The sequence below is a fragment of the Escherichia sp. B1147 genome (assembly GCF_001660175.1).
In the GTDB taxonomy this organism is placed as follows: domain Bacteria; phylum Pseudomonadota; class Gammaproteobacteria; order Enterobacterales; family Enterobacteriaceae; genus Escherichia; species Escherichia whittamii.
Genome location: NZ_LFHY01000011.1, coordinates 288,358 through 343,110, shown reverse-complemented (window position 1 = coordinate 343,110; position 54,753 = coordinate 288,358). Strand labels below are relative to the sequence as shown.

The window sequence follows — 54,753 nt, the reverse complement described above, 5'->3', positions numbered from 1 at the left end:
CAGACTCCCTGAACAATTCTCATTAGTTGAGAAACTCAGGGCGCGGTTTCCTGTTGCCGTTGTATGCAGCGTGTTTGGGGTTCATCGCAGCAGCTATAAATACTGGCGGCAGCCCAGGAAGCCTGACGCCACGAAAGTGGCATTACTGAGCCTTGTTCGTGAAAGCTATCGCGAAAGTAATGGTTCCGCAGGTGCACGTAATATTACCGCGATGGTCACAACTAAAGGCGTAAAACTGAGTCGCTGGCGGGCAGCAAAACTGATGAAAGAACTTAATCTCATCAGCTGTCAGCTGCCTGGCCATCGATATAGAAAGGCGTCTAAGGAACACGTAGAGATCGCCAGTTTGCAGTAACAGAGCCTAATCAGGTCTGGTGTGGCGATGTGACTTATATCTGGACGGGTAAACGTTGGGCTTATTTAGCCGTTGTGCTTGATCTGTTTTCCCGTAAACCGGTTGGCTGGGCGATATCATTTTTCCCGGACTCTGCACTGTGTCCATGGCCAGGGAAGCGTGAGGAAAGCCCGCTAATTTGCTGTATCACTCGGATCAAGGTAGCCACTATACCAGTAGAAATTTCAGACAGTTACTGTGGAGAAATCAGATAAAACAAAGCCTGAGTCGCTGGGGAAATTGCTGGGATAACAGCCCGATGGAACGTTTTTTTAGAAGCCTGAAAACGGAGTGGGTACCGGATAATGGATACGCTAATTTTAGCAAAACCAGCGCAGCGATGACAAACTACATCACGGGATATTACAGCCAGCTCAGATCTCATCAATATAACGGTGGTTTGACGCCGAATGAATCAGAACGATTGTTCTGGAAAAACTCTAAAGCCGTGGCCAATTTTTGTTGACCACTACAAGAGTAATAGCCTTCTCGTCGGTGGACTTGCAACCCACTAAAGCAAATAAAATAATAAAGCTCCTGTTAAAACCAGCTTATTTTTGCTCATTTTGACTTCCCTTTATTTATATTTATCGCAGACATTAGTTAACCAAATCACGTGCAGCGTCACAATAGTTAAATTACTCATCATTTCTTATGGCAATTAGTTTCCTGTTAATTTTATCATCCATAAACTAACTTAACAAAGCTGACAGACTAACTAAATTAAAGTACCCTTTTTCACTCGCATGGCGCTTGCTGTGCCTTAATTGTTCAACTTGTAACATCTTTAGAAAAAAAGAAGATATGAAACTCATAAAACCTTCGTCTTTACTTATGCTATCGCTTTTACTGGGAACTGGGGGCGTTCATGCCCACGATAAGCAAACGCTGCTACAAGCTGCTGAAGCTGGGGATATCTCTGCCCAGAGCCAGTTAGGCATCGACTATATGAAGGGCATTAATGGTTTTGATCAGAACTACGGCGAAGCCCTAAAATGGCTTAAGCAGGCATCATCAAAAGGCGATAAAGAAGCGTTTAATGCACTTGGAATAATGTATGCTTTTGGACAAGGTGTTGAACTAGATATCGCTAAGGCAGCCGATTATTTTAAAAAGGCGGGAGACGTAGCGCAAGGTAATGCTTATTACAATTTGGGTGTCATCTATAATAAAGGACTACTCGGAAAAGCTGATCCTGACCGTGCCCAAAAATACTTAAAACTTGCGGAAGATGTTGGAAATCCCTCCGCCATGGTCTATTTGGGAACTTTATATCAGTTCGGGAAAGGAGTTCCTAAAGATGATAAAAAAGCGTTTGATTACTATAAAAAAGCCTCACGATACCATGAACCAAAAGCGATATATCATCTTGCAAAGATGTACGAGGATGGGCTAGGTGTGGAGCAAAATCATGGGATGGCACGGCAACTATACCAAAAAGCAGCAGACCTAGATTATGTACCAGCAATGACTAATCTCGGATTTATGCTTACAAATTCTATCGGTGGTAGAGGCGACTACGCAAAGGCACGAAGCTATTTAGAAAAAGCGGTTGCTGCAGGTAGCGAAAATGCTATGAACAACCTTGCCTACATCTATCTTAACGGTCTAGGTGTCAAAAAAGACTACCGGAAAGCAAGTGACCTTTATAAAGCTGCATGTGATAAGGGAGAGAAAGCTAGTTGCTCTGCCATTGCCGAAATGAAACAAGAAGGCAAATATCACGCTCCGTCGAAAGAAAATAAAACCAAGAATAATACACAGATTGCAGGAACACAGCGACTCATTGCGAAATCAATTGATCAGGGCGTTAACGCAACATTTACCTGGCAAGGTGATGACGCTATATTCACTGCCAATGGTGGAGAAGTTGATTGTACCTTCCTGAAAGATTTTTCAGAGAAAGGAGGCAATCTGGCGACAACATTTGTTTGCTCTAATAACGTTCAAATCATCCTGAAGCAATTCAGAGATACCAAGAATGCCTACCTTGCTGTTATGACTGACAACTTCAATACTGAAGTTAAATCATTTTCGGTCAATGTGTACGTGAGCGAAAAATAAAAATGTGTTATCGCCTGTTAAGCACCTATCAGGAGAATGATACAGTTTTCTAACACTTTCCGGGAAGCGGCAATATGCAAATCGCCGCCATCCCCGATTATTTAAAAAAATCAGTTAATGCTTGCCGCTGTACGCCACGGAGATTCAACATCAGATCCGTGGCTATAGTTGGCGCTCAGGTAGCCACTATTATCCTCAGCAAATTTAGTGCGTATCCCGGTCTGATAAATACTTTTTTCCTGACACATCATTAACGAAATTGCCGTCACTGTTGACTTTGACCCGTTTGTTATCCGCAAACTCCTCTGTGTACGGATCTACATAGGCGTGCTTACCTTCGACACAGTATCGTAAGTCAAAATACTTTGCCATTTCTGGCGATATGTGCCGCTCAACCGGATAATCTGGAAGACGGCCACCTATAGGAAGTTCGTAATGACGAGGGAGTTCGACTGGTCCCTCCAACTCGACGTTGCTTGCGAGCACAATCTCTTCTTTCTTTGGTGTCTCCCCCTGGAAAGAAGTGCGTTCTGAACATATTTTTCGAACTGTCGCCGTGATTTGCCACTGTTGTGCTTTAGGAACACAGCTTATTAAATTGTATTTCTTTGGGATGGTCGCCAGCAAAACATTTACCAACTCCATTGGTCAGATTGAAATAGACCTTCCTGTTGGAACTGCCACACTGTATCTCCTCTGTTCTCATTTGGAAAATCATAGTAGCATCGCGCCTGTGATTTTCCTTTTATGTCGGTTTTACCATGTCTACAACACCTAACGTCCCTCAGGGCGATCTTGTTTTACGTACTTTAGCCATGCCTGCCGATACCAATGCCAATGGCGATATCTTTGGTGGTTGGTTGATGTCGCAGATGGATATTGGCGGTGCCATTCTGGCAAAAGAAATTGCCCACGGTCGTGTCGTGACCGTGCGGGTTGAAGGAATGACTTTCTTACGGCCAGTTGCGGTTGGTGATGTGGTGTGCTGCTATGCGCGCTGTGTCCAAAAAGGGACGACATCAGTCAGCATTAATATTGAAGTATGGGTGAAGAAAGTGGCGTCTGAACCAATTGGGCAGCGCTATAAAGCGACAGAAGCGTTATTTAAGTATGTTGCCGTCGACCCAGAAGGAAAGCCTCGTGTCTTACCTGTAGAGTAATAATCAAAAGCCTCCAGGCTGGAGGCTTTTGATTTTCTGGTTATTGAATTTCGGTGGTGCCGTTAATTTTAAACAGAATGTTCACCACAATCCCACTTCCGGGTTTGCCCGGCTCATAACGCCATCTGCGCATCGCGTTTTTCACTTCGCGTTCAAACATGTTCGCCGGTTTGGCTGAAAGAATTTGTACGTTATCCACGCGCCCATCCGGCGTGACGTCAAATTTAACTTTAACCTGCCCTTCAATGCGTAGTGCCTGCGCGCGCGCCGGATACTGCGGCTGATTACGGCTTAATGCCCGGGGACCAGACGCCACACTTGTTACCGGCTTGCTGGTTGCTGCCGTTGCTGTGCTTGATGTCGGGCGCGCAGGTGCCGTATTTTCAAACGGTGACGCCGGACGCGACTCGACCGGTTTAACATCGCGTTTGGGCTGTTCCTGCACCTTTTTCACCGGCTTCGGTTTTGGCTTAGGTTTCGGCTTCGGCTTTTCAATGACCACCGGTGCTTCTTTTGGCGGTTCTGGTATCGGCTCAGGCTCCGGCTCAGGCTCCACCACGGGTTCCGGCGGCGGTTGAACGGCTTGAGGCGGCTCAAGTTCAGCCGGGGCAACCATGGTGACAGAAATCGGCTGCGCGGGCGCAGGTAGTTCAATAACCTGATGTACCGAGGTATAGAGTAGACCCGCCACAACAGCACCATGAATGCAGACCGAAAGTAATGTCGGCCAGGGAAAGCGGCGAGGTAAATCAAGGGTCATTGAAGTCATAATCGTTTCAGTAAAAAAACCAGGCCTCGATTTTAAATGCAAATAGCAATCATATTCAATAAGGCAAGGCGATCAGGATCAGTGAAAACGCAATTTTTGGCGCTATTAACCTTACTTTTAGTGCAGCCTTAACAAAGACATCATCTTTCCGTTGCAGATCTTCGCCCTTTCAAATAACGTACTTTATAACTTTTCCGAACAAGGAGTTGTGCCCGTGTTGTATGTTATTTACGCTCAAGACAAAGCCGATAGCCTCGAAAAACGCCTTTCCGTTCGTCCGGCACATTTAGCGCGTTTGCAGTTACTGCATGATGAAGGGCGTCTGCTGACTGCCGGTCCAATGCCAGCGGTAGACAGTAACGATCCAGGTGCTGCAGGATTCACTGGCTCAACCGTTATTGCTGAATTTGAATCGCTGGAAGCAGCCCAGGCCTGGGCAGACGCCGATCCGTACGTGGCGGCGGGTGTCTATGAGCAAGTTTCCGTGAAACCCTTTAAGAAAGTGTTCTGAATATCAACGTCCAGGGGCGCGGTGACAGAAACCGTGCTCTTGTTATTTCTTTATATTTACCAATGTCCCAATCCACCACCACAAACAGATAATAACTTTATCTGTATCTCCCTATATACCCTCGGCATCTCCGCCGAAAAATGACAAAATTTCTCTGCCTGACACGGTATTGATCAATCAAAACCTTTGATTGCTGCGGATAAAGTCATCTACTATGGTTTAACACATTCACGTGCTGCATGTTTTTTCACATTCTGTTCGCGTGAAAATAATTAAACAAAATTGTGGTTACAGAGGTATCAGTGAGTCACTGGGCTACATTCAAGCAAACAGCGGTAAATTTATGGGTGACCCTGCGGCACGATGTTATCGCGCTGGCGGTCCTTTTAAATGGATTGCTTATTTTTAAAACAATCTATGGCATGTCGGTCAATCTGCTCGATATTTTTCATATCAAAGCATTTTCAGAGTTGGATCTCTCCTTGCTGGCCAACGCCCCACTATTTATGCTTGGCGTCTTTCTTGTCCTGAACTCTATTGGCTTACTGTTCCGGGCAAAGCTGGCATGGGCTATCAGTATCATTTTATTGCTGATAACGCTGATTTACACCTTGCACTTTTATCCCTGGCTGAAATTCAGCATTGGTTTTTGCATTTTTACGCTGGTGTTTTTGCTGATACTGCGCAAAGACTTCTCCCACAGTAGCGCCGCAGCCGGGACAATTTTTGCTTTTATTAGTTTTACGACGTTACTGTTTTACTCTACCTACGGCGCACTTTATTTAAGCGAAGGTTTTAACCCGCGAATAGAGAGCCTAATGACCGCGTTCTATTTTTCGATAGAGACTATGTCGACCGTGGGATACGGCGATATCGTCCCGGTTTCTGAATCAGCGCGCCTGTTTACTATTTCGGTCATTATTTCCGGTATTACCGTTTTTGCCACCTCCATGACCTCGATTTTCGGCCCGCTTATCCGCGGAGGATTCAATAAACTTGTGAAAGGAAATAATCATACAATGCATCGTAAAGATCACTTTATTGTTTGCGGGCACTCTATTCTGGCAATCAACACGATTCTGCAACTGAATCAACGTGGACAAAACGTAACTGTTATCAGCAACTTACCAGAAGATGACATCAAACAACTTGAGCAACGATTAGGCGACAATGCTGATGTTATTCCCGGAGACAGTAATGACAGTTCGGTATTAAAGAAAGCGGGAATTGATCACTGCCGGGCTATTCTGGCGTTAAGTGATAATGACGCTGATAACGCTTTTGTCGTTCTGTCGGCTAAAGATATGAGCAAAGATGTTAAAACCGTGCTTGCCGTCAGTGATAGCAAAAACCTGAATAAGATTAAGATGGTGCATCCGGATATCATTCTTTCACCGCAGCTATTTGGTAGCGAGATACTGGCGCGTATTCTCAATGGCGAAGAAATTAATAATGATATGCTCGTCTCGATGTTGCTGAACTCCGGGCATGGCATTTTCAGCGATAACAATGACGACGAAACCAAAACTGACAACACTGAATCTGCGCAAAAATAGGTTTTAAAGGCGGAAAAATAATCTTAATGGGCACCGCGTTGGTGCCCAGAACATTTAGATATTGTAGATCGCAAACAATAACGAGTTTCGCTGTTTGTTTAGAATGCACTTCCTGATGCTGTGGATACGCATATTTCGGCGCGACTGCCCCTCAAGCCAACGCGATTTCCGTCGGCTAGCCTGACGCTGCATGCGCCAGCGCCCCACTTCCGTTCTACTCCGCTTCATGTTAACTACTCTATGCAATAACAGAGCGGTTATTATACCCCCGGTCCCGACGCTGACCAGTGCTTTTACCGCGTTTTTATTTGCCAGATGAATCCATATGCGTAAACTCATAACAATGCGCTTTCAAAAGGATTTCTAATCTATGACAACCGTTTATACGTTGGTGAGTTGGTTGGCCATTCTGGGATACTGGTTGCTCATTGCAGGCGTAACTTTACGCATTCTAATGAAACGACGCGCTGTTCCCTCCGCTATGGCCTGGCTGTTGATCATTTACATTCTGCCGTTGGTCGGCATTATTGCTTATCTGGCCGTTGGCGAACTTCACTTAGGCAAACGCCGCGCCGAACGCGCCAGAGCGATGTGGCCTTCCACGGCAAAATGGCTTAACGATCTTAAAGCCTGTAAGCATATTTTTGCTGAAGAAAATAGCAGCGTCGCTGGGCCGTTATTCAAACTCTGCGAGCGTCGTCAGGGGATCGCCGGGGTCAAGGGTAATCAGCTGCAACTGATGACCGAGTCTGATGATGTGATGCAGGCGTTAATCCGCGACATTCAACTCGCTCGCCATAACATTGAGATGGTGTTTTATATCTGGCAACCAGGCGGTATGGCAGACCAGGTGGCAGAATCGTTGATGGCCGCCGCACGACGCGGTATTCATTGCCGATTAATGCTCGATTCTGCGGGGAGTGTTGCTTTTTTCCGTAGCCCGTGGCCAGAGTTAATGCGAAATGCCGGTATCGAAGTAGTCGAATCCTTAAAGGTTAACCTGATGCGCGTATTCTTACGCCGCATGGACCTTCGCCAGCACCGCAAGATGATCATGATCGATAACTACATCGCCTATACCGGTAGCATGAATATGGTCGATCCCCGTTTCTTCAAACAGGATGCGGGCGTAGGACAATGGATTGATCTGATGGCACGCATGGAAGGCCCTATCGCCACCGCGATGGGAATTATCTACTCTTGCGACTGGGAGATTGAGACGGGGAAACGTATTTTACCACCACCGCCTGATGTCAATATTATGCCGTTTGAGCAGGCCAGCGGTCATACGATTCATACCATCGCTTCCGGCCCAGGTTTCCCGGAAGACCTGATCCACCAGGCTTTGCTGACTGCCGCTTATTCAGCTCGGGAATATTTAATAATGACGACGCCCTACTTCGTCCCCAGCGATGACTTACTTCACGCAATCTGCACGGCGGCGCAACGCGGGGTTGATGTCAGTATTATTCTGCCCCGGAAAAATGACTCAATGCTGGTAGGCTGGGCCAGTCGCGCATTCTTTACTGAACTACTTGCTGCTGGGGTTAAAATTTATCAGTTTGAAGGTGGGTTACTGCATACCAAGAGCGTGCTGGTCGATGGCGAATTAAGTCTGGTTGGCACCGTTAATCTCGATATGCGTAGTCTATGGCTGAATTTTGAAATCACGCTGGCTATCGACGATAAAGGTTTTGGGGCCGATCTGGCTGCCGTTCAGGACGACTATATCTCGCGCTCGCGTCTGCTTGATGAGCGGCTGTGGTTAAAACGTCCACTCTGGCAGCGTGTCGCCGAGCGACTGTTTTACTTCTTCAGTCCGTTACTGTAAAACGTGGCCAACAGATGTTAAACAGGTAGTGACTATGGATATGGATTTAAACAATCGCCTGACTGAAGATGAAACGCTTGAGCAGGCCTATGATATTTTTCTCGAACTGGCCGCTGATAATCTCGATCCGGCTGATATTCTGCTGTTCAATCTTCAGTTTGAAGAACGCGGCGGCGCAGAGTTATTCGATCCGGCGGAAGACTGGCTGGAACATGTGGATTACGATCTGAATCCAGACTTCTTTGCCGAAGTGGTGATTGGTCTGGCGGACAGTGAAGACGGCGAAATCAACGATATTTTCGCCCGTATTTTGTTATGCCGCGAAAAAGATCACAAACTTTGCCATATCATCTGGCGCGAATAAATAATCGCTTTGGGCGTGATAAAGGGCTGACGGTTGTCAGCCCTTTTTGTTTTAAAGCGGATCGACTTTCAGGCAAGAAACGGCATGTCTGAAACTTCCCTCCAGTACTGGCCGTGTTTTGGCACACTCCGGACCGGCAATCGGGCAACGAGTGCGGAACACACAACCAGAAGGCGGGTTGATGGGCGACGGTAATTCCCCTTCCAGTAACTGGATAGATTTATTCTTCTCCAAATCAGGATCTGGAATGGGAACTGCCGACATCAATGCTTTGGTATAGGGATGCAACGGATTGTGGTAGACCTCATCATATGTCCCTAACTCTACCGCATGGCCGAGATACATCACCAGTACACGATCGGAAATGTGTTTTACAACGGCCAGATCGTGAGCGATAAAGATTAATGACAATCCCATCTCACGTTGCAGCTGCTGGAGTAAATTCACCACCTGCGCCTGTATTGACACATCCAGGGCCGACACCGGTTCGTCGCAGATAATCAGCTTCGGTTCGAGGATCAGCGCACGCGCAATCCCGATACGCTGACACTGACCGCCTGAGAACTCATGCGGATAACGGTTAATCAGGTTAGGCAATAACCCAACTTTCATCATCATCGATTTCACGCGTTCGCGAACTTCCTGACGTGACATTTTCGGATGATAAGTACGCAACGGTTCAGCAATAATCTCACCGATGGTCATACGTGGATTCAACGACGCCAACGGATCCTGGAAAATCATCTGAATATCACTGCGGACGGCACGCCATTGATCGGGTTTCATGCCCAGCAACTCTTTACCTAACCAGGCAACACGACCGTCAGTGGCTTTGACCAAACCGATGATGGCACGGGCAAAGGTGGACTTTCCGCATCCCGATTCCCCTACGACACCTAATGTTTCTCCTTCGTACAGGCGAAGCGTAACGCCATCGACCGCTTTCAGCGTTTTTGCGGGTTGCCAGAACCACTGTTTACCGTCTTTGATCTCAAAGTGCACTTTCAGGTCGGCGATTTCGAGGAGGACTTTTCTTCCTTCGGTTACAGCATTCATAACAGTTCCTCCACCGGTTTAAAGCAGGCACGCAGACGACCGGGCGTGAACTCTTCCAGCGGTGGCGCGCTACTGCAAATCTCCATCGCATACGGACAACGCGGCTGGAACGGGCAACCTTTCGGCAAACGTAGCAGGTTTGGCGGGTTACCCGGGATGGTCAACATCGTTTCACCTTCCGCATCAAGACGCGGCACCGCATTGAGTAAACCAATAGAATAAGGATGAACGGGCTCATAAAAGACATCGCGCGCGTTGCCATATTCCATCGTGCGCCCAGCGTACATTACCAGCACTTTGTCACAGATCCCCGCTACCACGCCGAGATCGTGCGTGATCATGATAATGGCAGTATTAAATTCCCGCTTCAGTTCATTCAATAGCGTCATGATCTGCGCCTGTACGGTCACGTCCAGCGCAGTAGTGGGTTCATCGGCAATCAGCAATTTAGGTCGACACAGTAACGCCATCGCAATCATCACACGCTGACGCATGCCGCCAGAAAACTCATGAGGGAACATCTTCATGCGCTTACGCGCTTCTGGCATTTTCACCGCATCGAGCATTCGTACCGATTCTTCAAACGCTTCAGCCCTACCCATATCTTTATGCAGCATCAGCACTTCCATCAACTGCTCGCCGACGCGCATGTAGGGATTTAACGAGGTCATCGGGTCCTGAAAAATCATCGAAATTTGTTCAGCGCGCAGTTTATTAAGTTCACGTTCTGGCAGATTGAGGATTTCGCGCCCATTAAAGGTTGCCGATCCGCCAATGCGTCCGTTAGCTGCCAGCAGTCCCATTAAAGCAAACGCGGTTTGCGACTTACCGGAACCGGATTCGCCAACGATACCCAGCGTTTCCCCGGCACGCAGGGAAAAATTTAAATCATTGACCGCCGTGACGTCGCCGTCCGGGGTGCTAAATGTCACTCGCAAATCTTTCACGTTCAGCAGTGCGTCAGCCTGTTGCTGTGCGAGCGGCACGGTTGCAGTTTCAATTACGCTCATGGCTGCACTCCTTAACGATCTTTCGGGTCGAGGGCATCACGCAAGCCATCGCCGATAAAGTTGAAACAAAACAGTGTCACCACAAGGAAACCTGCCGGAAATAGCAGCAACCACGGAGAGACTTCCATCGAGTTCGCGCCATCACTAAGCAATGCGCCCCAACTGCTTAACGGCTCTTGCGTACCCAGTCCCAGGAAGCTAAGAAAAGACTCAAAGAGGATCATGCTGGGTACCAGCAGAGAGGCATAGACCACCACCACACCAAGCACGTTCGGCACAATGTGGCGAATCACAATGCCGGGCGTAGATACACCGCCAACTTGTGCCGCCTCAATAAACTCTTTGCGCTTCAGACTAAGGGTTTGACCACGCACGATACGTGCCATGTCCAGCCAGGAAACCATCCCAATCGCCACGAAAATCAGCAGGATGTTTTGACCGAAAAAGGTCACCAACAAAATGACGAAGAACATGAATGGAAAGGAGTTGAGGATTTCCAGCAGACGCATCATTACCGAATCCACCTTGCCGCCAAGATAACCGGAAAGCGAACCGTAAAGCGTTCCTACGACTACTGCCACCAGCGCAGCAGCAACACCAACCATTAATGAGATGCGCCCACCAATTGCAACGCGCACCAGCAGATCGCGACCGGAAGAGTCGGTACCAAAGTAGTGACCGGATTCCATATCCGGGGCGCTGGACATCATCGCCCAGTCGGTGTCGTCATAGGCAAATTGCGAGAGCATCGGCGCCAGGATAACAAACAGTGCAATAAGTACCAGTACAATCAGACTGGCCACTGCTGCACGGTTATGCATAAAACGTCGACGTGCGTCCTGCCATAGGCTGCGGCCTTCGACCTCCAGCTTTTCACTGAAATTCTCCAGCGTCTCGCTGTTTTTCTTACTTAACATCATCGCGAGCTCCAGTATCAGTAACGGATTTTCGGGTCGATAACCGCATACAACACATCGACAATAGCATTGAACAGAATGGTTAAAGCACCAACCAGAATGGTCAGGCTTAACACCAATGAATAGTCACGGTTCAACGCACCATTAACAAACAATTGCCCGATGCCCGGCAAACCGTAAATGGTTTCGATAACCATAGAACCGGTGATAATGCCAACAAATGCGGGTCCCATATAAGAAAGCACCGGTAGCAACGCAGGCTTTAATGCGTGGCGAAAAATAATGCGCCGCATGGGCAGACCTTTCGCGCGTGCGGTACGAATGAAGTTGGAGTGTAAAACTTCAATCATTGATCCACGCGTAATGCGCGCAATACTGGCGATATATGCCAGTGATAAGGCAACCATCGGTAGGATCATAAATTTCAGCGCCCCACCATTCCAGCCACCGCCCGGTAGCCAATGCAAAATGATCGCGAATATCATGACTAATAACGGCGCAACGACAAAGCTTGGTATAACCACTCCCGTCATAGCCAATCCCATGACGGTATAGTCCCATTTGGTGTTTTGTTTTAATGCGGCAATAACCCCCGCGCTAACGCCCAACACAACCGCAAGTAAAAACGCAGCAGCCCCTAATTTTGCCGAAACCGGAAAGCTAGACGCCACCAGATCATTGACCGAATAATCTTTATATTTAAATGAAGGACCAAAATCGCCATGAGCCAGTTGTTTCAGATAGCTGAAATACTGCGTCATGATTGGATCATTAAGATGATATTTCGCTTCAATATTAGCCATTACTTCTGGCGGTAACGTACGCTCGCCGGTAAAGGGACTCCCCGGCGCGAGACGCATCATAAAGAACGAAATAGTAATGAGAATAAATAGCGTCGGAATCGCTTCCAGACAGCGACGTAGAATAAATTTTAACATTGCCGTACCTTCTGGCCTGTGCCTTCTGTAATGCGATAAAAAGCAGACACCGTGGAGCAGGATACACCTGCCCCACGCATTGCCATTAGTGCTTCACAATGTACATATTTCGGGTGTAAGTATTATCCAACGGATCTTTTCCTGTATAGCCCCCAACCCACGGTTTTACCAGACGCGCGTTCACGTAGTAATAAACCGGAACAATGGCCGAATCTTTATCCAACTGTTGCTCTGCTTTCGTGTACAGCGCCGTGCGTTGCGCCTCGTCTGTAGCTTTCAGGGTTTCCGCCATAATGCTGTCAAAGGCCGGACTCTTATAATGCGCGGTGTTCATCGAACTGTTCGACAACATGGTGTTCAGGAAGGAAGTTGGTTCATTATAGTCTGCACACCAGCCTGCGCGGGCCACATCAAATGTGCCCTGGTGGCGGGTATCGAGGAATGTTTTCCATTCCTGGTTAACCAATTTAACGTTCACGCCGATATTTTTCTTCCACAGTGAAGAGGCGGCAATCGCCAGCTTTTTATGCAGATCGGACGTGTTATATAACAGATTAATCGTTAGCGGTTTGTCTGCGGTATAGCCCGCTTCTGCCAGCAGTTTTTTCGCTTCTTCGTTACGTTTTTCCTGGCTCCAGCCAAACCATTCTGGTTGCGTCAGTTTTGCACCATCAGTATATGGCGGTGTGTAACCATAGGCCGGCATATCACCCTGCGCTTTGACTTTATTAACAATGATATCGCGATCCATGCCCAGTTTCAGTGCGGTACGAACACGTACATCATTGAATGGCGGTTTCTGGTTGTTAATCTCGTAATAGTAAGTGCACAGATATGGATCAACATGAACTTCGTCCGGGATTTCTTTTTTCAGTTTCTGGAACAGTTCGATCGGCATGTTGTTATAAGTCATATCGATTTCGCCACTACGATAGCGGTTAACATCGGTGACTTCAGAAGCGATCGGTAAATAGGTCACCTGGTTAATTACCGTTTTAGCGTTATTCCAGTAGGTCGGGCTGCGCTCAAGAACGATACGTTCGTTAACGACCCAATCTTTTAATGTATAGGCGCCGTTAGTAACGATGTTGCCTGGCTGGGTCCATTTTTCGCCAAATTTCTCAATGGCGGCTTTTGGCACCGGGGAAGTAGACGGGTGAACCAGTAACTTATAGAAGTACGGAACAGGTTCACTTAAGGTGACTTCTAATGTGTGGTCATCGAGGGCTTTAACACCGAGATCGGTAATCGGTTTCTTCCCTTCCAGTATTTCATCAATACCCGCGATATGCCCGTATTGTAAGTAGCTTGCGTAGGGAGATGCAGTATTCGGATCAACCGAACGTTGCCAGCTATACACAAAGTCTTGTGCCGTGACCGGCGTGCCGTCGGACCATTTAGCATCTTTACGCAGGTGGAACGTCCAGACTTTAGCGTCTTTGTTGTCCCAGGATTCAGCCACGCCAGGGGCCGGATGACCATCAAGATCGCTAACCAGCAAACCTTCAAACAGGTCACGGCTGATATTAGACTCAGGAACCCCTTCAATTTTGTGCGGATCTAATGACTGAACTTCAGAACCATTGTTGCGAACCAGCGTTTGTTTTTCCGCCAGTGTGACACCTGCGGGTACATCAGCTGCCAGTGCGATATTCCCTGCCATAAGCGCAGCCAGAACGCCTGCTGCCACTAAACTTCTCTTGGTGATGTTGGTCATTGTGTTTTGGACTCCCTCATTATAATTACTGGTTTTTACCAGCATGTGTTATCCCGGATTAGGATACCTGTACAGCTCGGAGACTTTTTACTGTCAGGTTGCTTTATCGTTACTCATTGCTATCACCGACTTTATTTATTCTGGTGATTCAGATGACCACCTTATGTCGATTCTTACTGTGTCTCCCCTGTCGAGACACATTATTTTTTGCAGCGTCTTTTAATTGCAAATAATTCTCATTGCCAATAAAAATCGCCAGACGGTTGGCCGAAAAGTATCAAATGCCCTTCTTGCTCGCCAATACATTTTGCAAAATTGTTACGCAATTCTCTTTTCTAACCATAACAGTACGTATACACCTCATCACAAAACAAATAAAATTATTTAAAAACAAAGAGATAAGATTATGGAATGTCGTACTATCTTTTCTGGTTACAGCCCAAATAGAAATACACACAATAATTTAACAATTGAATACTATTTAGCACTTTTCTCTGCCAAAGGCAGTAGAATTACTAATATCATTTCAATTATTCTTCAGCAAGGCCCTGGATTATGATGTGATGAAAATAACATGATGATGCAGATCACCAGATAAGGATAGTCTTATAACTATCTGTAAAATTGAAAAAATTATCTATTTCTTTTGTTAACTGTGTTGGTTTAAGTAGAAATAATGATGAAAGAAACGGAGCATCGTGACTCCGTTTCATATGAAAGGAATTAATTGAGCAGACCAGGGAAAATCCCTTTGATACCATTGACGATAAATTCAATCCCTAATGCCATTAGCAATAACCCCATAATACGGGTAATGACGTTGATGCCTGTCTGACGCAGAACCCTCACCAGCCAGGGAGCCATACGGAATAAACCCCAGCAACATAAAGCGAACAGCGCGATTGCCACAAAAAAACCGAACAGATAACCGACGCTGTGATAACGCGTTCCCCATACGATGGTTGAACTGATTGCCCCTGGTCCTGCCATCAGAGGTAATGCGAGCGGTACAACACCAATGCTTTCACGAATTGCGGTTTCTGATTTTTCTTGTTTGTTCTGTTTATCCTCGCCAAGCTTACCGCTGATCATCGACATTGCAATTGTCACGACCAGTATGCCGCCCGCGATGCGGAATGAATCAATAGATATTCCAAAAAGTTGCAGAATCGTGTCGCCGAGAAACAGTGCGATCCACAAAATAATGGCTACCGACAAGTTGGCGGTCAGATTTGTTTTGTTTCTCGCTGCCGCTGTCTGATAGCTGGTCATACTGATGAACACGGGGATGATCCCTACCGGGTTAACCAGCGCAAATAACCCGATGAAAAACTTAAAATAAACGGGAAAATCAAAAAGTGTCTGAATCACGGTTAGCTCCGAAGCAAAAGCCGGATAATGTTATCTTTGAACAAGGGTAAAAATACGTGCTGACAATACGCCTTTTGTCAGCATTTTTCACCTCCTAACTATCTAAAATTCCTATCATTCATTATTGTTATCTAGTCGTACAAAACATGCTAAGGTAGCCAACAATTAATACTACAATTTATTAACCATTAGCTATTATGGCTAAAAGCGGAGCTGAAAGGTGTCAGCTTCGCGAAATCTTGATCTGGATCACTTAATCGGTACCCAGAAGTGAGTAATCTTGCTTACGCCACCTGGAAGTGACGCATTAGAGATTAATAACTCTAATGTTTAAACTCTTTTAGTAAATCACAGTGAGTGTGAGCACAAGTAAGATTTTGATTTTCAAAGGTTAAGCAAATCATCATCGCACTGACTATACTCTCGTATTCGAGCAGATGATTTACTAAAAAAGTTTAACATTATCAGGAGAGCATTATGGCTGTTACTAATGTCGCTGAACTTAACGCACTCGTAGAGCGTGTAAAAAAAGCCCAGCGTGAATATGCCAGTTTCACTCAAGAGCAAGTAGACAAAATCTTCCGCGCCGCCGCTCTGGCTGCCGCAGATGCTCGAATCCCACTCGCAAAAATGGCCGTTGCCGAATCCGGCATGGGTATCGTTGAAGATAAAGTGATCAAAAACCACTTTGCTTCTGAATATATCTATAACGCCTATAAAGATGAAAAGACCTGCGGTGTTCTGTCTGAAGACGACACTTTCGGCACCATCACTATCGCTGAACCAATCGGTATTATCTGCGGTATCGTTCCAACAACTAACCCGACTTCAACCGCTATCTTCAAATCTCTGATTAGCCTGAAGACTCGTAACGCCATCATTTTCTCACCACACCCGCGTGCTAAAGATGCAACCAACAAAGCTGCTGATATCGTTCTGCAGGCTGCTATCGCTGCTGGTGCACCAAAAGATCTGATTGGCTGGATCGATCAACCGTCTGTTGAACTCTCCAACGCACTGATGCACCACCCTGACATTAACCTGATCCTTGCGACCGGTGGTCCAGGCATGGTTAAAGCCGCATACAGCTCCGGTAAACCGGCGATCGGTGTAGGCGCAGGCAACACCCCGGTTGTTATTGATGAAACTGCTGATATCAAACGCGCAGTTGCATCCGTACTGATGTCCAAAACCTTCGACAACGGCGTAATCTGTGCTTCTGAACAGTCTGTTGTTGTTGTTGATTCTGTCTATGATGCTGTACGTGAGCGTTTTGCCACCCACGGCGGCTACATGCTGCAGGGCAAAGAGCTGAAAGCTGTTCAGGACGTTATCCTGAAAAATGGCGCGCTGAACGCAGCTATCGTTGGTCAGCCAGCTTATAAAATTGCTGAACTGGCAGGCTTCTCTGTACCAGAAAACACTAAGATTTTGATCGGTGAAGTGACTGTTGTTGATGAAAGCGAACCGTTCGCTCATGAAAAACTGTCCCCGACTCTGGCAATGTACCGTGCGAAAGATTTCGAAGACGCGGTAGAGAAAGCAGAGAAACTGGTTGCTATGGGCGGTATCGGTCACACATCTTGCCTGTACACCGACCAGGATAACCAGCCGGCACGCGTTTCTTACTTCGGTCAGAAAATGAAAACTGCCCGTATCCTGATCAATACCCCGGCTTCTCAGGGCGGTATCGGTGACCTGTATAACTTCAAACTCGCGCCTTCCCTGACTCTGGGTTGTGGTTCCTGGGGTGGTAACTCCATCTCTGAAAACGTTGGTCCAAAACACCTGATCAACAAGAAAACCGTTGCTAAGCGAGCTGAAAACATGTTGTGGCACAAACTTCCGAAATCTATCTACTTCCGCCGTGGCTCTCTGCCAATCGCGCTGGATGAAGTGATTACTGATGGCCACAAACGTGCGCTCATCGTGACTGACCGCTTCCTGTTCAACAACGGCTATGCTGACCAGATCACTTCTGTACTGAAAGCAGCTGGCGTAGAAACTGAAGTTTTCTTCGAAGTTGAAGCTGACCCGACTCTGAGCATCGTTCGTAAAGGTGCCGAACTGGCGAACTCCTTCAAACCAGACGTGATCATCGCGCTGGGTGGTGGTTCCCCGATGGACGCCGCGAAAATCATGTGGGTTATGTACGAACATCCAGAAACTCACTTCGAAGAACTGGCGCTGCGCTTTATGGATATCCGTAAACGTATCTACAAGTTCCCGAAAATGGGCGTGAAAGCGAAAATGATCGCCGTCACCACCACTTCCGGTACAGGTTCTGAAGTTACTCCGTTTGCGGTTGTAACCGACGACGCAACAGGTCAGAAATATCCGCTGGCAGACTATGCACTGACCCCGGATATGGCGATTGTTGACGCCAACCTGGTTATGGATATGCCGAAGTCCCTGTGTGCTTTCGGTGGTCTGGACGCAGTCACTCACGCCATGGAAGCTTATGTTTCTGTACTGGCTTCTGAGTTCTCTGATGGTCAGGCTCTGCAGGCGCTGAAACTGCTGAAAGAATATCTGCCAGCGTCCTACCACGAAGGTTCTAAAAACCCGGTAGCGCGTGAACGTGTTCACAGTGCAGCAACTATCGCTGGTATCGCGTTTGCTAACGCCTTCCTGGGTGTATGTCACTCAATGGCACATAAACTCGGCTCCCAGTTCCACATTCCGCATGGCCTGGCAAACGCCCTGCTGATTTGTAACGTTATCCGCTACAACGCGAATGACAACCCGACCAAGCAGACTGCATTCAGCCAGTACGACCGTCCGCAAGCACGTCGTCGTTATGCTGAAATTGCCGACCACCTGGGTCTGAGCGCACCGGGCGACCGTACTGCTGCGAAGATCGAGAAACTGCTGGCATGGCTGGAAACGCTGAAAGCTGAACTGGGTATTCCGAAATCTATCCGTGAAGCTGGCGTTCAGGAAGCAGACTTCCTGGCGAACGTGGATAAACTGTCTGAAGATGCATTCGATGACCAGTGCACCGGCGCTAACCCGCGTTACCCGCTGATCTCCGAGCTGAAACAGATTCTGCTGGATACCTACTACGGTCGTGATTATGTAGAAGGTGAAACTGCAGCGAAAAAAGAAGCTGCTCCGGCTAAAGCTGAGAAAAAAGCGAAGAAATCCGCTTAATCAGTAGAGCTGTCTGGCAACATAAACGGTCCCTTCTGGGGCCGTTTTTTTGTTTCAGACAAAGAACGGCTATGTAAACTCAAATAATCCAGCTGTATTAGTATTCATCATGTTTGCACTGACGGATAACGTGCACAAACCACTATAATCGACAAACAACTCTACGTCGCAGGTGGTTAAGCATCGATGCACTAAAATCGTTCTGTGGTACGTTGAGTGATGATTAAGAATAGAGAAAGGATTATGACTCAGAAGAAGTTAGTAAAACGGACTGACAGGATAAAAGCGCCCTATTCACCCTGTCAGTAAAGAAAAACTGATTAGTCGTGCCGATGATTGTCCTGAATCGCCGTCAAAGAGCCGACCTCTAACGCTTCTTTATAGTGTTTACGGCAAACCGAGACATAACGCTCATTACCACCAATAACCACCTGCTCACCTTCGTTATAAGGTCTACCCGCCAGATCAAGACGTAGCACCATACTTGCTTTGCGGCCACAAAAACAAATAGTTTTTAATTCGACCAGTTTGTCTGACCATGCCAGTAAGTATTGGCTACCAACAAACAATTCACCGCGAAAATCGGTACGCAAGCCATAACAAAGTACGGGTATATCGAGTTGATCTACAACCTCCGATAATTCATATACTTGTTGTCTGGTTAAAAACTGGCATTCATCAACCAGTACGCAATGAATTGTCTGCTGTTCGTGTTCCGCACGAATCTCATCAAATAATGATGAATTTTGGTTAAATAATTTTGCAGGAGATGACAAACCTATACGCGAGCTAACTTTCCCCGCTCCGAAACGATCATCAATTTCCGCCGTATATACGACAGTGCGCATACCGCGTTCCTGGTAATTGTATGAAGATTGCAACAATGCCGTAGACTTACCCGCATTCATTGCGGAATAGTAGAAATATAGCTGCGCCATCAGCCACAGGCCCTCAATGATATGAAATAAAGTTGGCTGAAGTTTATCATAATTCGTCAGTTTTACAGCGTAACAGTGCGCATAGAAGTAGTATATTCGTCATCCATTACGAATGGCTGGCATAATCCTTCAGAGCTATCTTTGCAACTGCCTTGCTTGTTATAAACGCGTAAATGATTCATGGTAACTATTCACAATCTTTAACTTGTTGCGCACGTAATAACCCCTGCTGGCCTCCTGGATAGAGCAATACGAAGTCCTTGCACTTATTGCGACTGTTCTACTTTTCATCATTCGCTTAATAGTGGATTTTCATAAACAGGACTAATACACAAGAGTGAAAAGGCTCTGGCGCATGTTAATCTCCACATAAAATGTGACATGAATCAGGAAGTTTTAACCTTAAGTGATGCGAAAGCATCGATGTAAATAGGGCTATATGCCACGTCATTTCTGGCTAATTTTATGAAAAGATATTTATTGTCGGTACAAAATAAAGAACATTTTTGAATTCCTTACATTCCTGGCTATTGCACAACTGAATTTAAGGCTCTATTATTACCTCAACAAACCACCCAAATATAAGTTTGAGATTACTACAATGAGCGAAGCACTTAAAATTCTGAACAACATCCGTACTCTTCGTGCGCAGGCAAGAGAATGTACACTTGAAACGCTGCAAGAAATGCTGGAAAAATTAGAAGTTGTCGTTAACGAACGTCGCGAAGAAGAAAGCGCAGCTGCTGCTGAAGTTGAAGAGCGTACTCGTAAACTGCAGCAATATCGTGAAATGCTGATCGCTGACGGTATTGACCCGAACGAACTGTTGAATAGCATTGCAGCTGTTAAATCTGGCACCAAAGCTAAACGCGCACAGCGTCCGGCTAAATATAGCTACGTTGACGAAAACGGCGAAACCAAAACCTGGACTGGCCAGGGCCGTACTCCAGCTGTGATCAAAAAAGCAATGGATGAGCAAGGTAAATCCCTCGACGATTTCCTGATCAAGCAATAATCTTTTCTTGATTATGTTTGCTTAAAATCCCGCCATTGGCGGGATTTTTTATTGTCCGCGTCAAGACTCTTTAATAAGAATACGCTATAAAAAACGGCATTGATCACTCAATGCCGTTTCGTAGAAAACATCGCAATGGATGTTACTTCTTAATGCCCATCTCTTCTTCAAGCCAGGCTTTAAATTCAGCGCCCAGTGTGTTGTGACGAATACCGTATTCAACGAAGGCCTGCATGTAACCTAATTTATTACCGCAGTCATGGCTCTTCCCTTTCATATGATAGGCTTCAACCGTTTCTTTTTCGATCAGCATATCAATCGCGTCGGTAAGCTGAATTTCATCACCTGCTCCCGGAGGAGTTTTGGCCAGCAACGGCCAAATATCAGCACTGAGAACATAGCGACCTACAATAGCAAGATTAGACGGCGCTACATCCGCTTTCGGTTTTTCTACCACGCCGACCATCGGTACACTTTCGCCAGGCGCTAAATCCACACCTTTGCAATCCACAACACCATATGCCGTCACATCAGCAACAGGCTCCACCATTATCTGGCTATGGCCAGTTTCATCAAAGCGACGAATCATCTCTGCAAGGTTATCCTGCGATAAATCGGATTCATATTCATCCAGAATAACGTCAGGTAAAATAACAGCCACAGGTTCATCACCCACTACCGGATGGGCACACAATACTGCGTGTCCCAAACCTTTCGCCAGCCCCTGACGAACTTGCATAATAGTCACGTGTGGTGGACAAATGGACTGCACCTCATCAAGCAACTGGCGTTTTACACGTTTTTCCAGCATTGCTTCCAGTTCAAAACTGGTATCGAAATGGTTTTCAATAGAGTTTTTAGATGAGTGAGTGACCAGCACAATTTCAGTAATGCCAGCCGCAATACATTCATTCACGACGTATTGAATTAATGGCTTATCGACAAGCGGCAGCATCTCTTTCGGGATGGCTTTCGTCGCCGGCAACATCCTGGTTCCTAATCCCGCAACGGGGATAACGGCTTTTTTGACTTTCGTATTAATGGCAGCCATTTAAATTCTCCTGGACTGTTCGTGTATTGAACGTGTTCATATTTCTGTGTCGCATCCCAGTATATCAGTACCCTGACGAGGCCTGGTTCCGAAAAGGAGGCGAGTTAACATAATTAAGACAATTACTTAAATGAATGGCGACGATAGTACCACCAGCCGACACCAGCGCGTAATGCAATTTTATCCCATATAATCGTTTGTTCATTCTGCAGACAACATCAAGCGCAGTCTTCCACCTGTTCCCCAAATTTGGCATTGCCAGGCATCACATCGCTGGCTCAATTGATTCAAATAGGCGTTGCCTAATGTTCCTAACGGAACACCATTACTGATTTGAATCTGGTGTTCACCGGCATTTAACGTCGCATTCAGGCCAGCGGAAACCAAAATGAGATTTTTTAATTCACGATGATAATAGCCGACTAATAGCGGGAACTGGCCGGGTAGATTGGCCTGCCGCAGTAAATGGTTTACCTGCTTCAATAACGCACCCAACTCTGGCAAACGCTGATTTTGGTGAGCAATCTGCTCCTGTAATAACCCATTAAACAGCGCACGTAATAACAAGGCGGCAAGAACGCCATTATGTCCGGCACGAGTTACATCGAGACAATAAAAAGCCAGATCGTTTTCCGAAAGAGCTGCAATATCAAGCACCAGACCCGGTTTATCAACGGCCACCAGTTGGCGATAATTAACCCGGCAATGGGAAATCACCTGCTGAACCGGCGGCTGTAATTCTTGCAATAATTTAGCAGCCGCAGCGGGATTATCCACCATCGCATCCCAGTCGCGAAAAAGCCGTTCTTCTTCCTCTACGCGCGAATTAAACATGCTGGGATAAAGACACGCAAAAACCATCTCGCGCAGACGGTTGAGATCTTTAACTGGTTTCAGTAAAACATCTTCCACTCCCAGACGTAACGCTTTCGCAATATCTGCCATATTTTCCGTAGCGGAAATCACCAAGACAGGTGTTTGGTCACCCCGGTTGCGAATATGTTCCAATAGTTTCAGGCCGTTCATTCTCGGCATTGCAATATCACATATCATTAGGTCGGGTGTGAAACCTCCCAGTAGCTCAAGGGCATCCACCCCATCAGCCGCCAGTACCGTTGTCGCTCCCAATGAGGAAAACCACGAATCCAGAAGCGAGCGAAATACCGCCTCATCTTCAACTATGAGAATCTGTTTTCCGACCAATGGCTGCGTCATGTTCTCTCCCCTGACTGGCTTTATTCAATAGTGGCATGCTATTGCCATCAGTGCCTGTCAGAATTAACTTAAGTGTAGATAAAAAATCAGGTCAAAACGTTAGTTCGAACTAGCGGTAAAAGTTCATCCATTTTCTTCTCTACCGCCAATTGTCCTGCCGAAATGGCAGCCTGCGCACGATGAAAATCGAGCGTGGAAATCTGTGGGCAAACGGGTTGAATCAGAATATCAGGCGGGTCCCCTGCCATACGGTTTCTTTTAAGGCGGTTTTCCAATACCTGAATAGAAGTAGTCATAATTTCTGTTGCTGTCGGTGCCGTAACGCTTCGACGCGCAGTAATACTACTTAGTCGCTCTTTCAGCCGCGCATGCCAGGGTAGATCATCTTCACTCTCGCCATTTTCAGCGCTGACATTAAATGAAAGAAGATCTTGCTGCATTAAGTGAGCGTCGTGCTGGAGATCAACCGCAATTACGATATCTGCGCCCAATGCACGAGTAAGAGAAATAGGAATGGGATTAACGACTGCGCCATCAACAAGCCAGTAGCCGTTGTGCGCGACCGGCGCCATCAGGCCCGGAATACTGCACGATGCACGAATAGCGAGATGGAGATCGCCTTCGGTAAACCATAATTCGCGCCCTGTGCTTAAATTGGTGGCTACTGCAGCGAAGCGGCGTGAACAATTTTCGATTTCTGTTTCTGGCATTATTTCACGATACCGATTGAACACACGCTCGCCGCGCAACAGCCCACCGCGCTGCCAGGAGAGGTCCATCAGTCGTAAAACATCCCAATAACTAAAAGAGGTAACCCACTCTTCCAGAGCCGATAATCGATCACAGGCATAGGCTGCGCCTACCAGCGAACCAATTGAACATCCTGCGACGATATCAATTTCAATGCCCATTTTTTTAAGCGCGTTAATGACGCCAATATGCGACCATCCTCGTGCCGCACCGGATCCCAGCGCCAGCCCTATTTTTACTTTTCTCATTGTTCCTGAAAGCGTCCCCTGGAATGCAGCCGTAGCCACATCGCTACCGCTCGGTTAACATAGTGCTACTCCGGCGGTTAAAACGCCGTTATTGTTTCCAGGGAGATTATTTGTGTCTAAGCTTTGTCCCTGTGGTAGTGCTGTCGAGTATAGCCTATGTTGCCACCCTTATGTGTCTGGTGAAAAGGTTGCACCAGATCCCGAACGTCTTATGCGTTCGCGTTACTGCGCTTTTGTGATGCACGACGCAGATTATTTAATTAAAACCTGGCATCCGTCCTGTGGCGCCTCGGCGTTACGTGCTGAATTAATTGCCGGATTTGCGCATACCGAATGGTTAGGGCTGACCGTATTTGAGCGTTCATATCACGAAGGTGACGACGTAGGATATGTCAGTTTTGTCGCTCGTTTTACTGAGAAGGGTAAATCAGGAGCGATTATTGAGCGTTCACGATTTTTGAAAGAAAACGGCCAGTGGTACTATATTGATGGTACACGTCCGCAGTTTGGTCGCAACGATCCCTGCCCTTGTGGTTCAGGTAAAAAATTTAAAAAGTGCTGCGGCCAATAAAGGTTGACGGTACGGTTTAGCAAACACTCTCAACAAGGTTTTTCCAGCAATGCATTCACTCCAACGTAAAGTTCTACGTACTATTTGCCCGGATCAAAAAGGTCTGATCGCGCGTATTACTAATATTTGCTACAAGCACGAGTTAAACATCGTGCAGAACAATGAATTTGTGGACCACCGTACCGGGCGCTTTTTTATGCGCACGGAGCTGGAAGGCATTTTTAATGATGCCACCCTGCTGGCAGATCTCGACGGTGCGTTGCCGGAAGGTTCAGTGCGTGAACTGAATCCTGCCGGTCGTCGCCGAATAGTCATTCTGGTGACCAAAGAAGCGCATTGCCTGGGCGATCTGCTGATGAAAGCCAACTACGGTGGCCTGGATGTCGAAATCGCTGCGGTTATTGGTAACCACGATACCCTGCGTCCATTGGTGGAACGTTTTGATATACCGTTTGAATTGGTGAGCCATGAAGGGTTAAGCCGCAACGAGCACGATCAGAAGATGGCGGACGCCATTGAAGCGCATCAACCTGATTATGTGGTGCTGGCAAAATATATGCGGGTATTAACGCCGGAGTTTGTCGCTCGTTTCCCGAACAAAATTATCAATATTCACCATTCATTCCTGCCAGCGTTTATCGGCGCACGTCCCTATCATCAGGCTTATGAACGCGGCGTGAAGATTATTGGCGCAACGGCACACTATGTAAATGACAATCTGGATGAAGGCCCAATCATCATGCAGGATGTCATTCATGTGGATCACACTTACACTGCCGAAGATATGATGCGCGCAGGTCGTGACGTCGAGAAAAACGTATTAAGCCGCGCGCTTTACCAGGTTTTGGCCCAGCGCGTCTTTGTTTACGGCAACCGAACGATTATTCTTTAATCGCCAACAAAAATAACTGGTTGCCTTTAATCCGTTGCGGATGAAAATTATGCAACCAGTTCATTTTTCTCAACGTAACACTTTACAGCGGCGTGTCATTTGATATGATGCGCCCCGCTTCCCAGTGAGGGAGCAGGCCAGTAAAAAGCATTACCCCGTGGTGGGGTTCCCGAGCGGCCAAAGGGAGCAGACTGTAAATCTGCCGTCATCGACTTCGAAGGTTCGAATCCTTCCCCCACCACCATCTCAAGCATTGCCTACAATATGAATTACCCCAGGTGGGGTTCCCGAGCGGCCAAAGGGAGCAGACTGTAAATCTGCCGTCATCGACTTCGAAGGTTCGAATCCTTCCCCCACCACCATCACTTAATTCCATTCTCAATCTATCGTTTTCGCACCCATTTTCCGCAAAAACTGCTGCTGTAGCCTCAATAAATCCGCTAACGTCAACAATTGATAATCCAGACCTTGCTGGCTGGCGATTTGCGCAACAATGCGGCTTAACGCCGGATAATGGCGATGATGCCACTGAGGAAAAAGATGATGGGTAAGATGCAAATTAATCCCGCCCAGCCAGTAGCCAAGCCATGCAGGTTGCGGTGTCCAGTCAAAGGTGGTGGCGAAGGTATGTGTCAGCCTGCCCACGGCCATTTTGCCCTCTTCTGGCGGTAACTGCGTATGCCCCTTCGCCCAGTGCGTTCCGATAATCAACATCACAAAGATCAGTGACGCCAGCAGCTGGCTAAACAGGTAAGTCAGCAGGATGGTCATAAAACTAAATTCAGACAAAAGCCAGGGAAGTATCAGACAGAGCACACAATGCGCCAGTTTCCCGGCTAAGAAATACCCCCAGCCAGCAAAGCCTCGCAGGGCCAGATGCCGCGTTACCGGGGTAAACCCTGCGCGATCGAGCCAGTCCACCACCCAGATATACCAGGGAAAGGTGAGCGCCGCGACCAACGGCCAGTAGCGATGTTGCTGGCGCATAAAAGGTCGCCACCGTTGCCACGGGGTCTGGCGAAGAATGCCATTTTCTGCAGTGTCAGGATCGTAAAATTCAATATTAGTAAAACCGTGATGGAAGCGAACGTGGCGTACCCGCCAGCAGTCAGGATCAAGCCCCATCGGAAAAGCAACTAACCGATTAAGCCAGGCATTGGCTTTTTTACCGCGCAAAAATGCATCGTGCGACGCGTCATGCACCACATTGACTGCTAACAGCATGGCGCAAAACATCATCGCCAGATACCACAACAGATACAGTTCCCACTGACTCTGAGACAACGCCAGTAAATAACAGAATAGGCAGGCGATAATCAGTGCCAACATTTTCGTGAATGCCCATCCGTCCGCATACCGATGATCGCCTGCTTTTGCGAGGTACGATTTCGTACCATTCTGCAGCAGTTTCACCAGATGCGGATCATCGGCAGGAAAAGTGATTAACCTGTCGGGCTTAAACAGGTTCATAGCGTTTCCTTAACGATTTACGTCCCAGGCCGATTACGAATAACACGCAATGGGCCAGCAAAACACCAGCCAATCCCTTCCAGAGCAGAGTGCTCCATGAACACATATAAAGAATAAAATAGAGTAATGACAACGTTACAGAGCACCAAAGAATCATTCCCCAACGCTGCCCGTCGCTCATTCCTCCCAGGGCGACCGAGCCTGCCACCAGCAACACAAATAATATAACCTGCTCACTGGTAATAAACTCAATGCCATAGCCATATTGCTGGATGTAGCCAAGCACCAGCATAAACAGCAGGATCACCCCTGCACCCACCGCCCACGGGGAACTCTGGTAGCGACGTTCAATCGCTTTACCAAATGAGTGAAGACCCATTAAGCGTAAAAACGGCAGGTTACTCTCGCGCATCGGGTTGCAGGATAATCGACTATTTTTCACGCCATAGCCTACGGCATGATCCGGCCCTGCACTATAGGAACCGAAAAGTTTATCCCATAACAGAAAGGTGCCACCGTAATTAGTATCGGCATATTGCTTTTCATTCAGATGATGGACGCGATGGTGCGAGGGCGTGATCAGCACTTTTTCCAGCCAGCCCAGTTTCGGTGTTAGCGCGCTGTGGTTAAAAAACTGCCAACTGTAGTGAATAATAGAAACCGTCAAAAAAACCTGCAACGGCACACCAAGCATCGCCAACAGCAGAAAAAACGGGATTGACGTTAACGAGGAGTACCACGAATTACGCACGCCCAATGACAGGTTGTAGTGTTCCCCTTGATGATGCACCACATGTACCGCCCACAGCGGGCGAATTTCGTGATGCCATCGATGCAGCCAGTAAAAGCCCAAATCCCACGCCAGCAAAGTAAACAGCCATAGCAGGACAACTGGTGCATTATCAAACAGGCCAATGCTTAAGTGATTGACCACCAGGCTATAGCAAAGCACTTCCAGGCAGCGAAATAACCACAGCATCATATGACCGGAGTTGATATTAAAAATAACGTCCAGCCAGTCCACTTTTTGCCGCCCGGTGATTTGCAACACGCCCGCTTCGGCTAACACCAACAGCATCATCGATATGATGGGAAACAGTAAATCACTCATATTGCGTCTTCCTTTTCTCGCATGTTGCGCATATCCAACCGCAAACCGACGCCAGCAACGCGCCGCCTACTAAATCGATAAATAAATGTCTGCGTAATTGCAGAATTGAAAAGGCGATAGCTATCGCCCAGACCACGCTCATCAGCGTCAGCCAACAGCTCCCCTTTTTGGCTATCGCCCATACCGCCAACAGCGTGAGTGCTGCATGTAATGAGGGAAAACAGTTCTGGCTTGAGTCAATAGCGATCAGCCCGTTGAGTGCGCCCGCAGATATCCCCGACTGACCAAACGAGGGATATTGCATTGTCGTGGGCCAGAGTAGATAAATCATGCCAGCCACCAGCGCCGAAAGTTGCGTTGAGTGGGCCAGCCAGCGCAAGTGAGAAAGTGGTGTTGATAAGTAGCCTAACGGCACAAGAATAAAAAACGAGACATACAACCACACGGCAGAAGGAGAAAACGCAATCAGATTATCAATTACCGACGGTGTTAATTGATATCCCTGACCTTGCAGGTAGTCGCTAAGGTTATAGATAACCCCAACGGTTCCCCAGCCAAGTAGCATCTGTTTCAGGCGTAGCAGTAAATTGCTCATTCCCGCCCCCACTGACGCACAATACGCCGCCGCTTGGCTGCAAAAGCGACTGGCACTGTTTGCGATTCCAGCGACCATATCAATTGCCCGACTGCGATATTCTGGCGCATAAACAAGGCATTCAACGCCTCCCGGCAATGCTCCAGCATCCGCAGCTCACAATCGGCTATTAACGTCAAATGTGCTGGCCCGGTTTGTAGCAGGCGGTAATCGGCTGTTAGCGGCAACGTCATTGCCAGCACACGACTACAGGCATCGGCAAAAACAGTCTGAATATCGCCGGAGCTTGCCGGCAGTTGCAGTTGGTCATCCTGCCGCCCTTCGATACGTGCAATCGCCATTGTCGCACAGCCACAGGGGCATGGCTGTTCGCTTGCCACCAGCACGTCATCAAGTCGATAACGCACTATCGGCTGCGTGGTGCGGGTAAAGTCAGTGACGATCGGCACAAAACGGCGTTCATCCAGCCATTGCGGTTCAATGTGAACAAATTCTTCATTGAGATGTAACGTGCCACAGCGGCAGGTGGAAGCGAGAAAGCCTTCAGTCGCCTGATAAATTTCACCCACATTGTTGAACACGCTTCGCAGTAATTCCCGATCCTGCGGCTCCAGAACTTCCGCCACCGAAATCACTTTTTTGACCTTTAGCGTTAACTCTCCGGCAGCCACCTTTAACGCCAGTGCGCGTAATACCTGAGCTGGCGCGACAATAATCGTGGGCGAACGCTGTTCCAGAAGTTTGAGTTGCGCCTGAAATGGCGCCAACAGATCGTAAAAATCGAGAGTCAACCAGCGATTATTCACACTTTGATAGAGGTTGTTATCCGCGCGCAGAAACAGCGCCACCCGCTCTTTGGCAAATAAACCGTCGGGTAACACTTTTGCCAGCACACCAGCGGCCCACATCTGTTGTTCGTGCGGGCTAACAACAAAAAGTCCACGACGCCCCGATGTACCTGATGAAAGCCCAACGCTGAACTTGCCAACGCAGGGTTTGAAATCACGGCTCTGTTCACTGCGCATTGCACAATCGAGAAGTTCGTCGCGCTTTAAACCTGCGGTATTCATCTCATCGAAATGCGTCATCATTAACGCTTTATCCATCATTGGCCACTGGTTAAAGGGCAATGCCAGATAACGCTGAAACCACGGGCTTTGAGACAAGACATTTTGCCGGAACTGATGCAGCCTTTTTGCCTGCCAGTATTCCAGCGCCTGGCGATCGGTGAAACGCAGCCTGCGGGTACGGAAGTAGCGCCAGAGTAAAGTCAACGGGATCATAAATTCCCCTCGTGGCACAAACGAATATCCACTGCGCCGTTTTGCCAAAGCTGATGTAATTGCCCAAGCGTGCGGTAGTAGGCGTGGCTATCAGACATAACCAGATGCGCCAGTGGTGAAGGCCCACGTAGCTCCCGGTAGTTAGCTGGCGCCCATGCCGCATCGCCAGCCAGTAAAGTCCAGCCGTCGTCTGTCTGCACAAACGCGCCAATATGTCCGGCAGCATGACCCGCAAGCGGCACGAGGATAATTTCGCCATTGCTTGCTGGCAGCAAATAGCCACTCTCAAACGGTGCCAGTTCTGAGGGCAAATTCACCGATGCGAAACTTTCAATAAAACGCAGTGAAGAGTCAAAATGCTCCGGGATTAGCCCTGGCACAAAAGCCTGGCGCAGTGCAGAGATACCACGCAGAGTGCTTACCTGCCGCCAACCTTCACCAGAACAGATGCAGGCGACATCAGGAAAATCGCGCAGGCCCGCAATATGATCGGCGTGAAAATGCGACAGAATAATCGCATCAACATCTTTCGCTGCGAGGCCGATTGCAGAAAGTTGCCGCACCAACGCCTGCTGCGGATCGAAGTAAACTGGCGTGACCTGGCGATAAAGACGAAATACGCCGGATTGCGTGTAGTGTTCGAACCACGATGAATAGCCGGTGTCCCACAGCCAGCGTTTCTCTCCCACTTCCAGCAGCCAGGCGCGGGCGGGAAATTTACACACTTTCAGCCCTGCCCCTTTCAGCGCAATGCAGCCAATATGGGTACACCAGCCCGTTTCAAATGCGGTTATTTTTGCCATGTTCCCTCAGCCATTGTCCCGTGATTGCAATACCTTGTTCCATCGAAAAGCGCGGGTGATATCCCAGCTCTGTAATGGCCTTTTGCGCACTCAGCGTCATATCAAAACAGAGTGTTCCGGCGCTGTAACGTGTGATAACAGGTTCCTGATTAACGCACTTCCCGTACAGTTCCAGGCCGCGCGCGACCAGAGAAAGCAACGGCCACGGAACGGTAGCAATTCGGTAGCTCAATCCCAATTGCTGGCGCAGCAAGGCGTCAAGCATTACAGATAATTTTTGCGGCTGATGATTGCTGATGTTGTAAATACTGCCCGAGCGTAAACCTTCAACCAGTGTTGCCAGTTGCATGGCATACACCACGTTTTGCACGAAAGTGAGATCCAATAACGCTTCCCCCCCGCGCGGCAAATGTAAGCAGCCGCCCCCTTGTTGCAGTTGCTGCATCAGTCGGGGAACTATTACCTGGTCATGAGGGCCAAAAAGCCCGCGTGGGCGTAAAAGAATAAACCTCGTGGCAGGATATCGAGAAACAGCTCTGGCAATAACCTCCTCTGCGGCATATTTACTGCTGGCGTAATGGCTGGAGAATGCTCGCGCAAGACAGGTTTCTTGCAGGTCATAGTGATGTTGAAAATCAAAGTAAACCGCAGGCGTGGAGATATGGATAAACCGGGGAATATTCAGCCTACCTGCCGCCTGTGTCAGAGTATGGGTCGCTTTGACATTGGCAAGCCAGAACGCCGTTTTGTCGCCCCAGGGCGAGGACTTTGCCGCGCAGTGCCAGACGGCATCGCAGCCCGCCATCAAGCGGGCGCAGTCATCCTCGTTTGCCTCGGTTAAATCGAGAGCCACAAACTTCGCGCCTGCGCTTGTCAGGCTTTTGCCAACCTCACGATTTCGCCCTGTTGCCACAACCGAAACACCCAACTCCAACAAATACTGTACGGCATTTCGCCCGAGGCCGCTGGTCGCCCCCGTCACGAGGATTTTCACGGTAAAAGCACCATGCCAGCCAGCGTTAATCCCGCCGCCGTGCCAATTAACATCGCAGGTTTATTCGCAGTAAAACGACCGCTAATCACCGCTTCATGCAGCGCCGTAGGTATTGAAGCAGCAACCTGATTGCCGTAGAAACGGTAGACATCAATAAGCGCAGACTCCGGAACTTGCAGCCGTTTACGCATATGTTCAAGGGAAAGATGACTGGCCTGATGCGGGACGACCGTGCCGATATCAGCCAGTTGTAGGCCGCTTTTTTGCAGTAAGCGCGAAAAATAGTCTTCAATAAGCGAAGAAGCAAAACGAAACAGCGGTTTCCCCTGCATATGAAAAAGGAAGTCGCTGTCACTGACGCCTGACCGTGGATTGCACCGCGTGCCGCCAGCACGAATTTCACACAGTTCGCTGCCTTCGGGATACATTTCGATCAGGCTGGCGATAATCCCGCTGCGACCATCGCCCCGCTCAACAATCGCACACACCGCGCCATCACCAAAAATTAAAGACGACTCTTCGTGATCCCAGTCGATACCGCGTGAAGCAATATCTGCTGAGACGATGGCAATGCGCCGGTATGCTCCACAGTTAAGTAATCCGGCAGCGACTTCCAGAGCGGAAATAAAGCTGACACAGCTACTGTTGATATCAAACCCAGCAACGCCTGCGGGCATGGCTGCGGCTTTGAGAATATGAATTGCACTACAGGGTAATGCCTGTACGGCAATGGCTGATGCACAAATTAACAGATCAATATCACATGGTTTTAACGCGGCTGCCGACAGCGCATTATGCAAAGCTTCAGCTGCCAGTTCGGCCTGACTGGCGTCGTTGCTGGCAAAATAGCGCCAGCAAATGCCGGAACATCGTTCAACATAGCCCGAGGGTTTATTTAGCTGAACATCCAGTTGTTGAGAGGTAATTTTATCAGGGGGTAAGGCGATCCCCGTGGCGATTATTTTTAATGCTGCGGAGATCGTCAATTGATTAGGTTGATCCACGGTCAGTGCTCCTTCACTGCTCCATAGGTGGACCAATCATATAGATGGGGTTCGTTTCCCTACAATCTGAAATATCAACAATGTGTAACTGGTGATTTCAGCAGGCTAACAACCTGCGTTGCGTTATGCCGGATGCAGCGTGAACGCCTTATCCGGCCTACATATCACGTAATATCAATGAATTGCATGACTCTGTAGGCCTGATAAGCGCAGCGCATCAGGCACTTTATTGTGCTTAGTGGCGAGCGCGCACCAGCTGATACTTACGCGTCAGATACTCCACCGGGACGCTCCAGACGTGTACCAGACGTGAGAACGGGAACAGCAGGAATAAAGTCATCCCCAGCACCAGGTGCAGACGGAAGATAAATGCCACACCATCAAGGTGTTGGGAAGCGCCACCGTGGAAAGTCACCACCGACTGCGCCCAGCCAACCAGTTTCATCATCTCGCTACCGTCCATATGCTGGGCGGAGAATGGAATAGTCAGCAGACCCAGTGCGCACTGAATAACTAACAGCGACAGGATCAGAATGTCCGCCCCGGTAGTCGTTGCACGCACACGTGGGCTAAACAGACGACGCTTCAACAACAGCACGCCGCCAATCAGACACAGCACGCCGCTTGCACCACCTGCAAACATCGCCATTTTTTGTTTCACTTCAATCGGCAGCCACGCTTCATACATCCAGTGCGGCGTCAGCATACCGAAGAAGTGGCCGACAAAAATCCCCAGAATCCCGATATGGAACAGGTTCGACGCCAGGTTCATGCCTTTACGGTCCAGCATCTGGCTGGATGCTGCGCGCCAGGTGTACTGCCCGTAGTCATAGCGCAGCCAACTACCAATCAGGAAGACCGCCCCGGCAATGTACGGGTAGATATCAAAGAAGAACATATTCAGGAATTGCATTAGTGCTGTCCTCCGGTGGTGATATTCAGATATTGCGGCGCGACGGCACCAGCAAAGCGACGCTGATGTGCAGTGATTGCTGAATCACCGCAGCCTTTGTCTGCAAAGAACTTAACCTGCTCTTCTTCCCAGACGGCATCCAGCGCCTGCGGTGTATCATCGCGCGCTTCATCAGCAATTTTTTCCGCCACTTTGTCACTGTCGATAGCGGTATTCGCCAGTTTCAGCAGCAGATCAAACAGCACGGCATAACGGCTTTCACGCTGTTGCAGACGCGCACTCAGCAACGCCAGAATCGGCGCGATATCCTGTAAGCCCCCTACAGCTTCGCTTTTCGGCAACTGCGCCAGATACTCCAGGTACAGCGGCAGATGGTCCGGCAGTTCACGACTGTTTAACTGCAAACCGTGCTGCTCATACTGTGCCAGCAGGTCCACCATCGCCTGACCGCGGTCACGGGATTCGCCGTGAACATGTTCAAATAGCAACAGCGACGTTGCGCGACCACGATCGAACAGTTCGCTGTACTGCGCCTGGGCATCCAGCGGATCCATCGCCGTTAAATCGCGCAGGAAAATGCCCAGCGCATGGGCATCTTCTTTCGACAGATTTTCCGACGCGGCAATCGCCTCGAACATCTCCTGTTGATGCTGCCATAAGGCAGCATCTGGATATTCAAGGAGACGCGATACAATCACGAGTTCGATCATGGGTGCGGCTCCGTTTTGCTGGTCACGTCGATGGCATCGATACGGCGGCTGTTAAACAGGTTGAATTTGGTATCTGAACCGTGGCAGCCATCACCAAAGGTAAAGCCGCAGCCATTTTTCTCCGGGAAGGCTTCCCGTGCCAGTTCGCGATGGCTGCTCGGCACCACAAAGCGATCTTCGTAGTTGGCAATCGCCAGATAACGGTACATTTCCTGTGCCTGAGCTTCGGTCAGACCGACCTCTTCCAGCGCACGGGTATCAACCTTACCGTCAACGGTTTCAGCACGTTTGTAATGACGCATTGCCAGCATACGTTTCAGCGCGCGCAGTACCGGTTGGGTGTCGCCGGCGGTCAGCAGGTTCGCCAGATACTGTACCGGAATACGCAGGCTTTCGACGTCTGGCAGAATGCCGTTGCTGCCCAGCTCGCCCGCGTCCGCCGCAGACTGAATCGGAGACAGAGGCGGAACGTACCAGACCATCGGCAAGGTGCGATATTCCGGATGCAGCGGCAGCGCCAGTTTCCATTCCATCGCCATTTTATAAACCGGCGACTGCTGCGCAGCTTCAATAACGCTCAACGGAATACCGTCTTTAATCGCCTGCTCGATGACCTTCGGATCGTTCGGGTCGAGGAACACTTCCAGCTGACGCTGGTAGAGATCTTTCTCGTTCTCAGTGCTGGCCGCACGTTCAATGGCGTCGGCATCGTACAACAGCACGCCAAGATAACGGATACGACCGACACAGGTTTCTGAACACACCGTCGGCTGACCAGCTTCAATACGCGGATAGCAGAAGATGCACTTCTCCGACTTACCGCTCTTCCAGTTGAAGTAGATTTTTTTGTACGGGCATCCGGTGATGCACATACGCCAACCGCGGCATTTGTCCTGGTCAATCAGGACGATGCCATCTTCTTCTCGCTTGTAGATAGCCCCGCTCGGGCAGGTCGCCACACATGCCGGGTTCAGGCAGTGTTCGCACAGGCGCGGCAGATACATCATGAAGGTGTTTTCGAACTGGCTATACATCGCCTTCTGGATGTTGTCGAAGTTCTTGTCTTTCGCCAGTTTGTCGAACTCGCCGCCCAGGTCGTCTTCCCAGTTCGGCCCTTTTTCGATTTTCGCCATCCGTTCGCCGGTAATCAGCGAACGCGGACGGGCAATCGGCTGCGACTTGCTGCCTTCCGGCGCGGTATGCAGGTTCTGATAATCAAAATCGAACGGCTCGTAATAATCGTCGATCCCCGGCAGATGCGGGTTAGCGAAGATTTTACCCAGCAGCATGGCGCGGTTACCCATGCGCGGTTGCAGTTTGCCGTTGATTTTACGGATCCAGCCGCCTTTGTATTTTTCCTGGTTTTCCCAGTCTGTCGGGAAGCCCTGGCCCGGCTTGGTTTCCACGTTGTTGAACCACGCGTACTCTACACCTTCGCGGCTGGTCCAGACGTTTTTACAGGTAACTGAACAGGTGTGGCAGCCGATGCACTTATCGAGATTCAGCACCATGCCGACTTGTGAACGAATTTTCATTTTACGCTCTCCTGTACCTGGTCATTGCCTTCGCCATCTAACCAGTCAATGTTCTTCATCTTACGCACTACAACAAACTCATCGCGGTTAGAACCTACTGTGCCGTAGTAGTTAAAGCCGTATGCCAGATGGGCATAGCCGCCGATCATATGCGTCGGTTTCGGCGTGATACGGGTGACCGAGTTATGGATACCGCCACGCTGTTGGGTAATTTCCGAACCCGGCAGGTTAACGATACGTTCCTGCGCGTGGTACATCATGGTCATCCCTGCCGGAACACGCTGGCTGACAACCGCACGGGCAGTCAGCGCGCCGTTGCTGTTGAAGACTTCAATCCAGTCGTTATCGGCAATACCCAGCTCTTTCGCATCAGCTTCACTCAACCAGACCACCGGACCACCGCGACCTAAAGTCAGCATCAGCAGGTTGTCGCTGTAGGTGGAGTGGATCCCCCACTTCTGGTGCGGCGTCAGGAAGTTGAGCGCTTTTTCCGGGTTACCGTTAGATTTCTGACCCATCACTTCTTTCACCGAACGGGTGTCGATCGGCGGACGGTAAACCAGCAGGCTTTCACCGAAATCACGCATCCACTGATGATCCTGATACAGCTGCTGACGACCAGAGAGCGTGCGCCACGGAATCAGCTCGTGAACGTTGGTATAACCGGCGTTGTAAGAAACGTGTTCATCTTCCAGGCCAGACCAGGTCGGGCTGGAGATGATTTTACGCGGCTGTGCCTGAATATCGCGGAAGCGGATCTTCTCGTCTTCTTTATTCAGCGCCAGATGCGTATGGTCACGACCGGTAAACTCGCTCAGGGCAGCCCAGGCTTTCACGGCTACCTGACCGTTGGTTTCTGGTGCCAGCGTCAGGATCATCTCTGCCGCATCAATTGCGGTGTTCAGCATCGGCTGGCCTTTCGCCGGACCTTCCGCTTTGGTGTAGTTGAGTTTACGCAGCAGATCCATTTCGCTCTGGGTGTTCCAGGCAATCCCTTTACCGCCGTTACCGATTTTCTCCATCAGCGGGCCGATAGAGGTAAAGCGTTCGTAAGTTGCCGGATAATCGCGCTCAACGACCATAATGTGCGGTGCGGTTTTACCTGGGATCAGGTCGCATTCGCCTTTTTTCCAGTCTTTCACATCCAGCGGCTGCGCCAGTTCAGCGGCAGAGTCGTGCTGGATTGGCAGCGTGACGATGTCGGTTTCTTTACCCAGATGACCAACGCACACTTCGGAGAATTTCTTCGCGATAGCTTTGTAGATTTCCCAGTCGCTTTTCGCTTCCCAGGCCGGATCGACCGCCGCAGACAGTGGGTGAATAAACGGATGCATATCCGAAGTATTCATGTCGTCTTTTTCATACCAGGTCGCCGTCGGCAAAATAATGTCGGAATAGAGACAGGTGCTCGACAGACGGAAATCCAGCGTCACCACCAGATCCAGCTTGCCTTCCAGACCGTTGTCCTGCCAGTCCACTTCTTCCGGCTTCACGCCGCCCTGCTGACCCAGGTCTTTGCCCTGGATACCGTGTTCCGTCCCCAGCAGGTACTTGAGCATAAACTCATGACCTTTACCGGAAGAACCGAGCAGGTTAGAACGCCAGATGAACAGATTACGCGGGTGGTTTTTGCCGTTTTCCGGCTGTTCCGCAGCAAAACGGATGGAACCGTCTTTCAGGGATTTCACCGTATACTCCACCGGATTCATCCCGGCTTTTTCTGCTTCGCGAGCGATAGTCAGCGGGTTAGTGCCTAACTGCGGCGCAGATGGCAGCCAGCCCATGCGTTCCGCACGAACGTTGAAGTCGATCAGATGTCCGGTATAACGGGATTTATCCGCCATCGGCGACAGCAACTCTTCTGCGGTCACGGTTTCATAACGCCACTGGCTGGAGTGGTTATAGAAATAAGAGGTGCTGTTCATGTGACGCGCCGGACGCTGCCAGTCGAGAGCAAACGCCAGCGGCTGCCAGCCGGTTTGTGGACGCAGTTTTTCCTGACCTACGTAGTGCGCCCAGCCACCACCGCTCTGACCGACACAGCCGCAGAAAATCAGCATGTTGATCAGACCACGATAGTTCATGTCCAGGTGATACCAGTGGTTCAACCCCGCACCGACGATAATCATCGAACGACCGTGCGTTTTATCAGCGTTATCGGCAAATTCACGGGCAATGCGAATGATCTGGCTGCGTGAAACGCCGGTAATCTGCTCGGCCCAGGCCGGGGTGTAAGCTTTTACATCGTCATAGCTGGTTGCGCAGTTAACGTCGTTCAGGCCACGTTCCAGACCGTAGTTTGCCAGCGTCAGATCATAAACGGTGGTCACCAGTGCGGTGCTGCCATCAGCCAGTTGCAGGCGTTTTACCGGCAACTTGTGCAGCAGAATGTTTTCCAGCTCCACTTTGTTGAAGTGTTCCGTGCCGTCGCCACCAAAGTACGGGAAGCCCACTTCAGCGATCTCATCCTGACTACCCAGCAAGCTCAGTTGCAGCTCAGTTTCTTCACCGGTTTTACCGTCGCGCTGCTCCAGATTCCATTTGCCCTTCTCGCCCCAGCGGAAGCCAATAGAACCGTTTGGCGCAACCATTTCGCCATTGGTATTAAAGGCGACCGTTTTCCATTCCGGATTGTTTTCCTGGCCCAACGCATCAACCAGATCGGCGGCACGCAGCATACGACCTGCAGCGTAATAACCGTCGCGCTCTTCCAGCATCACCAGCATTGGCATGTCAGTATAACGACGCACATAGTCGGTGAAATACTGGCTTGGGTTGTCGAGGTGGAATTCACGCAGCATCACGTGGCCCATCGCCAGCGCCATTGCCGCATCGGTGCCTTGTTTCGGTGCCAACCACAGATCGCACAGTTTGGCGATTTCAGCATAGTCCGGCGTTACGGCAACGGTTTTAGTACCTTTGTAACGCACTTCAGTAAAGAAGTGGGCGTCCGGGGTACGTGTCTGCGGCACGTTAGACCCCCAGGCGATGATGTAGCTTGAGTTGTACCAGTCAGCAGATTCCGGTACGTCAGTCTGCTCACCCCAGGTTTGTGGAGACGCAGGAGGCAGGTCGCAGTACCAGTCGTAGAAACTTAAGCAGGTACCACCAATCAGCGAGAGATAGCGGGCGCCAGAAGCGTAAGAAACCATCGACATTGCCGGAATTGGCGAGAAGCCAGCGACACGGTCAGGTCCGTAGTTTTTGATGGTGTAAACGTTAGATGCGGCGATCAGTTCATTCACTTCCTGCCAGGAAGAACGAACAAAACCACCGCGGCCACGCGCCTGTTTAAAGCTTTTCGCTTTGTCAGCGTCTTCAATGATAGAAGCCCATGCTTCAACCGGATCGCTATGCAGCGCTTTCGCTTCACGCCACATTTTCATCAGGCGTTTGCGCATCATTGGATATTTCAGGCGGTTGGCGCTATAGAGATACCATGAGTAGCTGGCACCACGCGGGCAGCCGCGAGGCTCATGGTTTGGCAGGTCCGGACGGGTACGCGGATAGTCAGTCTGCTGGGTTTCCCAGGTCACCAGACCGTTTTTAACGTAGATTTTCCAGCTACAGGAGCCGGTGCAGTTTACCCCGTGGGTAGAGCGGACGATTTTGTCATGCTGCCAACGCTGGCGATATCCATCCTCCCAGTCACGGTTGGTATTGAGAAGCTGGCCATGCCCATCGGCAAAGGTTTCGCCCTTCTGTTTGAAGTAGCGAAACCGGTCCAGGAATTTACTCATCGGTTTTCTCCTGTGGGAGCCTGTCGGCTCTCTGATAAATCGACATTGCTAATGTTTAAAGGCAAGGTAACGCTCTGAAACAGCGTGGGAATTGATAACGATCAAGAGTGATGGGGATGAAAAATAAAGTAAATTCCTAAGATACCCCTTTTGGATGATTAACAATTTACATCTAACGGACTGTAAATTAATGTTTTTTCTGCCATGATGCATTTATATTCTTCGGATTTTTAGACAGGCAGGTATTAAGGAGTATCCCCCATGGATGACATATTAATGGTGCTTAATTGACGTTATAGAAATAATCATCAACCTTAAAGTATGTTGTAACTAAAGAACAAATAAAAAAAGCGCGACATTATGCCGCGCAAAGGATAATCAAATATTACGATTTATTTTTTAGAATGCCGACCGTATACCGCCCAGGTAATCACCACGCAAGCGATATAGAAAATCAAAAATACTTTCATTGCACCGACTGGCGAACCCGTTAATGCCAGTGAGCTACCGAACGCTTTCGGGATAAAGAAGCCACCGATAGCACCAATCGCAGAGATAAAGCCCAGCGCCGCCGCAGTGTCGGTTGCTGCTTCACGCATTGCTCGTTCGTCAGAACCGCCTTCTGCTTTTACGCGATCCATCGTCAGTTTACGGAAGATCACGGAAATCATCTGGAAGGTGGAACCGCTACCCAGCCCAGCTGTCAGGAACAGTGCCAGGAAGACCGCAAAGAACGCCATAAAGCTTCCGCCCTGCCCATCAGTCGGTAAGGTGAGGAACAGCAGGCCGCTGAAAATCGCCATCAGGATAAAGTTCACCAGTGTGACACGTGTGCCACCCAGGCGGTCAGATAATGCACCACCTGCGGAACGCGCCAGCGCACCAATAAACGGCCCGAAGAAGGCGTAGTGCAGAATCTGCACATCCGGGAACTGCGTTTTTGACAGCATGGCAAAACCTGCCGAGAAGCCAATGAAGGAACCGAAGGTTGCCAGATACAGCAGGCTCATAATCCACAGATGCCCACGTTTGAGTACCGGTAACTGCTCCTTGATGGAGGCTTTCGAGGTAGCAAGGTCGTTCATGCCAAACCACGCAGCGATGGTGAAGATGGCAAGGAACGGCACCCACACCCAGGACGCGTTCGCCAGATACAGTTCGGTGCCATCCGGCTGTGTTACGCCCTGGCTACCAAACGCGGCAAAAATCGACAGCGATACCACCAGCGGAGCAACCAGCTGCATAACGCTAACGCCCATATTGCCCAGACCACCATTCAGACCCAGCGCTCCCCCCTGTTTCTGCTTCGGAAAGAAGAAGCTGATGTTTGCCATGCTGGAGGCAAAGTTCGCGCCAGCAAAGCCGCACAGCAGAGAAATGATGATGAATACGCTGTATGGCGTAGTGGTATCCTGCACGGCAAAACCCAGCCAGACGCATGGAATAATCAGAATACCGGTGCTGAATGCCGTCCAGCGACGGCCACCGAAGATTGGAACCATAAAGGAGTATGGAACACGTAATAATGCGCCTGAAACTGACGGTAGCGCAGTCAGCATAAATAGCTGATCGGTCGTAAAATTAAAGCCGACTTTCGGTAAGTTCACCGCAACGGCACTGAATAACATCCATACGCAAAACGCCAGAAGCAGGCAGGGAACGGAAATCCACAGGTTACGGCTGGCGATGCGTTGACCGCGTTGTTGCCAGAACGCAGGATCTTCCGGTCGCCAATCTGTAATGACAGCGCCAGTAGCCCTTTCGGGGGCGGATGAGTGACTCATAGACACCTCTGATACTCGTTTCGATGTCTGCCACCTTAGTGGCTGTAGCCAAAGGCAATTTGATGTAAATCAAACGACAATATAACTTTATCTATCATTGATATTTATTATTACCCATAGTGAGTACAGAGATTTCATAAAAATTTTGTGATTTTTCACGGCACTGTAAAATCCCTACCCTTACTGATGTAAATCACCTAACCACACGGCAAATAAGGAGTAACTCTTTCCGGGTATGGGTATACTTCAGCCAATAGCCGAGAATACCTTCATTCCAGAATGTATCATCACATTCATTAAGGTTATTGCTCATTCAAAGCCTGAAGGAAGAGGTTTATATGCTTAAACGTTGTCTCTCTCCGCTCACCCTGGTTAATCAGGTTGCGCTGATCGTTTTGCTTTCTACCGCCATTGGACTGGCGGGGATGGCAGTTTCTGGCTGGCTGGTACAGGGCGTTCAGGGCAGCGCCCATGCGATTAACAAAGCGGGATCGCTGCGCATGCAAAGTTACCGTCTGCTGGCGGCTGTGCCATTAAGCGAGAATGACAAGCCCTTAATCAAAGAGATGGAACAGACAGCATTTAGTACAGAGTTAACTCGGGCAGCGGAACGAGACGGCCAACTGGCGCAATTACAGGGGCTACAGGATTACTGGCGCAATGAACTGATTCCTGCGCTGTTGCGTGCACAAAACCGCGAAACGGTGTCGGCAGACGTCAGCCAGTTTGTTGCCGGGCTTGATAAGCTGGTTTCTGGTTTCGATCGCACCACCGAAACGCGTATTGAGACGGTTGTACTGGTCCACCGGGTAATGGCGGTCTTTATGGCGCTTTTACTGGTGTTTACCATTATCTGGTTGCGCGCGCGTTTGCTTCAACCGTGGCGACAACTACTGGCGATGGCCAGCGCCGTCAGTCATCGCGATTTTAGTAAGAGAGCGAATATTAGTGGACGCAACGAGATGGCGATGTTGGGGACTGCACTGAACAATATGTCTGCTGAACTGGCGGAAAGTTATGCCGTACTTGAGCAGCGGGTACAGGAGAAAACCGCCGGACTGGAGCATAAAAATCAGATTCTCTCTTTTTTGTGGCAGGCCAACCGCCGTTTGCATTCCCGCGCGCCGCTATGTGAACGCCTGTCGCCTGTGCTTAATGGTCTACAAAACTTAACCCTGTTGCGTGATATCGAACTACGGGTATATGACACGGAAGATGAAGAAAATCATCAGGAATTCACCTGTCAGCCAGATATGACTTGCGATGATAAAGGCTGCCATCTCTGCCCACGTGGCGTTTTACCCGTAGGCGATCGCGGCACTACCCTGAAATGGCGGCTGGCAGACTCTCATCTGCAATACGGCATTTTGCTGGCAACCCTGCCGCAAGGACGTCACCTTAGCCATGACCAACAGCAACTGGTGGATACGCTGGTTGAGCAACTCACCGCCACGCTGGCGCTGGATCGCCATCAGGAACGCCAGCAGCAGTTGATCGTGATGGAAGAGCGTGCCACCATTGCGCGCGAACTGCATGATTCTATTGCTCAATCGCTCTCTTGCATGAAAATGCAGGTCAGTTGTTTACAGATGCAAGGCGACGCGCTGCCAGAAAGCAGCCGCGAACTGTTAAGCCAGATCCGTAACGAACTGAATGCGTCCTGGGCGCAGTTGCGTGAGTTACTCACCACATTCCGTTTACAGCTCACCGAACCAGGATTACGTCCCGCACTGGAGGCGAGCTGCGAAGAGTACAGCGCCAAATTTGGCTTCCCGGTGAAGCTGGATTACCAATTGCCGCCACGTCTGGTGCCTTCACATCAGGCGATCCATCTGTTGCAAATTGCCCGTGAGGCATTAAGTAACGCCCTCAAACATTCGCAAGCAAGTGAGGTGGTGGTTACGGTGGCGCAAAACGATAATCAGGTCAAACTGACCGTTCAGGATAATGGCTGCGGCGTGCCTGAAAATGCCATCCGCAGCAATCACTACGGCATGATAATTATGCGCGACCGTGCGCAAAGTTTACGTGGCGACTGCCGCGTCCGCCGTCGTGAATCAGGTGGCACTGAAGTGGTAGTCACCTTTATTCCCGAAAAAACTTTCACAGACGTCCAAGGAGATACCCATGAGTAATCAGGAACCGGCTACTATCCTGCTGATCGACGATCATCCGATGCTGCGAACTGGCGTGAAACAGCTTATCAGTATGGCACCGGATATCACGGTGGTTGGCGAAGCAAGTAATGGCGAACAGGGTATTGAACTGGCAGAGACGCTCGATCCTGATCTGATTCTGCTTGATCTAAATATGCCCGGCATGAACGGTCTGGAAACGCTGGATAAACTGCGCGAAAAATCCCTCTCCGGCCGCATTGTGGTGTTCAGCGTCTCTAATCATGAAGAGGACGTGGTAACCGCATTGAAACGCGGTGCAGATGGCTATCTGTTAAAAGATATGGAGCCAGAAGATTTGCTGAAAGCATTGCATCAGGCTGCCGCTGGCGAAATGGTCTTAAGCGAAGCGTTAACCCCTGTTCTGGCCGCCAGCCTGCGCGCTAATCGCGCGACTACTGAGCGTGATGTTAACCAGTTAACTCCACGTGAACGCGACATTCTAAAACTAATAGCCCAGGGCTTACCGAATAAGATGATTGCCCGTCGCCTGGACATCACTGAAAGCACGGTTAAAGTGCATGTGAAACACATGCTGAAAAAAATGAAGCTCAAATCTCGTGTAGAAGCTGCGGTATGGGTGCATCAGGAACGTATTTTCTGATTACGGTTCCCAGAGAGGTTCGTCGTTCGACATTACGTCAAAAGGTTCGACAAGCTTTAGCGTGATCTCATTGGAGGAGACACGCTGCCCCTGGTTATCCTCCACCACTACCGACAATCGCCATTGATTGCTCGCCCCTTCCCCACTCTGCCAGTCCGGCATGATCAACGTCCAGCCATCCGCACTATTGGCTGTCGCTCCCGATGTCAGACTTAACATCTGCGTATCTCCCTGCCAGATCAATTGCCGAATACCGTAATGACTGCGAATTTGTAATTTCAGTGGCACGGTTTCACCAGGTTTAAGATCCCAGGGCGGCGTCGCCAGAAACACCGTTAAGGTTTTACGCTGCCGATACTCAATAGTCGGCAGATTATTTCGCTGCGGATTGTCATAGCGACTGCCGCGTAGCGACTGGCTTTCAGCAACCTCGCCAGCAGAAAGCTGTTTGTTGAGCGGTACGCCAAAGCGGTAGTTAATATTCAGGCCGAGGTTATTTTGCCGTTCTCCACTTTCCCCCTGTTTATGCAGGGCGGTTACAGTAACGAGTGGGACAGGTGTGTAATTTAGCCCAAGACTCAAAGCGACGGGATTGTGATAACCCGTACCGGTGTTAAACAAATCAACACTCTGACCAAAATATTGTTCGATGCTAACGCTGGTGTTGATATGCTGGTAAAACGGCATTCGCATCCGGGCCGTCAAGTCGTAACCACGCGCCATTCGTTGCTCGAGTGTGGCAGTCTGTTCACGCCAGGAGGCAAAAGGCTGATAATAATTTGCAGACAGGCGCAGATATTCGCCCCAGGCTTCAGCACCAAATCCAGCACGCTGGAGATTTTCGTCCAGCAAGTTGTCATAAAAGGTATTGTATCCCAGCAACCAGCTGCCGTGCGCCCAGCGTTGACCAGCGCCAAGGTTACTGACCAGACCATCATCCTGCTGAGTGAGCCCAATCTGGCTCCATGTAAGATAACGCTCGTTATCCTGTAGCGGTACAAACCAGCTCCCCCGGCTACCTGTAAAATGTCCTTCGTTATCCACTTTGACGTCGACGCTGGCGTTCCCCCACGGCGAAAGCCAGGATTCCACGTGCTGATTGACCTGCTGACTAAGCGCATCGCGGACTTTTCCCAATGCAAAAGCTCTCGCCTGCTCTCCGGTGCCCTGACCGTTATCAGTCATACTGGTTTCACCAAAATCTTTCACAATTTCAGCAAAATGTTTTTCACCGTCATGGCTTTCCGCAGCCATTCCTAAATCAGGCAGATCGTCATTGTCGTTATCAAACGGATTTGCCGCTTGCTGCTTAAAGGAGGACTGTGCGCTAGCTATACCGCCTGCCAGCAGCAAGAGTACACAAATTGCGATAATGCGAGGGACGAAACGGCTCAAAACGTCAGTAATTTCCAATAAAAATGAACAGCTGCAGCTTTATAGAATAACGATTACTGGTAATTTATCTTGTACTTTTGCATGCTTTATGAAAAATCCTAAAAAATGCGACGGATTGGTCAGACAGCACACAAGCTGTAAGATAGAAATTGAACATCTAATTCCCTGAATACAGGAGTAAATAATGCAAAGAATCGTGATCGTTGCCAATGGCGCGCCCTACGGGAGCGAATCCTTATTTAACAGCCTGCGGCTGGCCATTGCGCTACGAGAGCAAGAGAGCTACCTGGATCTGCGTCTATTCCTGATGTCTGATGCGGTTACTGCCGGATTGCGCGGACAAAAACCTGGGGAAGGCTATAACATTCAGCAAATGCTGGAGATCCTCACGGCGCAAAATGTGCCTGTGAAATTGTGCAAAACCTGCACCGATGGTCGTGGCATCAGCACACTTCCACTGATTGATGGAGTGGAAATTGGTACTCTGGTAGAACTGGCGCAATGGACGCTGCTTGCCGATAAAGTGCTCACATTTTAACTTAAGTATGGGGCGCTCAGGATAATAGAGATGCCCCACAGCTAAAATGTTTCATCGGGCAAACTCGGGCCTTAACACACCATCCGGGAAATTTTCCGCGAGAAGTTTTTTCACCGACACCAGTAAATCACTCAGCCCGTCATCCTGCATCCCCAGTTTGTTAAGCGCTTGCTCCAGGGAAAACAAGTACTGTGCGTTAGTTCCTAGTGGCCCACTCGCCGCAGCAATCAACGGGGCAATCACCTGAGCGCGGGTATCGGATTCATACTCTGGATGGCGTGGGTCCATAATGAACACCAGCGCATTGACGGTGCGTCCATCATCAAGATGAAGCTGACACCAGGACGGCAGATAACAGCCCGTAATCATCTCACGCTTCCACAGTAAGGTCAGCTCCTGCTCCAGAGACGCTTCCGGCAGACGATACGCAACCCCCGTGGTACGTCCGCCCTCTTTCAGTGCAAGCATCCTCCCCGGCTGGTGCGCAGTCCCCCGCCCGGCAGTAAGCCGCAAACAGAAAGCGCGATGCCACCCAACCAGCGTACCGGTACATGACTCGGTAAACTCCAGCGCCGGATTCCACATTAATGAACCATAGCCGAAGATCCACACCGGTCCCTCATCAGGTCGACAAGACAGCGTCGCCGCCAGCGAGGCCGCCCGTTGTTCTGCCGACCATAAGAGTGATTCTTCAATGGCACCAAATGCCGTTTTACAATCGGCATTCATCAAGAAATCACGCGTTATCACCTTACACCTCCGCCACTGCATACTTCCCTGCGACAACTTTTTGGTGTCTTCCGGACATTTTTACTGCTCATTTTGAAACCACTATTGGGACAATATGCAATCCACAGACCACTTGCAAGGCAACATCGCACGAATAGCTTTAACTTGCCGCTGGGTTTTACGATTTTTTATGCCATTTATCATCATCCCTTTTGGCATATTCATGTTTCACTGCTGCCCAGGCCACTTTATGCGCTGTCTCTTCACGACTGGCATCATCACGCCGGTCTTCTTTATCTTTATATTGCTCCCAGGCGCTGTTGAATGCCTCTTTATAGATATCCTGGGCATGAGTGGGTAAAACGTGTTTTACGCTTTCCGGCAGATCGCTTTTCGTTTTATATGGCATTGTTGAGTCCTTTTTCAAAGGTGAACATTAAGTGTGGTCAACAATATCCTCTCTTGCTAAAACATAAGAATTCTCACGTCAGACTCTTCTTAAGAGAAGCTAATACAAACATTGTCTAAACACGTCGCTTATTTTTATGCTCCGAAGAGTAAAAAATCGACAGAGGGGTAAAAATTCGTAAAATGTTACCGATATCCTGACACTTTCTGTTATTTTTCCTGCCTATTTATTACATTTCCGACAAATTCATCTGCAAAGGATAACCATAATGACAAATGCTCACGAGGCGGTGAAAACCCGCCACAAGGAGACTTCGCTTATTTTCCCGGTTCTGGCGCTGGTAGTGCTGTCCCTGTGGGGAAGCAGCCAAACACTACCAGTGGTTATTGGCATCAACCTTCTTGCTCTTATTGGTATTTTAAGCAGTGCTTTTAGTGTTGTCCGTCATGCGGACGTACTAGCCCATCGTCTGGGTGAACCTTACGGTTCGCTTATTCTTAGCCTTTCCGTCGTTATTCTTGAAGTCAGCTTGATTTCAGCCTTAATGGCGACCGGCGATGCAGCGCCGACATTAATGCGAGATACGCTCTATTCAATCATTATGATTGTTACCGGCGGACTGGTTGGTTTTTCATTACTGCTGGGTGGACGTAAATTTGCTACCCAATATATGAATCTGTTTGGTATTAAACAGTATTTAATTGCCCTGTTCCCATTAGCCATAATCGTGCTGGTATTTCCGATGGCGCTGCCTGCAGCGAATTTTTCGACCGGTCAGGCGTTACTTGTGGCATTAATTTCCGCAGCGATGTACGGCGTATTTTTGCTGATTCAAACCAAAACGCATCAAAGTCTGTTTGTCTATGAGCATGAAGATGACAGTGATGATGACGATCCACATCATGGCAAACCGTCTGCTCATAGCAGCCTGTGGCATGCCATCTGGTTGATTATCCATCTAATTGCCGTTATTGCGGTCACCAAAATGAACGCCAGCCCGCTAGAAACATTGCTCACCAGCATGAATGCGCCGGTGGCCTTTACCGGTTTCCTGGTGGCGCTATTGATTCTGTCGCCGGAAGGTTTAGGCGCGTTAAAAGCAGTTTTAAGCAACCAGGTCCAGCGCGCGATGAATCTGTTCTTTGGCTCGGTATTAGCGACTATCTCGCTTACCGTACCCGTTGTAACGCTTATCGCCTTTATGACGGGTAATGAATTGCAGTTTGCTCTGGGCGCACCAGAAATGGTGGTAATGGTAGCCTCTTTAGTACTGTGCCATATTTCATTTTCAACCGGCCGTACTAACGTGCTCAACGGCGCGGCGCATCTGGCACTGTTTGCGGCTTATTTAATGACAATATTTGCCTGACATTTATATCTCCTCCGATGACGGAAATCGGGGGAGATAATATAAATGTCTGCGTATTGTATTTCTTCATACTACCTGAACAGGTCGTTAATCAGATTTGCGAGCCTGTACCACAACCTACACGAAACCGCTGCAAGAGCTGTTGAAAAACCGGAATGCACTCTTCATTGCAAACACTTCAGGGATGAAGTGAAGATGAGTTGAGACGTAGTATCGACACCAAGCCGGAGTTATCCGGTGAGGCGCAATGTTGTGGGGGCTTTATCCCTGGCGGCATTGGTTGCTGGAAAGAGAAAACCCCCGCACGTTGAGAGGTAAAACCTGACAACAGAACGGGGGCTAATCTTGAACCATCAACAATTCAAGAATAGCCGCGAAATGTTGCCATTACAACAAAAAAGGCGGCTATATGACGCTCGCGCAGTTTGCCGTGATTTTCTGGCACGACCTGGCAGCACCGATCCTTGCGGGAATTATTACCGCTGCGATTGTCAGCTGGTGGCGTAACCGGAAGTAACGTAAAACGGGCGTCAGGCTGCCGTAATGGCAATATGTGCCCGAAACCGGCCGCAGGGTGACATAATCCTGCGGCCTTTTTTGTGTTTATCTCTGCCGCAAGTAAACACTGGCAACCCGCTCCGGAAGCTCGTCCAGAGCACTCATGAAACGACTGCAACAACTGATTAAAAGCCGGAACGCATGCAGCATTGCCAATATTACAGGGATGAAGTAACGAAGACTTGAGATATAGAATCCACACCAAGCCGGAGTTATCCGGTGAGGCGCAATGTTGTGGGGGCTTTATCCCTGGCGGCATTGGTTGCTGGAAAGAGAAAACCCCCGCACGTTGAGAGGTAAAACCTGATAACAGAACGGGGGCTAATCTTGAACCAGAACAATTCAAGAATAGCCGCGAAATGTTGCCATTACAACAAAAAAGGCGGCTATATGACGCTCGCGCAGTTTGCCGTGATTTTCTGGCACGACCTGGCAGCACCAATCCTTGCGGGAATTATTACCGCAGCGATTGTCAGCTGGTGGCGTAGCCGGAAGTAACGTAAAAACGGGCGTCAGGCTGCCGTAATGGCAATATGCGCCCAAAACTGGCCGCAGGGTGACATAATCCTGCGGCCTTTTTTGTATTTATCTCTTCCGCAAGTAAACACTGGCCCCCGATCCGGAAGCTCGTCCAGAGCACTCATGAAACGACTGCAACAACTGATGAAAAGCCGGAACGCATGCAGCATTGCCAATATTACAGGGATGAAGTAACGAAGACTTGAGATATAGAATCCACACCAAGCCGGAGTTATCCGGTGAGGCGCAATGTTGTGGGGGCTTTATCCCTGGCGGCATTGGTTGCTGGAAAGAGAAAACCCCCGCACGTTGAGAGGCAAAACCTGACAACAGAACGGGGGCTAATCTTGAAACCAGACACTTCAAGAATAGCCGCGAAACGTTGTCATTACAACAAAAAGGCGGCTATATGACGCTCGCGCAGTTTGCCGTGATTTTCTGGCATAACCTGGCAGCACCGATCCTTGCGGGAATTATTACCGCAGCGATTGTCAGCTGGTGGCGTAACCGAAAGTAACGTAAAAACGGGCGTCAGGCTGCCGTAATGGCAATATGCGCCCGAAACCGGTCGCAGGGTGACATAATCCTGCGGCCTTTTTTGTATCAGACACACATAAAAAAGCCCTACCATAAATGGTAAGGCTTCTGATTTAAAAGAAAAAAATTACTTGCTGGTATCCAGTTCGTCGAAACCTTTAACCAGCTCATCAATCGCTTTCATCTGCTTGAGGAACGGCTCCAGTTTAGCCAACGGCAGCGCGGATGGACCGTCGCATTTCGCATGTTCAGGATCCGGATGCGCCTCAATAAACAGGCCAGCCAAACCTACAGCCATACCGGCACGTGCCAGTTCGGCAACCTGAGCACGACGACCGCCGGAAGCAGCACCAAACGGATCGCGGCATTGCAGTGCGTGGGTAACGTCGAAAATTACCGGGGAATTGCCAGAGACTTTCTTCATTATGCTGAAGCCCAGCATATCAACGACCAGGTTGTCGTAACCGAAGTTAGCGCCACGGTCACAAAGAATCACTTTATCGTTGCCGCCTTCTTTGAATTTATCAACGATATTACCCATCTGACCTGGACTGACGAACTGTGGTTTCTTGACGTTAATTACTGCGCCAGTTTTCGCCATCGCTTCCACCAGGTCAGTCTGGCGAGCAAGAAACGCTGGCAACTGAATAACATCTACCACATCAGCAACGGGCTGTGCCTGGCTTGGTTCATGAACGTCAGTGATAATTTTTACGCCAAATGTCTGTTTCAGTTCCTGGAAGATTTTCATCCCTTCTTCCAGTCCTGGTCCACGATAAGAGTGGATGGAGGAACGGTTGGCTTTGTCAAAAGAGGCTTTGAACACGTAAGGGATACCCAGTTTCTGGGTTACGGTTACGTAGTGTTCGCAAATGCGCATCGCCAGATCGCGAGATTCCAGCACGTTCATACCGCCAAACAGCACGAACGGCAGGTCATTTGCTACGTTGATGTCGCCAATGCTAACCACTTTTTGTTTCATAGGATCGCCTTAATCTTAAGTAAAGTGTCGATTAATTAATGCAGCACAATATGTTTATGCGCGATGTTATTAATTTGCGCACGTATCATTTCGCTGATCGGATCTTCCGGACACTGTTCAACGAAATAATTTAAATCATTCAACGCAACGTGTTCGCAATCCAGTTGCGCGTAAATCAACCCACGATCGCGAATTTCATACGGATCTTCGGGGTTAAATTGTAATAAGGCTTCGCTGGTGCGTAATGCCAGTTCCATCTGATTTTCTTCCATCAGCGACGCTTTCAGTGTATCCAACAGTTTACGGATAACCTCAATGTTATCGGCTTCATCCAGGTCTTCATAAAACAGTTCCGCAGACGGGCTGATATTTCCCTTTAACCACACATCCAGCATATGTTCGCTTAATGATTCACCGTTAAAAGGGTTAATCAGCCAGATTTCTCCGTCCGGGCATTCTATGCGCAATATAAGTTGCGTCGGGAAAATCACCGGCAGCAGCGGCAAATCGAGACGATTAGCGACCCACAACAAAACGGCGCCTAATGATACCGCACTGCCCTGCCGATTTTTTAACACCTGATCCAGCCATAATGCATCGGAAAGACGATAAACACCGCGTGAGGCTTTAAATCCCCATTCGCCGTAAAACAGCGCGATCAATTTTCCCAGCTGCTCTTCTAAAGGCAGAAGCTGGCTAATTTCTTCCTTCGCCAGATTAACGAGACGCTCCAGTTCGTCGTATACATCTTGCGAGGGAAAATCGCGGCGGATTGCTTCGCAAGCCAGGATCATGCCTTCGCACAGCGGTGCTTTATTAAATTCGAAATCAGCTAACGATCTCATGACTTACCCCAGTAACGGTACTTTTGTGGTGGCGAGTTTAATGATGATGTACAGCACCACCAGCGCCAGCGGGAAGGCAATAATGCGCACCTGCTGACTGTGCATCCGACGATAATCGAGTGCAATAAAACCCAAAACGATATAAATGATAACTCCAAACAGCTTTTCAGTCAGCCATTGTGCCTGCCCGGAAAATGGCAGGATGTGCGCTTTAGCCATCAGCGCGATGCCGCTAAGTAATAACACCGTGTCGACAACCGGCGGCACAATGCGCGTCCAACGAGCGAATGCCTGTGGATGCTCCTGGTAACGTAGCCAGAATCGTAAGGTTAATAGCCCAACAGAAAGCGCGATGCTAATGAGATGAACGCTAAACAGCGTAGTAAAATTTATCATCGATAATAACGACCGAGCGTTACGCGCTCGTTATCACCATAGTCCCGACAGGTTTCAACTTCACAATAACCCGCGTGGATAAATGCCAGCCGCACCGCTTCGCCCTGCTGCCAACCATGTTCCAGAAGCAGAAAGCCGCCGGATACCAGCGCGTTACGCGACTGTTCGATGATATGCACAATGTCCGCCATTCCACTGTCTGCCGCAACCAGCGCAGTGAGTGGCTCAAAGCGGACATCGCCTTGTTGAAGATGTGGATCCTGCTCGTCGATATACGGTGGATTGCTGACAATCATCGCAAACTGCTGTCCGACAAGCGCACTAAACCAGTCGCTTTGCAGGATGTGGATATTTGTGATCGCCAGATTTTGCGCATTGCGCTTCGCAAGCGCGACAGCGTCAGGCATTCGGTCAACCGCCGTAACATCGCAATCCGGGCGTTCGCTGGCCAATGCCAGGGCAATCGCCCCGGTGCCAGTTCCAAGATCGAGAATGCGACAAGGTTGTTCAGGCAATCGCGTCAACGCCTGTTCCACCAGACATTCAGTGTCCGGACGAGGAATTAAGGTCGCTGGCGAAACAAATAACGGCAACGACCAGAACTCACGCACACCGGTTAAATGGGCAATAGGTTCACCGGCACGACGACGGGCTAAAAGCGCGTCGAGTTGCTCACATTGCTCTTCAGTCAACTGCGTTTCACCAAAGGCGAGAATATAAGTGCGCCCCTTGCCGGTAACATGTTCCAGCAGGATTTCAGCATCGCGCCGCGGGCTTTCGCTCGCCTGAAGTTGACTTATTGCTTCACGCAACCAGTGTTGATATTCCATTATTCCTGCTCGGACAACGCCGCCAGTTGGTCGGCCTGATGTTCCTGGACGATCGGTTCTATCAGCATATCCAGTTTACCTTCCATCACTTCATCCAGGCGGTAGAGTGTCAGGTTGATGCGGTGATCGGTAACGCGCCCCTGCGGGAAGTTATAGGTACGGTTACGATCGCTGCGATCGCCGCTGCCCAGCAAGTTGCGACGAGTGGAGGCTTCTGCCTGCTGGCGTTTTGCCATTTCCGCAGCATGGATACGAGCACCTAGCACAGAAAGCGCCTTCGCTTTGTTTTTATGCTGCGAACGTTCATCCTGACATTCAACAACAATACCGGTCGGCAAGTGAGTAATACGGATTGCCGAATCGGTGGTGTTGACGTGCTGACCACCCGCACCTGAGGAACGGAAAGTATCGATACGCAAATCTGCCGGGTTGATATCCGGTAGCTCTGCTTCCGGCAGTTCCGGCATTACCGCTACGGTACAAGCGGAAGTATGAATACGCCCTTGCGATTCCGTCGCAGGAACACGCTGCACACGATGACCGCCAGATTCAAATTTCAGACGACCATATACGCTATCACCGCTAATTTTGGCGATGATCTCTTTGTACCCGCCATGTTCACCCTCGCTGGCGCTCATGATTTCCACTCGCCAGCGACGTGCCTCCGCGTAGCGGCTGTACATACGGAACAGATCACCAGCAAACAGCGCAGCTTCATCGCCGCCGGTTCCGGCACGCACTTCGAGAAATGCATTGCGTTCATCATCGGGATCTTTTGGCAGCAAAAGAACCTGTAACTGTTGCTCCAGTTGCTCGCTTTTTTCTTTGGCTTCACGCAGTTCGTCCTGCGCCATCTCGCGCATTTCCGGATCGTCGAGCATCATCTGCGCGGTTTCGATATCTTCCTGAACCTGTTGCCAGTCGGTAAAACAGCGCGAAACATCACTTAATTGCGCATATTCACGTGATAATGCGCGAAAACGTTCCTGGTCGGCGATGGTTTGCGCATCACCCAGCAGTGCCTGAACTTCTTCATGGCGTTCATGCAGGGCTTCCAGTTTGGCAACGATAGAAGGCTTCATAGGCGTAAATGCACCCTGTAAAAAAGAAAATGATGTACTGCTACTCCAGCCCGAGGCTGTCGCGCAGAATATTCAGGCGTTCGTTATCCCCGTCACGGGCGGCCTGTTGAAGTGATTTCGTTGGCGCATGGATCAGGCGGTTTGTCAGTTTCCATGCCAGATCCTGCATAATGGCTTGCGCATCGCCCCCCTGTTCAAGGGCCGCTAACGCTTTGGCGGTTAACTCATCGCGAACCTGTTCAGCCTGACTGCGATAATCGCGAATGGTTTCGCTGGCACTTTGTGCGCGCAACCACGCCATGAATTCGCTGGTTTCCTGGGCGACGATAGTTTCCGCCTCAACTGCAGCAGCT

At 49.3% G+C, this 54,753-nt stretch carries 50 protein-coding genes, 2 tRNA genes and 2 pseudogenes (1 of these 54 only partly in view); 20 read left to right on the top strand and 34 right to left on the bottom strand.

Annotated features, from left to right (window positions below):
- Window positions 1-860, top strand: a pseudogene (locus tag A9180_RS22940) (IS3 family transposase); the annotation flags it as partial.
- Between the two features lie 338 nt (window positions 861-1,198).
- The gene (locus A9180_RS11190) at window positions 1,199-2,458 is read left to right on the top strand and encodes a tetratricopeptide repeat protein (protein ID WP_064528803.1); all 1,260 of its coding nucleotides are present in this window, start codon (window positions 1,199-1,201) and stop codon (window positions 2,456-2,458) included.
- Window positions 2,459-2,758: 300 nt separating this feature from the next.
- Here A9180_RS11190 and A9180_RS22935 read toward each other — a convergent pair.
- Window positions 2,759-3,143: pseudogene (locus A9180_RS22935) on the bottom strand (DNA primase); the annotation flags it as partial.
- 76 nt (window positions 3,144-3,219) lie between these two features.
- Between A9180_RS22935 and yciA the strand changes: the two are divergent.
- Window positions 3,220-3,618, top strand: a complete 399-nt coding sequence (gene yciA / locus A9180_RS11180; protein ID WP_064528801.1) for an acyl-CoA thioester hydrolase YciA — start codon at window positions 3,220-3,222, stop codon at window positions 3,616-3,618.
- A 40-nt stretch (window positions 3,619-3,658) separates the two neighbouring features.
- Here yciA and tonB read toward each other — a convergent pair whose 3' ends face one another.
- Entirely contained in the window at window positions 3,659-4,378 is a 720-nt protein-coding gene (gene tonB / locus A9180_RS11175) for a TonB system transport protein TonB (protein WP_064528843.1), read from the bottom strand.
- Between the two features lie 223 nt (window positions 4,379-4,601).
- Between tonB and A9180_RS11170 the strand changes: the two genes are divergently transcribed.
- Both A9180_RS11170 and kch read left to right on the top strand, forming a co-directional pair.
- A complete protein-coding gene (locus tag A9180_RS11170; protein WP_000967596.1) occupies window positions 4,602-4,898 on the top strand; it encodes a YciI family protein in 297 nt (98 codons plus the stop codon).
- A gap of 302 nt (window positions 4,899-5,200) precedes the next feature.
- Window positions 5,201-6,454, top strand: a complete 1,254-nt coding sequence (gene kch / locus A9180_RS11165; protein ID WP_064528799.1) for a voltage-gated potassium channel protein — start codon at window positions 5,201-5,203, stop codon at window positions 6,452-6,454.
- Window positions 6,455-6,508: 54 nt separating this feature from the next.
- On the opposite strand, the gene A9180_RS24245 is transcribed toward kch, so the two are convergent.
- The gene (locus A9180_RS24245) at window positions 6,509-6,682 is read right to left on the bottom strand and encodes a YciY family protein (RefSeq protein WP_001309467.1); all 174 of its coding nucleotides are present in this window, start codon (window positions 6,680-6,682) and stop codon (window positions 6,509-6,511) included.
- Between the two features lie 142 nt (window positions 6,683-6,824).
- Between A9180_RS24245 and cls the strand changes: the two genes are divergently transcribed.
- Window positions 6,825-8,285: a cardiolipin synthase gene (cls, locus tag A9180_RS11150; RefSeq protein ID WP_064528792.1), complete on the top strand. Its 1,461-nt coding sequence runs from the start codon at window positions 6,825-6,827 to the stop codon at window positions 8,283-8,285.
- A 34-nt stretch (window positions 8,286-8,319) separates the two neighbouring features.
- Window positions 8,320-8,649: an HI1450 family dsDNA-mimic protein gene (locus A9180_RS11145; RefSeq protein WP_064528790.1), complete on the top strand. Its 330-nt coding sequence runs from the start codon at window positions 8,320-8,322 to the stop codon at window positions 8,647-8,649.
- 51 nt (window positions 8,650-8,700) lie between these two features.
- On the opposite strand, the gene oppF is transcribed toward A9180_RS11145, so the two are convergent.
- From oppF to ychE, 6 genes are all read right to left on the bottom strand, one after another.
- Window positions 8,701-9,705 (bottom strand): murein tripeptide/oligopeptide ABC transporter ATP-binding protein OppF, encoded by a 1,005-nt coding sequence (gene oppF, locus A9180_RS11140; protein WP_064528789.1) that lies wholly within the window; start codon window positions 9,703-9,705, stop codon window positions 8,701-8,703.
- Window positions 9,702-10,715 carry a murein tripeptide/oligopeptide ABC transporter ATP-binding protein OppD gene (gene oppD, locus A9180_RS11135; protein ID WP_064528787.1) on the bottom strand — a complete coding sequence of 338 codons (1,014 nt, stop codon included), beginning with the start codon at window positions 10,713-10,715 and terminating at the stop codon, window positions 9,702-9,704. Before oppD ends, oppF begins: the two co-directional genes overlap by 4 nt.
- Window positions 10,716-10,726: 11 nt before the next feature.
- The gene (gene oppC / locus A9180_RS11130) at window positions 10,727-11,635 is read right to left on the bottom strand and encodes an oligopeptide ABC transporter permease OppC (protein ID WP_000979659.1); all 909 of its coding nucleotides are present in this window, start codon (window positions 11,633-11,635) and stop codon (window positions 10,727-10,729) included.
- A 14-nt stretch (window positions 11,636-11,649) separates the two neighbouring features.
- Window positions 11,650-12,570 (bottom strand): oligopeptide ABC transporter permease OppB, encoded by a 921-nt coding sequence (oppB, locus tag A9180_RS11125; protein ID WP_064528784.1) that lies wholly within the window; start codon window positions 12,568-12,570, stop codon window positions 11,650-11,652.
- An 85-nt stretch (window positions 12,571-12,655) separates the two neighbouring features.
- Entirely contained in the window at window positions 12,656-14,287 is a 1,632-nt protein-coding gene (oppA, locus tag A9180_RS11120) for an oligopeptide ABC transporter substrate-binding protein OppA (protein ID WP_064528841.1), read from the bottom strand.
- 723 nt (window positions 14,288-15,010) lie between these two features.
- Window positions 15,011-15,658: an NAAT family transporter YchE gene (gene ychE, locus A9180_RS11115; RefSeq protein ID WP_064528782.1), complete on the bottom strand. Its 648-nt coding sequence runs from the start codon at window positions 15,656-15,658 to the stop codon at window positions 15,011-15,013.
- 477 nt (window positions 15,659-16,135) lie between these two features.
- Between ychE and adhE the strand changes: the two genes are divergently transcribed.
- A complete protein-coding gene (gene adhE / locus A9180_RS11110) occupies window positions 16,136-18,811 on the top strand; it encodes a bifunctional acetaldehyde-CoA/alcohol dehydrogenase (RefSeq protein ID WP_064528780.1) in 2,676 nt (891 codons plus the stop codon).
- 320 nt (window positions 18,812-19,131) lie between these two features.
- On the opposite strand, the gene tdk is transcribed toward adhE, so the two are convergent.
- On the bottom strand, window positions 19,132-19,749 hold the full coding sequence (tdk, locus tag A9180_RS11105) for a thymidine kinase (protein ID WP_064528778.1): 618 nt from the start codon (window positions 19,747-19,749) through the stop codon (window positions 19,132-19,134).
- Between the two features lie 601 nt (window positions 19,750-20,350).
- Here tdk and hns point away from each other — a divergent pair.
- On the top strand, window positions 20,351-20,764 hold the full coding sequence (hns, locus tag A9180_RS11100; protein ID WP_064528776.1) for a histone-like nucleoid-structuring protein H-NS: 414 nt from the start codon (window positions 20,351-20,353) through the stop codon (window positions 20,762-20,764).
- A 142-nt stretch (window positions 20,765-20,906) separates the two neighbouring features.
- On the opposite strand, the gene galU is transcribed toward hns, so the two are convergent.
- From galU to rssA, 3 genes are all read right to left on the bottom strand, one after another.
- On the bottom strand, window positions 20,907-21,815 hold the full coding sequence (gene galU, locus A9180_RS11095; RefSeq protein ID WP_064528774.1) for a UTP--glucose-1-phosphate uridylyltransferase GalU: 909 nt from the start codon (window positions 21,813-21,815) through the stop codon (window positions 20,907-20,909).
- 201 nt (window positions 21,816-22,016) lie between these two features.
- Window positions 22,017-23,030, bottom strand: coding sequence for a two-component system response regulator RssB (gene rssB / locus A9180_RS11090; protein WP_064528772.1), 1,014 nt, complete (start codon window positions 23,028-23,030; stop codon window positions 22,017-22,019).
- An 86-nt stretch (window positions 23,031-23,116) separates the two neighbouring features.
- On the bottom strand, window positions 23,117-24,028 hold the full coding sequence (gene rssA / locus A9180_RS11085) for a patatin-like phospholipase RssA (protein ID WP_064528770.1): 912 nt from the start codon (window positions 24,026-24,028) through the stop codon (window positions 23,117-23,119).
- A gap of 112 nt (window positions 24,029-24,140) precedes the next feature.
- Here rssA and A9180_RS11080 point away from each other — a divergent pair, with 112 nt between their 5' ends.
- From A9180_RS11080 to A9180_RS11065, 4 genes are all read left to right on the top strand, one after another.
- Window positions 24,141-24,599: a YchJ family protein gene (locus tag A9180_RS11080; RefSeq protein WP_064528767.1), complete on the top strand. Its 459-nt coding sequence runs from the start codon at window positions 24,141-24,143 to the stop codon at window positions 24,597-24,599.
- Window positions 24,600-24,648: 49 nt separating this feature from the next.
- Window positions 24,649-25,491 carry a formyltetrahydrofolate deformylase gene (gene purU / locus A9180_RS11075; RefSeq protein ID WP_064528766.1) on the top strand — a complete coding sequence of 281 codons (843 nt, stop codon included), beginning with the start codon at window positions 24,649-24,651 and terminating at the stop codon, window positions 25,489-25,491.
- A gap of 159 nt (window positions 25,492-25,650) precedes the next feature.
- Window positions 25,651-25,735: transfer RNA gene (locus A9180_RS11070), tRNA-Tyr, on the top strand.
- Window positions 25,736-25,768: 33 nt separating this feature from the next.
- Window positions 25,769-25,853 (top strand) — tRNA-Tyr (locus tag A9180_RS11065).
- 16 nt (window positions 25,854-25,869) lie between these two features.
- Here the strand turns inward: A9180_RS11065 and A9180_RS11060 are convergent.
- The 12 genes from A9180_RS11060 to narK all read right to left on the bottom strand — a co-directional run bounded on the left by A9180_RS11060 (window position 25,870) and on the right by narK (window position 41,433).
- Window positions 25,870-26,961: a fatty acid desaturase family protein gene (locus tag A9180_RS11060; RefSeq protein WP_064528763.1), complete on the bottom strand. Its 1,092-nt coding sequence runs from the start codon at window positions 26,959-26,961 to the stop codon at window positions 25,870-25,872.
- Window positions 26,948-28,072: a sterol desaturase family protein gene (locus tag A9180_RS11055; RefSeq protein ID WP_064528761.1), complete on the bottom strand. Its 1,125-nt coding sequence runs from the start codon at window positions 28,070-28,072 to the stop codon at window positions 26,948-26,950. Before A9180_RS11055 ends, A9180_RS11060 begins: the two co-directional genes overlap by 14 nt.
- Window positions 28,065-28,667 carry a phosphatase PAP2 family protein gene (locus A9180_RS11050; protein WP_064528759.1) on the bottom strand — a complete coding sequence of 201 codons (603 nt, stop codon included), beginning with the start codon at window positions 28,665-28,667 and terminating at the stop codon, window positions 28,065-28,067. The genes A9180_RS11055 and A9180_RS11050 overlap by 8 nt, the downstream gene beginning before the upstream one ends.
- Window positions 28,664-29,950 carry a F390 synthetase-related protein gene (locus tag A9180_RS11045; RefSeq protein ID WP_064528757.1) on the bottom strand — a complete coding sequence of 429 codons (1,287 nt, stop codon included), beginning with the start codon at window positions 29,948-29,950 and terminating at the stop codon, window positions 28,664-28,666. Before A9180_RS11045 ends, A9180_RS11050 begins: the two co-directional genes overlap by 4 nt.
- Complete coding sequence (locus tag A9180_RS11040; RefSeq protein ID WP_064528755.1) at window positions 29,947-30,753, bottom strand: MBL fold metallo-hydrolase; 807 nt, start codon at window positions 30,751-30,753, stop codon at window positions 29,947-29,949. The genes A9180_RS11045 and A9180_RS11040 overlap by 4 nt, the downstream gene beginning before the upstream one ends.
- A complete protein-coding gene (locus A9180_RS11035; RefSeq protein ID WP_064528753.1) occupies window positions 30,731-31,747 on the bottom strand; it encodes an NAD-dependent epimerase/dehydratase family protein in 1,017 nt (338 codons plus the stop codon). The genes A9180_RS11040 and A9180_RS11035 overlap by 23 nt, the downstream gene beginning before the upstream one ends.
- The gene (locus A9180_RS11030) at window positions 31,744-32,751 is read right to left on the bottom strand and encodes a 3-oxoacyl-[acyl-carrier-protein] synthase III C-terminal domain-containing protein (RefSeq protein ID WP_064528751.1); all 1,008 of its coding nucleotides are present in this window, start codon (window positions 32,749-32,751) and stop codon (window positions 31,744-31,746) included. The genes A9180_RS11035 and A9180_RS11030 overlap by 4 nt, the downstream gene beginning before the upstream one ends.
- A 235-nt stretch (window positions 32,752-32,986) precedes the next feature.
- Window positions 32,987-33,664, bottom strand: coding sequence for a respiratory nitrate reductase subunit gamma (gene narI / locus A9180_RS11025; RefSeq protein WP_064528749.1), 678 nt, complete (start codon window positions 33,662-33,664; stop codon window positions 32,987-32,989).
- Window positions 33,664-34,374, bottom strand: a complete 711-nt coding sequence (narJ, locus tag A9180_RS11020) for a nitrate reductase molybdenum cofactor assembly chaperone (protein WP_064528747.1) — start codon at window positions 34,372-34,374, stop codon at window positions 33,664-33,666. The genes narI and narJ overlap by 1 nt, the downstream gene beginning before the upstream one ends.
- On the bottom strand, window positions 34,371-35,909 hold the full coding sequence (narH, locus tag A9180_RS11015) for a nitrate reductase subunit beta (RefSeq protein WP_000702664.1): 1,539 nt from the start codon (window positions 35,907-35,909) through the stop codon (window positions 34,371-34,373). Before narH ends, narJ begins: the two co-directional genes overlap by 4 nt.
- On the bottom strand, window positions 35,906-39,649 hold the full coding sequence (locus A9180_RS11010; protein WP_064528745.1) for a nitrate reductase subunit alpha: 3,744 nt from the start codon (window positions 39,647-39,649) through the stop codon (window positions 35,906-35,908). The genes narH and A9180_RS11010 overlap by 4 nt, the downstream gene beginning before the upstream one ends.
- 392 nt (window positions 39,650-40,041) lie before the next feature.
- On the bottom strand, window positions 40,042-41,433 hold the full coding sequence (gene narK, locus A9180_RS11005) for a nitrate transporter NarK (protein WP_064528743.1): 1,392 nt from the start codon (window positions 41,431-41,433) through the stop codon (window positions 40,042-40,044).
- Window positions 41,434-41,771: 338 nt separating this feature from the next.
- On the opposite strand from narK, the gene narX reads away from it, so the two are divergent.
- Both narX and narL read left to right on the top strand, forming a co-directional pair.
- Window positions 41,772-43,568, top strand: coding sequence for a nitrate/nitrite two-component system sensor histidine kinase NarX (gene narX, locus A9180_RS10995; RefSeq protein WP_064528741.1), 1,797 nt, complete (start codon window positions 41,772-41,774; stop codon window positions 43,566-43,568).
- Entirely contained in the window at window positions 43,561-44,211 is a 651-nt protein-coding gene (gene narL, locus A9180_RS10990) for a two-component system response regulator NarL (RefSeq protein ID WP_064528739.1), read from the top strand. Before narX ends, narL begins: the two co-directional genes overlap by 8 nt.
- On the opposite strand, the gene A9180_RS10985 is transcribed toward narL, so the two are convergent.
- On the bottom strand, window positions 44,212-45,606 hold the full coding sequence (locus A9180_RS10985; protein WP_064528839.1) for a YchO/YchP family invasin: 1,395 nt from the start codon (window positions 45,604-45,606) through the stop codon (window positions 44,212-44,214).
- A 184-nt stretch (window positions 45,607-45,790) separates the two neighbouring features.
- Here A9180_RS10985 and ychN point away from each other — a divergent pair, with 184 nt between their 5' ends.
- The gene (ychN, locus tag A9180_RS10980; RefSeq protein ID WP_064528737.1) at window positions 45,791-46,144 is read left to right on the top strand and encodes a DsrE/F sulfur relay family protein YchN; all 354 of its coding nucleotides are present in this window, start codon (window positions 45,791-45,793) and stop codon (window positions 46,142-46,144) included.
- 51 nt (window positions 46,145-46,195) lie between these two features.
- On the opposite strand, the gene chaC is transcribed toward ychN, so the two are convergent.
- Both chaC and chaB read right to left on the bottom strand, forming a co-directional pair.
- A complete protein-coding gene (gene chaC / locus A9180_RS10975; protein WP_064528736.1) occupies window positions 46,196-46,894 on the bottom strand; it encodes a glutathione-specific gamma-glutamylcyclotransferase in 699 nt (232 codons plus the stop codon).
- A 157-nt stretch (window positions 46,895-47,051) separates the two neighbouring features.
- Entirely contained in the window at window positions 47,052-47,282 is a 231-nt protein-coding gene (chaB, locus tag A9180_RS10970; RefSeq protein ID WP_064528734.1) for a putative cation transport regulator ChaB, read from the bottom strand.
- 268 nt (window positions 47,283-47,550) lie between these two features.
- On the opposite strand from chaB, the gene chaA reads away from it, so the two are divergent.
- The 4 genes from chaA to A9180_RS10950 all read left to right on the top strand — a co-directional run bounded on the left by chaA (window position 47,551) and on the right by A9180_RS10950 (window position 50,245).
- Window positions 47,551-48,651 carry a sodium-potassium/proton antiporter ChaA gene (chaA, locus tag A9180_RS10965; protein ID WP_064528732.1) on the top strand — a complete coding sequence of 367 codons (1,101 nt, stop codon included), beginning with the start codon at window positions 47,551-47,553 and terminating at the stop codon, window positions 48,649-48,651.
- A gap of 409 nt (window positions 48,652-49,060) precedes the next feature.
- A complete protein-coding gene (locus A9180_RS10960) occupies window positions 49,061-49,168 on the top strand; it encodes a type I toxin-antitoxin system toxin Ldr family protein (RefSeq protein WP_064528730.1) in 108 nt (35 codons plus the stop codon).
- Between the two features lie 431 nt (window positions 49,169-49,599).
- Window positions 49,600-49,707, top strand: coding sequence for a type I toxin-antitoxin system toxin Ldr family protein (locus A9180_RS10955; RefSeq protein WP_064528728.1), 108 nt, complete (start codon window positions 49,600-49,602; stop codon window positions 49,705-49,707).
- 430 nt (window positions 49,708-50,137) lie between these two features.
- Complete coding sequence (locus A9180_RS10950) at window positions 50,138-50,245, top strand: type I toxin-antitoxin system toxin Ldr family protein (RefSeq protein ID WP_064528726.1); 108 nt, start codon at window positions 50,138-50,140, stop codon at window positions 50,243-50,245.
- 147 nt (window positions 50,246-50,392) lie between these two features.
- Here A9180_RS10950 and kdsA read toward each other — a convergent pair whose 3' ends face one another.
- The 6 genes in view from kdsA to hemA are tightly spaced (at most 40 nt apart) and all read right to left on the bottom strand, a layout consistent with a single transcriptional unit that may run on beyond the window.
- Window positions 50,393-51,247: a 3-deoxy-8-phosphooctulonate synthase gene (kdsA, locus tag A9180_RS10945; RefSeq protein WP_064528724.1), complete on the bottom strand. Its 855-nt coding sequence runs from the start codon at window positions 51,245-51,247 to the stop codon at window positions 50,393-50,395.
- 35 nt (window positions 51,248-51,282) lie between these two features.
- Window positions 51,283-52,092 (bottom strand): invasion regulator SirB1, encoded by an 810-nt coding sequence (gene sirB1, locus A9180_RS10940; protein WP_064528722.1) that lies wholly within the window; start codon window positions 52,090-52,092, stop codon window positions 51,283-51,285.
- A gap of 3 nt (window positions 52,093-52,095) precedes the next feature.
- On the bottom strand, window positions 52,096-52,488 hold the full coding sequence (sirB2, locus tag A9180_RS10935) for an invasion regulator SirB2 (protein WP_064528720.1): 393 nt from the start codon (window positions 52,486-52,488) through the stop codon (window positions 52,096-52,098).
- Window positions 52,485-53,318 (bottom strand): peptide chain release factor N(5)-glutamine methyltransferase, encoded by an 834-nt coding sequence (gene prmC / locus A9180_RS10930; RefSeq protein WP_064528719.1) that lies wholly within the window; start codon window positions 53,316-53,318, stop codon window positions 52,485-52,487. The genes sirB2 and prmC overlap by 4 nt, the downstream gene beginning before the upstream one ends.
- Window positions 53,318-54,400, bottom strand: a complete 1,083-nt coding sequence (gene prfA, locus A9180_RS10925) for a peptide chain release factor 1 (protein WP_064528717.1) — start codon at window positions 54,398-54,400, stop codon at window positions 53,318-53,320. The genes prmC and prfA overlap by 1 nt, the downstream gene beginning before the upstream one ends.
- A gap of 40 nt (window positions 54,401-54,440) precedes the next feature.
- On the bottom strand, window positions 54,441-54,753 hold the final stretch of the coding sequence (gene hemA, locus A9180_RS10920; protein ID WP_010346781.1) for a glutamyl-tRNA reductase. It continues 944 nt past the right edge of the window; 313 of the gene's 1,257 nt are visible here — the last part of the coding sequence; its start codon lies beyond the right edge, outside the window; the stop codon is at window positions 54,441-54,443.

Excerpts from the sequence above, each read along its gene's own strand:
- A9180_RS11190 (WP_064528803.1), top strand. The coding sequence starts at position 1,199 with ATGAAACTCATAAAACCTTCGTCTTTACTTATGCTATCGCTTTTACTG.
- yciA (WP_064528801.1), top strand. The coding sequence starts at position 3,220 with ATGTCTACAACACCTAACGTCCCTCAGGGCGATCTTGTTTTACGTACT.
- tonB (WP_064528843.1), bottom strand. The coding sequence starts at position 4,378 with ATGACCCTTGATTTACCTCGCCGCTTTCCCTGGCCGACATTACTTTCG.
- A9180_RS24245 (WP_001309467.1), bottom strand. The coding sequence starts at position 6,682 with ATGAAGCGGAGTAGAACGGAAGTGGGGCGCTGGCGCATGCAGCGTCAG.
- cls (WP_064528792.1), top strand. The coding sequence starts at position 6,825 with ATGACAACCGTTTATACGTTGGTGAGTTGGTTGGCCATTCTGGGATAC.
- A9180_RS11145 (WP_064528790.1), top strand. The coding sequence starts at position 8,320 with ATGGATATGGATTTAAACAATCGCCTGACTGAAGATGAAACGCTTGAG.
- oppF (WP_064528789.1), bottom strand. The coding sequence starts at position 9,705 with ATGAATGCTGTAACCGAAGGAAGAAAAGTCCTCCTCGAAATCGCCGAC.
- oppD (WP_064528787.1), bottom strand. The coding sequence starts at position 10,715 with ATGAGCGTAATTGAAACTGCAACCGTGCCGCTCGCACAGCAACAGGCT.
- oppC (WP_000979659.1), bottom strand. The coding sequence starts at position 11,635 with ATGATGTTAAGTAAGAAAAACAGCGAGACGCTGGAGAATTTCAGTGAA.
- oppB (WP_064528784.1), bottom strand. The coding sequence starts at position 12,570 with ATGTTAAAATTTATTCTACGTCGCTGTCTGGAAGCGATTCCGACGCTA.
- oppA (WP_064528841.1), bottom strand. The coding sequence starts at position 14,287 with ATGACCAACATCACCAAGAGAAGTTTAGTGGCAGCAGGCGTTCTGGCT.
- adhE (WP_064528780.1), top strand. The coding sequence starts at position 16,136 with ATGGCTGTTACTAATGTCGCTGAACTTAACGCACTCGTAGAGCGTGTA.
- tdk (WP_064528778.1), bottom strand. The coding sequence starts at position 19,749 with ATGGCGCAGCTATATTTCTACTATTCCGCAATGAATGCGGGTAAGTCT.
- hns (WP_064528776.1), top strand. The coding sequence starts at position 20,351 with ATGAGCGAAGCACTTAAAATTCTGAACAACATCCGTACTCTTCGTGCG.
- galU (WP_064528774.1), bottom strand. The coding sequence starts at position 21,815 with ATGGCTGCCATTAATACGAAAGTCAAAAAAGCCGTTATCCCCGTTGCG.
- rssB (WP_064528772.1), bottom strand. The coding sequence starts at position 23,030 with ATGACGCAGCCATTGGTCGGAAAACAGATTCTCATAGTTGAAGATGAG.
- rssA (WP_064528770.1), bottom strand. The coding sequence starts at position 24,028 with ATGAGAAAAGTAAAAATAGGGCTGGCGCTGGGATCCGGTGCGGCACGA.
- purU (WP_064528766.1), top strand. The coding sequence starts at position 24,649 with ATGCATTCACTCCAACGTAAAGTTCTACGTACTATTTGCCCGGATCAA.
- A9180_RS11060 (WP_064528763.1), bottom strand. The coding sequence starts at position 26,961 with ATGAACCTGTTTAAGCCCGACAGGTTAATCACTTTTCCTGCCGATGAT.
- A9180_RS11055 (WP_064528761.1), bottom strand. The coding sequence starts at position 28,072 with ATGAGTGATTTACTGTTTCCCATCATATCGATGATGCTGTTGGTGTTA.
- A9180_RS11050 (WP_064528759.1), bottom strand. The coding sequence starts at position 28,667 with ATGAGCAATTTACTGCTACGCCTGAAACAGATGCTACTTGGCTGGGGA.
- A9180_RS11045 (WP_064528757.1), bottom strand. The coding sequence starts at position 29,950 with ATGATCCCGTTGACTTTACTCTGGCGCTACTTCCGTACCCGCAGGCTG.
- A9180_RS11040 (WP_064528755.1), bottom strand. The coding sequence starts at position 30,753 with ATGGCAAAAATAACCGCATTTGAAACGGGCTGGTGTACCCATATTGGC.
- narI (WP_064528749.1), bottom strand. The coding sequence starts at position 33,664 with ATGCAATTCCTGAATATGTTCTTCTTTGATATCTACCCGTACATTGCC.
- narJ (WP_064528747.1), bottom strand. The coding sequence starts at position 34,374 with ATGATCGAACTCGTGATTGTATCGCGTCTCCTTGAATATCCAGATGCT.
- narH (WP_000702664.1), bottom strand. The coding sequence starts at position 35,909 with ATGAAAATTCGTTCACAAGTCGGCATGGTGCTGAATCTCGATAAGTGC.
- A9180_RS11010 (WP_064528745.1), bottom strand. The coding sequence starts at position 39,649 with ATGAGTAAATTCCTGGACCGGTTTCGCTACTTCAAACAGAAGGGCGAA.
- narK (WP_064528743.1), bottom strand. The coding sequence starts at position 41,433 with ATGAGTCACTCATCCGCCCCCGAAAGGGCTACTGGCGCTGTCATTACA.
- narX (WP_064528741.1), top strand. The coding sequence starts at position 41,772 with ATGCTTAAACGTTGTCTCTCTCCGCTCACCCTGGTTAATCAGGTTGCG.
- narL (WP_064528739.1), top strand. The coding sequence starts at position 43,561 with ATGAGTAATCAGGAACCGGCTACTATCCTGCTGATCGACGATCATCCG.
- ychN (WP_064528737.1), top strand. The coding sequence starts at position 45,791 with ATGCAAAGAATCGTGATCGTTGCCAATGGCGCGCCCTACGGGAGCGAA.
- chaB (WP_064528734.1), bottom strand. The coding sequence starts at position 47,282 with ATGCCATATAAAACGAAAAGCGATCTGCCGGAAAGCGTAAAACACGTT.
- chaA (WP_064528732.1), top strand. The coding sequence starts at position 47,551 with ATGACAAATGCTCACGAGGCGGTGAAAACCCGCCACAAGGAGACTTCG.
- A9180_RS10960 (WP_064528730.1), top strand. The coding sequence starts at position 49,061 with ATGACGCTCGCGCAGTTTGCCGTGATTTTCTGGCACGACCTGGCAGCA.
- A9180_RS10955 (WP_064528728.1), top strand. The coding sequence starts at position 49,600 with ATGACGCTCGCGCAGTTTGCCGTGATTTTCTGGCACGACCTGGCAGCA.
- A9180_RS10950 (WP_064528726.1), top strand. The coding sequence starts at position 50,138 with ATGACGCTCGCGCAGTTTGCCGTGATTTTCTGGCATAACCTGGCAGCA.
- kdsA (WP_064528724.1), bottom strand. The coding sequence starts at position 51,247 with ATGAAACAAAAAGTGGTTAGCATTGGCGACATCAACGTAGCAAATGAC.
- sirB1 (WP_064528722.1), bottom strand. The coding sequence starts at position 52,092 with ATGAGATCGTTAGCTGATTTCGAATTTAATAAAGCACCGCTGTGCGAA.
- sirB2 (WP_064528720.1), bottom strand. The coding sequence starts at position 52,488 with ATGATAAATTTTACTACGCTGTTTAGCGTTCATCTCATTAGCATCGCG.
- prmC (WP_064528719.1), bottom strand. The coding sequence starts at position 53,318 with ATGGAATATCAACACTGGTTGCGTGAAGCAATAAGTCAACTTCAGGCG.
- prfA (WP_064528717.1), bottom strand. The coding sequence starts at position 54,400 with ATGAAGCCTTCTATCGTTGCCAAACTGGAAGCCCTGCATGAACGCCAT.